49 protein-coding genes and 2 pseudogenes (1 of these 51 running past the window's edge) are annotated in these 57,671 nt (G+C 69.6%); 11 read left to right on the forward strand and 40 right to left on the reverse strand.

The features are described from left to right. The 3 genes and pseudogenes from ACPYOG_RS00005 to dusB form a co-directional block, all read right to left on the reverse strand. Positions 1–672: pseudogene (locus tag ACPYOG_RS00005) on the reverse strand (hypothetical protein); the annotation flags it as partial. Between the two features lie 88 nt (positions 673–760). Continuing rightward, on the reverse strand, positions 761–2,065 hold the full coding sequence (locus tag ACPYOG_RS00010; RefSeq protein ID WP_481292225.1) for a deoxyguanosinetriphosphate triphosphohydrolase: 1,305 nt from the start codon (positions 2,063–2,065) through the stop codon (positions 761–763). After that, positions 2,055–3,245, reverse strand: coding sequence for a tRNA dihydrouridine synthase DusB (dusB, locus tag ACPYOG_RS00015; RefSeq protein ID WP_481292226.1), 1,191 nt, complete (start codon positions 3,243–3,245; stop codon positions 2,055–2,057). The genes ACPYOG_RS00010 and dusB overlap by 11 nt, the downstream gene beginning before the upstream one ends. Before the next feature lie 33 nt (positions 3,246–3,278). Here dusB and ACPYOG_RS00020 point away from each other — a divergent pair, with 33 nt between their 5' ends. Continuing rightward, positions 3,279–3,797, forward strand: coding sequence for an aminoacyl-tRNA deacylase (locus ACPYOG_RS00020; protein WP_481292227.1), 519 nt, complete (start codon positions 3,279–3,281; stop codon positions 3,795–3,797). Positions 3,798–3,917: 120 nt separating this feature from the next. Next, on the forward strand, positions 3,918–4,835 hold the full coding sequence (locus tag ACPYOG_RS00025) for an endonuclease domain-containing protein (protein WP_481292228.1): 918 nt from the start codon (positions 3,918–3,920) through the stop codon (positions 4,833–4,835). Positions 4,836–5,007: 172 nt separating this feature from the next. Here ACPYOG_RS00025 and ACPYOG_RS00030 read toward each other — a convergent pair whose 3' ends face one another. The 3 genes from ACPYOG_RS00030 to recO are packed head-to-tail and all read right to left on the reverse strand — an operon-like array spanning position 5,008 to position 7,414. Further along, positions 5,008–5,679, reverse strand: a complete 672-nt coding sequence (locus ACPYOG_RS00030; protein WP_481292229.1) for a DsbA family oxidoreductase — start codon at positions 5,677–5,679, stop codon at positions 5,008–5,010. 29 nt (positions 5,680–5,708) lie between these two features. Then, positions 5,709–6,515 (reverse strand): isoprenyl transferase, encoded by an 807-nt coding sequence (locus ACPYOG_RS00035; protein ID WP_090037138.1) that lies wholly within the window; start codon positions 6,513–6,515, stop codon positions 5,709–5,711. Then, complete coding sequence (gene recO, locus ACPYOG_RS00040) at positions 6,512–7,414, reverse strand: DNA repair protein RecO (RefSeq protein WP_481292230.1); 903 nt, start codon at positions 7,412–7,414, stop codon at positions 6,512–6,514. The genes ACPYOG_RS00035 and recO overlap by 4 nt, the downstream gene beginning before the upstream one ends. Positions 7,415–7,590: 176 nt before the next feature. Between recO and ACPYOG_RS00045 the strand changes: the two genes are divergently transcribed. Continuing rightward, complete coding sequence (locus tag ACPYOG_RS00045; RefSeq protein WP_481292231.1) at positions 7,591–8,370, forward strand: trimeric intracellular cation channel family protein; 780 nt, start codon at positions 7,591–7,593, stop codon at positions 8,368–8,370. Between the two features lie 150 nt (positions 8,371–8,520). On the opposite strand, the gene leuA is transcribed toward ACPYOG_RS00045, so the two are convergent. From leuA to hrcA, 15 genes are all read right to left on the reverse strand, one after another. After that, positions 8,521–10,293, reverse strand: coding sequence for a 2-isopropylmalate synthase (gene leuA, locus ACPYOG_RS00050; RefSeq protein ID WP_481292232.1), 1,773 nt, complete (start codon positions 10,291–10,293; stop codon positions 8,521–8,523). Positions 10,294–10,462: 169 nt separating this feature from the next. Further along, entirely contained in the window at positions 10,463–12,967 is a 2,505-nt protein-coding gene (locus tag ACPYOG_RS00055; protein ID WP_481292233.1) for a bifunctional lysylphosphatidylglycerol flippase/synthetase MprF, read from the reverse strand. Then, positions 12,964–14,262: an alpha/beta hydrolase gene (locus ACPYOG_RS00060; protein ID WP_481292234.1), complete on the reverse strand. Its 1,299-nt coding sequence runs from the start codon at positions 14,260–14,262 to the stop codon at positions 12,964–12,966. Before ACPYOG_RS00060 ends, ACPYOG_RS00055 begins: the two co-directional genes overlap by 4 nt. Before the next feature lie 131 nt (positions 14,263–14,393). Next, a complete protein-coding gene (locus tag ACPYOG_RS00065) occupies positions 14,394–15,839 on the reverse strand; it encodes an ABC transporter permease (protein WP_481292235.1) in 1,446 nt (481 codons plus the stop codon). Next, complete coding sequence (locus ACPYOG_RS00070) at positions 15,836–16,591, reverse strand: ABC transporter ATP-binding protein (RefSeq protein ID WP_481292236.1); 756 nt, start codon at positions 16,589–16,591, stop codon at positions 15,836–15,838. The genes ACPYOG_RS00065 and ACPYOG_RS00070 overlap by 4 nt, the downstream gene beginning before the upstream one ends. A gap of 85 nt (positions 16,592–16,676) precedes the next feature. Continuing rightward, positions 16,677–17,369 (reverse strand): response regulator, encoded by a 693-nt coding sequence (locus ACPYOG_RS00075; RefSeq protein WP_481292237.1) that lies wholly within the window; start codon positions 17,367–17,369, stop codon positions 16,677–16,679. Next, complete coding sequence (locus ACPYOG_RS00080; protein ID WP_481292238.1) at positions 17,366–19,306, reverse strand: sensor histidine kinase; 1,941 nt, start codon at positions 19,304–19,306, stop codon at positions 17,366–17,368. Before ACPYOG_RS00080 ends, ACPYOG_RS00075 begins: the two co-directional genes overlap by 4 nt. A 129-nt stretch (positions 19,307–19,435) precedes the next feature. After that, entirely contained in the window at positions 19,436–20,329 is an 894-nt protein-coding gene (gene era / locus ACPYOG_RS00085; protein ID WP_481292239.1) for a GTPase Era, read from the reverse strand. Beyond that, positions 20,326–21,798: a hemolysin family protein gene (locus ACPYOG_RS00090; protein WP_481292240.1), complete on the reverse strand. Its 1,473-nt coding sequence runs from the start codon at positions 21,796–21,798 to the stop codon at positions 20,326–20,328. Before ACPYOG_RS00090 ends, era begins: the two co-directional genes overlap by 4 nt. Positions 21,799–21,806: 8 nt before the next feature. Further along, the gene (ybeY, locus tag ACPYOG_RS00095) at positions 21,807–22,268 is read right to left on the reverse strand and encodes an rRNA maturation RNase YbeY (protein WP_481292241.1); all 462 of its coding nucleotides are present in this window, start codon (positions 22,266–22,268) and stop codon (positions 21,807–21,809) included. An 18-nt stretch (positions 22,269–22,286) separates the two neighbouring features. Then, on the reverse strand, positions 22,287–23,381 hold the full coding sequence (locus ACPYOG_RS00100) for a PhoH family protein (protein WP_090037165.1): 1,095 nt from the start codon (positions 23,379–23,381) through the stop codon (positions 22,287–22,289). Next, positions 23,368–23,742, reverse strand: a complete 375-nt coding sequence (locus ACPYOG_RS00105) for a histidine triad nucleotide-binding protein (protein WP_481292242.1) — start codon at positions 23,740–23,742, stop codon at positions 23,368–23,370. Before ACPYOG_RS00105 ends, ACPYOG_RS00100 begins: the two co-directional genes overlap by 14 nt. A gap of 151 nt (positions 23,743–23,893) precedes the next feature. Then, positions 23,894–24,622 (reverse strand): 16S rRNA (uracil(1498)-N(3))-methyltransferase, encoded by a 729-nt coding sequence (locus ACPYOG_RS00110; protein ID WP_481292243.1) that lies wholly within the window; start codon positions 24,620–24,622, stop codon positions 23,894–23,896. Positions 24,623–24,627: 5 nt separating this feature from the next. Next, complete coding sequence (dnaJ, locus tag ACPYOG_RS00115; RefSeq protein ID WP_481292244.1) at positions 24,628–25,740, reverse strand: molecular chaperone DnaJ; 1,113 nt, start codon at positions 25,738–25,740, stop codon at positions 24,628–24,630. Between the two features lie 57 nt (positions 25,741–25,797). Continuing rightward, complete coding sequence (gene hrcA, locus ACPYOG_RS00120; RefSeq protein ID WP_481292245.1) at positions 25,798–26,820, reverse strand: heat-inducible transcriptional repressor HrcA; 1,023 nt, start codon at positions 26,818–26,820, stop codon at positions 25,798–25,800. A gap of 157 nt (positions 26,821–26,977) precedes the next feature. Here hrcA and ACPYOG_RS00125 point away from each other — a divergent pair, with 157 nt between their 5' ends. Together ACPYOG_RS00125 and ACPYOG_RS00130 are read left to right on the forward strand one after the other, a co-directional pair. Then, positions 26,978–27,517 (forward strand): DUF4870 domain-containing protein, encoded by a 540-nt coding sequence (locus ACPYOG_RS00125; RefSeq protein ID WP_481292246.1) that lies wholly within the window; start codon positions 26,978–26,980, stop codon positions 27,515–27,517. 120 nt (positions 27,518–27,637) lie between these two features. Further along, positions 27,638–28,021, forward strand: coding sequence for a DUF4870 domain-containing protein (locus ACPYOG_RS00130; RefSeq protein ID WP_481292247.1), 384 nt, complete (start codon positions 27,638–27,640; stop codon positions 28,019–28,021). Positions 28,022–28,034: 13 nt separating this feature from the next. On the opposite strand, the gene hemW is transcribed toward ACPYOG_RS00130, so the two are convergent. Together hemW and ACPYOG_RS00140 are read right to left on the reverse strand one after the other, a co-directional pair. Beyond that, positions 28,035–29,270, reverse strand: a complete 1,236-nt coding sequence (hemW, locus tag ACPYOG_RS00135; RefSeq protein WP_481292248.1) for a radical SAM family heme chaperone HemW — start codon at positions 29,268–29,270, stop codon at positions 28,035–28,037. Next, complete coding sequence (locus ACPYOG_RS00140) at positions 29,270–29,935, reverse strand: DUF1990 family protein (protein WP_481292249.1); 666 nt, start codon at positions 29,933–29,935, stop codon at positions 29,270–29,272. Before ACPYOG_RS00140 ends, hemW begins: the two co-directional genes overlap by 1 nt. Positions 29,936–30,010: 75 nt before the next feature. Between ACPYOG_RS00140 and ACPYOG_RS00145 the strand changes: the two genes are divergently transcribed. Beyond that, a complete protein-coding gene (locus ACPYOG_RS00145; protein ID WP_481292250.1) occupies positions 30,011–30,619 on the forward strand; it encodes a dihydrofolate reductase family protein in 609 nt (202 codons plus the stop codon). Positions 30,620–30,785: 166 nt separating this feature from the next. On the opposite strand, the gene ACPYOG_RS00150 is transcribed toward ACPYOG_RS00145, so the two are convergent. From ACPYOG_RS00150 to ACPYOG_RS00160, 3 genes are all read right to left on the reverse strand, one after another. Then, the gene (locus ACPYOG_RS00150) at positions 30,786–30,932 is read right to left on the reverse strand and encodes a hypothetical protein (RefSeq protein WP_481292251.1); all 147 of its coding nucleotides are present in this window, start codon (positions 30,930–30,932) and stop codon (positions 30,786–30,788) included. Between the two features lie 777 nt (positions 30,933–31,709). Continuing rightward, complete coding sequence (lepA, locus tag ACPYOG_RS00155; protein ID WP_481292252.1) at positions 31,710–33,566, reverse strand: translation elongation factor 4; 1,857 nt, start codon at positions 33,564–33,566, stop codon at positions 31,710–31,712. Between the two features lie 45 nt (positions 33,567–33,611). Further along, positions 33,612–34,832: an amidohydrolase gene (locus ACPYOG_RS00160; protein ID WP_481292253.1), complete on the reverse strand. Its 1,221-nt coding sequence runs from the start codon at positions 34,830–34,832 to the stop codon at positions 33,612–33,614. 86 nt (positions 34,833–34,918) lie between these two features. Between ACPYOG_RS00160 and ACPYOG_RS00165 the strand changes: the two genes are divergently transcribed. Then, positions 34,919–35,800 (forward strand): NAD-dependent epimerase/dehydratase family protein, encoded by an 882-nt coding sequence (locus ACPYOG_RS00165; protein ID WP_481292254.1) that lies wholly within the window; start codon positions 34,919–34,921, stop codon positions 35,798–35,800. Positions 35,801–35,961: 161 nt separating this feature from the next. Beyond that, positions 35,962–36,222, forward strand: coding sequence for a 30S ribosomal protein S20 (gene rpsT, locus ACPYOG_RS00170; protein ID WP_090037195.1), 261 nt, complete (start codon positions 35,962–35,964; stop codon positions 36,220–36,222). 140 nt (positions 36,223–36,362) lie between these two features. On the opposite strand, the gene holA is transcribed toward rpsT, so the two are convergent. The 5 genes and pseudogenes from holA to ACPYOG_RS00195 form a co-directional block, all read right to left on the reverse strand. After that, on the reverse strand, positions 36,363–37,403 hold the full coding sequence (gene holA, locus ACPYOG_RS00175) for a DNA polymerase III subunit delta (RefSeq protein ID WP_481292255.1): 1,041 nt from the start codon (positions 37,401–37,403) through the stop codon (positions 36,363–36,365). Positions 37,404–37,840: 437 nt separating this feature from the next. After that, a pseudogene (locus tag ACPYOG_RS00180) lies at positions 37,841–39,781 on the reverse strand (ComEC/Rec2 family competence protein); the annotation flags it as partial. Then, positions 39,781–40,470, reverse strand: coding sequence for a ComEA family DNA-binding protein (locus tag ACPYOG_RS00185; RefSeq protein WP_481292256.1), 690 nt, complete (start codon positions 40,468–40,470; stop codon positions 39,781–39,783). The pseudogene ACPYOG_RS00180 and the gene ACPYOG_RS00185, both read right to left, overlap by 1 nt. Before the next feature lie 109 nt (positions 40,471–40,579). Next, a complete protein-coding gene (leuS, locus tag ACPYOG_RS00190) occupies positions 40,580–43,174 on the reverse strand; it encodes a leucine--tRNA ligase (protein ID WP_481292315.1) in 2,595 nt (864 codons plus the stop codon). A gap of 185 nt (positions 43,175–43,359) precedes the next feature. Next, complete coding sequence (locus tag ACPYOG_RS00195; protein ID WP_481292257.1) at positions 43,360–44,763, reverse strand: anthranilate synthase component I family protein; 1,404 nt, start codon at positions 44,761–44,763, stop codon at positions 43,360–43,362. A 17-nt stretch (positions 44,764–44,780) separates the two neighbouring features. Here ACPYOG_RS00195 and ACPYOG_RS00200 point away from each other — a divergent pair, with 17 nt between their 5' ends. Then, positions 44,781–45,581 (forward strand): aminotransferase class IV, encoded by an 801-nt coding sequence (locus ACPYOG_RS00200; protein WP_481292258.1) that lies wholly within the window; start codon positions 44,781–44,783, stop codon positions 45,579–45,581. Between the two features lie 410 nt (positions 45,582–45,991). Here ACPYOG_RS00200 and cydC read toward each other — a convergent pair whose 3' ends face one another. From cydC to ACPYOG_RS00220, 4 genes are read right to left on the reverse strand one after another with little or no spacing between them, the layout of a single operon-like run. Further along, positions 45,992–47,698, reverse strand: a complete 1,707-nt coding sequence (gene cydC / locus ACPYOG_RS00205; protein ID WP_481292259.1) for a thiol reductant ABC exporter subunit CydC — start codon at positions 47,696–47,698, stop codon at positions 45,992–45,994. Between the two features lie 16 nt (positions 47,699–47,714). Then, complete coding sequence (gene cydD, locus ACPYOG_RS00210; protein ID WP_481292260.1) at positions 47,715–49,442, reverse strand: thiol reductant ABC exporter subunit CydD; 1,728 nt, start codon at positions 49,440–49,442, stop codon at positions 47,715–47,717. A 1-nt stretch (position 49,443) separates the two neighbouring features. Continuing rightward, the gene (gene cydB, locus ACPYOG_RS00215; protein WP_481292261.1) at positions 49,444–50,529 is read right to left on the reverse strand and encodes a cytochrome d ubiquinol oxidase subunit II; all 1,086 of its coding nucleotides are present in this window, start codon (positions 50,527–50,529) and stop codon (positions 49,444–49,446) included. Positions 50,530–50,542: 13 nt separating this feature from the next. Beyond that, complete coding sequence (locus ACPYOG_RS00220) at positions 50,543–51,955, reverse strand: cytochrome ubiquinol oxidase subunit I (RefSeq protein WP_481292262.1); 1,413 nt, start codon at positions 51,953–51,955, stop codon at positions 50,543–50,545. A gap of 111 nt (positions 51,956–52,066) precedes the next feature. On the opposite strand from ACPYOG_RS00220, the gene ACPYOG_RS00225 reads away from it, so the two are divergent. Continuing rightward, the gene (locus tag ACPYOG_RS00225; RefSeq protein ID WP_481292263.1) at positions 52,067–52,432 is read left to right on the forward strand and encodes a BlaI/MecI/CopY family transcriptional regulator; all 366 of its coding nucleotides are present in this window, start codon (positions 52,067–52,069) and stop codon (positions 52,430–52,432) included. Then, positions 52,429–53,385, forward strand: a complete 957-nt coding sequence (locus ACPYOG_RS00230; RefSeq protein ID WP_481292264.1) for a M56 family metallopeptidase — start codon at positions 52,429–52,431, stop codon at positions 53,383–53,385. Before ACPYOG_RS00225 ends, ACPYOG_RS00230 begins: the two co-directional genes overlap by 4 nt. A gap of 81 nt (positions 53,386–53,466) precedes the next feature. Here the strand turns inward: ACPYOG_RS00230 and ACPYOG_RS00235 are convergent, their stop codons facing one another. The 5 genes from ACPYOG_RS00235 to ACPYOG_RS00255 form a co-directional block, all read right to left on the reverse strand. Beyond that, on the reverse strand, positions 53,467–54,393 hold the full coding sequence (locus ACPYOG_RS00235; protein ID WP_481292265.1) for an ABC transporter substrate-binding protein: 927 nt from the start codon (positions 54,391–54,393) through the stop codon (positions 53,467–53,469). Positions 54,394–54,461: 68 nt separating this feature from the next. Next, entirely contained in the window at positions 54,462–55,205 is a 744-nt protein-coding gene (locus ACPYOG_RS00240; protein ID WP_481292266.1) for an ABC transporter permease, read from the reverse strand. Then, positions 55,202–55,891, reverse strand: a complete 690-nt coding sequence (locus ACPYOG_RS00245) for an ABC transporter permease (protein WP_481292267.1) — start codon at positions 55,889–55,891, stop codon at positions 55,202–55,204. Before ACPYOG_RS00245 ends, ACPYOG_RS00240 begins: the two co-directional genes overlap by 4 nt. Next, entirely contained in the window at positions 55,888–56,784 is an 897-nt protein-coding gene (locus ACPYOG_RS00250) for an ABC transporter ATP-binding protein (RefSeq protein ID WP_481292268.1), read from the reverse strand. The genes ACPYOG_RS00245 and ACPYOG_RS00250 overlap by 4 nt, the downstream gene beginning before the upstream one ends. A gap of 264 nt (positions 56,785–57,048) precedes the next feature. After that, positions 57,049–57,671, reverse strand: partial view of a TetR/AcrR family transcriptional regulator gene (locus ACPYOG_RS00255; protein ID WP_090037225.1) — the 3' portion only. It continues 34 nt past the right edge of the window; only the last 623 of its 657 coding nucleotides appear in the window; the start codon falls outside the window, past its right edge; the stop codon is at positions 57,049–57,051.

Genomic DNA, 57,671 nt, shown 5'->3' on the forward strand with positions numbered 1-57,671 from the left:
GGATGTGGCGGCTGCGGCCTCGGCGGGCGCTGCGGGTCGGGTGACCGATCCTGCTCGATCGAGGGCCGCGTCAGGCGATTCGGGCGCGGTGCTTTCAGCGAGCTCCGCAGCGGTCGGCAGTCGCTTGGTGGCTGTGGTATCTGCTGAGGTCTTCGACGAGGAATCGGCGGTGCCCTCAGTCAACGGTTCTGCAGGCGAGGACGAGGTGTCGCGCTCGGTGACCGCCCCCTTCGCGCGGACGGCGCGAGCAGCTGCGGGTGCGGATCCGGCTGGTGCGTTCCGCCGCGCGAGTGGTTCGCGCGCGGAGAGCGCCGCATCCATGATGTCCGGGGCTTCGCCCTCGGGCGCGATCGGGGCAGGTTTGGCGGTCGTTCGCCGGGAGCGGGCCGCGGGCGCCTGCGCCGCGGTGCGCTTCGCCGCAGCGGGCTTCGCCCCAGCCGACTCAGCCGACTTTGCACCGGCCGTCTTTGGCGCAGCCGGCTCTGCCGCATCCCGCTTCGTCGTCGCCGACTTCGCTCGACTCGAGGGGCGCTTCGCCGGCGCATCCGCATCCGCTGCCCCGGCGGAGGCGCGCGGCGTGCGGCGTACGGCCCCGGGGCCGGCCGATGCCGCGTTCGACGGTTCGCCCTCTGCGGGGCTTCCGCCGTCCGACGGTGGTTCTGCGGTGCTCATTCGTTTCCTCCTGAAGGCCTGACCCCAAGCATTCTGCACAGGGCGGCGGTATTCAACCCCGGCCGTGCGCATCCCCGTTTCGAGTCGCTCAATGCTGGACGAGCCGCTCGTACCAGCTCAACGCGGACTGGTCGGTGAGACTGGCGACCTGGTCGACCACGACGCGCCTGCGCGCGTCGTCGGTGGCTGCCGCGCGCCAGTCCTCGGCGAATCCCGGGTCGAGCTCCGCCGGCCCCCGCTGGTAGAGCAGGTCGGCGAGGGTGGTGAGGATCTGGCGCTGCTGGGCGTAGATCGGCTGCCGCGTGTTCCGCGACATCACGAACGTCGCCACGATGCCCTTCAGCACGGCGATCTCGGCCTGGATGCCCGCCGGCACCACCACGTCCGCGCCGAAGCGGATGAGATCGGTGCGCCCGGCGGACTCCTTCGTCGCGTGCACGGCCGCGTGCGCGAACCGTCCGATCAGCTGGCTCGTGAGGTTCTTCAGCCGCGCCTGGGACCGGCGCGAGCCATCCCATCCGTCGAGCCAGATGTCCATGCTGTCGAGCCGGTCGAACGCCTCGATGAGCTCGTGGTGGGTGACCTCGCCGCCGATCCACTCGTGCATCGACTGGACGAGATCCTCGTGGTCGACCCGGCTGCCGAGCGCCGCCACGTCGATGTAGCCGTTGACCACCGCGTCCTCGAAGTCGTGCACGGAGTAGGCGATGTCGTCGGAGAGGTCCATCACCTGGGCCTCGATGCAGCGCTGGCGCTCGGGCGCGCCGGCGCGCATCCACTCGAAGACGGCGCGGTCGTCGGCGTAGAACCCGAACTTGGCGCGCCCGCTCGGATCGGCGACCGACGAGGATGCGGGCCACGGATACTTGCAGCTGGCGTCGAGGCTCGCCCGTGTGAGATTGAGGCCATAGGGGCGCCCGTCGTTGCCGAAGACCTTCGGCTCCAGCCGGCTGAGCAATCGGAGCGTCTGAGCGTTGCCCTCGAATCCGCCGATCTCCGCCGCCCACGCATTGAGCGCCCGCTCGCCGTTGTGGCCGAAGGGAGGGTGCCCGATGTCGTGCGCCAGGCAGGCGGTGTCGACGATGTCAGGGTCCAGTCCCAGGCTGTTCGCGAGCTCGCGGCCGACCTGCGCCACCTCCAGCGAGTGCGTCAGACGGTTGCGCGCGAAGTCGAGGCCGGCCGTCGGGCTGAGCACCTGCGTCTTCGCGGCGAGCCGGCGGAGGGCGCTGGAGTGCAGCAGGCGCGCGCGGTCGCGCGCGAAGTCGCTCCGGCGGCTGGAGTGCTGCTCGGGCATCCACCGTTCGCGGTCGTGCTCGGTGTAACCGGGTGCGCCCTCCCGGGAGTCGTTGCGCGAATGTGCGCCGGAGCGCGGTGCCGCCAGCTCATCCACCACTGTTGTGCACCTCCGCGTCGGCGACCTCTGCGCGCGCCGCGCCGTCGAGATCGCGGCTCGCCAGCCATCCATCGGGGAGGGCGGGGCGCTTCGGCGACCCGGCGCGACCGCGCTGGCCCTCCGCGGCCTCGCCCGGGTACTCCTGGTCAGCGTCCAGGGTCGCGAGCAGCTCGTCCATATGCTCCAGCGTGTCGACGGTGGCGAGACTTGCACGCAGGTCGCCGCCGACCGGGTAGCCCTTGAAGTACCACGCGACGTGCTTGCGGATGTCGCGGCAGCCGCGCTCCTCGCTCTCGAAGAACTCGGCCAGCAGCTCCGCGTGGCGACGGAACGCCTGCGCGACCTGGCCGAGTGTCGGGCGCGCCTGCGCCGCCTCCGCCTCCGAAGCACTGAGCTCGCCCGCTCGTGCGCGGAATGCCGCGGCCAGGTCTCCGAACAGCCACGGACGGCCGAGGCAGCCCCGGCCGACGACGACGCCGTCGCACCCGGTCTCGTCGACCATCCGGAGGGCGTCGGCGGCCGACCAGATGTCGCCGTTGCCCAGCACGGGCGTCGAGGTCATCGTCTCTTTGAGCTTGGCGATCGCCGACCAATCCGCTTGCCCCGAGTAGAACTCGGCGGCCGTCCGGGCGTGCAGAGCCACGGAGGCGACACCCGCGCCCTCGGCGATGCGGCCGGCCTCGAGGTAGGTGAGATGGTCGCTGTCGATGCCTTTGCGCATCTTGATGGTCAGCGGGATGTCGCCCGCCGCATCCACTGCGCCTTCGACGATCTCGCGGAACAGCCCCAGCTTCCACGGCAGCGCGGCACCGCCGCCCTTGCGAGTGACCTTCGGCACCGGACAGCCGAAGTTGAGGTCGATGTGGTCGGCGCGATCCTCTCCCACCAGCATCGTGACGGCCTCGCGGACGGTCTTCGGATCGACCCCGTACAGCTGGATGGAGCGCGGCGTCTCCGACTCGTGGTGCGTGATCAGCCGCAAGGACTCGGGCGTCCGCTCGACCAGCGCTCGGGACGTGATCATCTCGCTGACGTAGAGCCCGGCGCCGAACTCCCGGCACAGCCTCCGGAACGCCGTGTTGGTGATCCCGGCCATCGGAGCGAGGACCACAGGCACGTCGAGCCGCAGCGGACCGATGGTCAGCTGGGGCGCGTGGCTTATCGTTGCAGTGGTAGGCATCTCACTCGATTCTCCCAGAAGGCGCGCTGAGCTATGACCGAGAGACCGGAATCTGTGGAAGACTCCCCCGGCGTCGAAGCTGTGGACACCGGTCGGGAGCGTGTGCTCGCCGATGCCGCAGCTCGCGGTGTGAACATCCGGATCATCGAACGGCCGGCCGCCCGGAGCCTCGCCGAGGCGGCGGCGCTGCTCGGCATCCAGCCCTCGGACATCGTGAAGACACTGGTCGTGAAACGCAGTGACGACACCTTCCTCTTCGCGCTCGTGCCGGGCGGACGCAAGATCGCGTGGGCGAAGCTGCGCTCCGTGCTCCAGGTGAACAAACTGCAGCTGCCGGACGCCTCGGTCGCGCTCGCGGCGACGGGCTACGAACGCGGCACCATCACGCCGTTCGGGAGCACCACCGCGTGGCCGGTCGTTGCCGACGCCACGATCCTCGGCCGCACCGTCTCGATGGGCGCCGGCGAGCACGGCTACTCCCTCTTCGTCGACGCGGACGCGCTCGTCGCCGCCTTCGGCGCCACCGTCGCCGACATCACCGACCCCGAGTAGCCCATCCACTGGTCCCAACATGCCGTAAAGGCACGGCGGCTTACGGCGTGTTGGGACCAGTGGTTCCCCGCCTGTGGAGAACGCGCGACGCTCGCGCGCTGGATGATGCAGGGTGGCCTCATGAAGCAGCCGGGACCGCTCCCACCCATCCTCCGATCTCCCGCGTTCTCCGTTCGCGTCGCGGTACAGGCCGGGGTTCCGGTGCAGCGTCTTCGCCGCGCAGACCTCGACGCGCCATTTCACGGCGTACGGATGGTGCACGCGTCCAGCGGAGTCGATCTGCTTGCGCGCTGCGCCGCATACCGGGCTGTGATGACTCCGGGCACTTTCTTCAGCCACACCACCGCTGCATCGATTTACGGCCTCCCCTTGCCGCGAAGTCACTCGGAGAACGATCGGCTTCATGTCTCGGCGGTGCTGCCTGTTCGAGCGCCGAAAGGTCGGGGTGTGCGTGGACACGCCCTTTCGAGCCGCCCATCAGTGCGACTGGTTCGCGGGATGCGGGTTCCAGAGCCCACGGAGGTATGGTGCCAACTCGCGTCTCTTCTGACACTGGATGAACTGGTCATCGTCGGCGATGCCCTGGTGCGTCGGATAGCTCCGTATTGCGAAGTGTCCGAGCTGATTCGGGCGGCCAGTGAGATCTCCGCTCGACCAGGCGCCCGTAAGATCCGCGAAGCGATCGGGTTGGTGCGGGCTCGGACGGACTCGCCGATGGAGACGGTGCTCCGCCTGGCGGTCGCGCGCGCCGGCCTGCCCGATCCTCACGTGAACCACCCCATCGCCGACGCCTCCGGGAGGATCGTCGCCTCGGGTGATCTCGTATTCCCCGCGGCGCGGCTGGTCGTCGAGTACGACGGGGACCATCACCGTACGGACGCGGAGCAATATCAGACGGACATCGATCGTGTGTACCGGATCGAGTCTCTCGGATGGACGGTCGTCCGCATCAGCAAGATGCACATGCGTGCCGGGGCGAACGAGGCGCTCGCACGTATCCGGCAGGCTCTGAAAACGAATGGTCCCAACATGCCGTAACGCTCGGCGCTGACACGGCGTGTTGGGACCAATAGTTACGGGAGGGCGCAGGTGTCGCCGTCGCAGACGGCGCCGGCGGCGCCGAGTGGGACGAGCGGCAGGCGCGGGGCCGGCTGGGGCGCCGGAGGCGCCCCAGCGGCCGACGCGGGCGGCGTCGCCGGCACGGCGGGCGTCACGCGGTCACCGCGGCGCGCTCGGACCAGACCTGCTCGAGGACCTGCGCGAAGGCCTGCGCGTCCTGCGCGCCGGAGACGCCGTACCGACCGTCGATCACGAAGAAGGGGACGCCGTTGATGCCGTACTCGGTCGCAGTGGCCTGGTCGGCGCGTACGTCCGCCAGATACTGCCCGGATTCGAGGGCCGCCAGCGCCTCGGCGCGGTCCAGTCCGACCTCGGCTGCCAGGTCCGCCAGGTCGGCGATGCGGCCGACATGACGTCCCTCGATGAAGTAGGCGCGGAACAGACGCTCCGCCAGCTCCAGCTGCGCACCACGCGCCTTCGCGAAGTGCAGCAGTTCGTGCGCCTTCACGGTGTTGGTGTGCTTCAGGCTGTCGAAGTCGTAGTCCAGTCCGACGGACGAGGCGATTCCGGTGACGCGCTCGAGCATCTGCTCGACCTGCGAGGCCGGCAGGCCCTTGTGCCCGGCGAGGAAGTCGACCTCGCTTCCCTCGAAGTCGACCGGAGTGTCGGGCGAGAGCTCGAACGAGTGGTACTCGACCTCCACTCCGCGGCCATCGCCGGCGCCGGCGAAGAGGCCGCTTCCCGCCTCGAACTTGCGCTTTCCGATGTAGCACCACGGGCACGCGATGTCGGACCAGATGTCGATCTTGATGGGTTCGCTCACGTCAGGCGCAACATCCTGCAGCGGTCCGACTATTCCGCGACGGGCGCATCCACTGCACCCCCGAACCGTCGATTGCGGCGCAGGTAGAGGTCCACCGCCTCCCAGAGGTCCGTCCTGCTGAAGTCGGGCCACAGCGTGTCGAGGAACACCATCTCGGCGTAGGCGCTCTGCCAGAGCAGGAAGTTGCTGGTCCGTTGTTCGCCCGAGCTTCGGACGAAGAGGTCCACATCCGGCATGTCCGGGAGGTAGAGGTGGCGCTGGATGGTCTTCTCACTCACCGCGGACGGCCGCAGCCGGCCGGCGGCCACCTCCTCGGCGATCGCCCGCACCGCGTCCGCCACTTCGGTGCGACCGCCGTAGTTCACGCACATCGTCAGGGTGAGGACGTCGTTCCCGGCCGTCAGCTGCTCGGCGTACTGCAGCTCCTTGATGACCGACGACCAGAGCCGCGGTCGTCGTCCGGCCCAACGCACCCGCACTCCCCACTCGTTGAGCTGATCGCGGCGCCGGTGCAGCACCTCCCGGTTGAAGCCCATCAGGAAGCGGACCTCATCGGGCGACCGCTTCCAGTTCTCGGTGGAGAACGCGTACACGCTCAGATGCTTGATGCCGGCCTGGATGGCGCCGGCCACCACATCCAGCAGCGACGCCTCCCCTGCACGGTGTCCCTCGATCCGGGTGAGGCCGCGACGGTTCGCCCACCGGCCGTTCCCGTCCATCACGATCGCCACGTGCGAGGGAACACCGCCCGCCGGGAATGCGGGTGGATGCACGCCGGTCCAGTCGAGCGGGCGGTACTCCACCGCATCCTTGTGCGTGTAGGGCTTCGGACTCATCCACTCGCCTTCTGGTCGTGCGTGTCGTGCTCGCGCGTGTCGTGCTCGCGCGTGTCGTGCTCGTGCGTGTCGTGCTCGCGCGTGTCGTGCTCGCGCGTGTCGTGCTCGCGCTGGTCGTCCCGCTCGTGCGTGTCGCCGTGCTCATGCTGCGACGGCGCGCCGCGCTGCTCGTTCCGCTCCGGCGGGATGTGCTGCAAAGAGCGCAGCCCGCGCTCCAGATGCCACTGGGTGTACGCGGCAACCACTCCGTTGGCGCGGCCGCGGGTGGTGTCGGACGCCGCGTCCGCCGCCTCCCAGTCACCGGACAGCAGCGCGCCGAGCAGCGCGATGGTGGGAGCATCCACCTTGGGCGCACCCGGGGGCGCACAGTTGTCGCACACCACGCCACCCAGCTGGACGACCACCGCCGTGTGCGGACCGGGCGCGCCGCAGCGGGAGCAGTCCTGGAAGCTCGGAGCCCAGCCGGCGAGCGACAGCGCCCGCAGGAGGTAGGAGTCGAGCGTGAGGCCGGCACCGTGCTCCCTGCGCGAGAGGGAGCGCAGTGCACCCACGAGCAGGAGGTACTGCTGGAGGGATGCTTCAGCGTCGGTCAGCCGGTCGGCGGCCTCCACCATGGCATTCGCTGCCGTGTAGCTGGCGTAATCGTCCGCGATCAGCGCTCCGTAGGCGCCCAGCGTCTCAGCCTGCGTGACGATATCGAGGCTGCGCCCCTCGTAGAGCTGCACGTCGGCGACCATGAACGGCTCCAGCCGCGACCCGAACCGGGATGCGGTGCGCCGCACACCCTTCGCGACCGCCCGGATCTTGCCGTGCTGACGGCTCAGCATCGTGACGATGCGGTCGGCTTCCCCCAGCTTGTGGGTACGGAGCACGACGGCTTCATCACGGTAGACAGGCACACTCCAGTATCGCGCGGCGGGCTGACAGTACGGCGGAGGCGGTGGTCCGGCGCGCGGGCGGCCGCCTGAAGCGACTGGTCCCAACATGCCGTATGGCGTGCGGGCGGTACGGCGTGTTGGGACCAGCAGATCGCGAGAAGCCGGGCAGGCTCCACCGCGCATGATAGATATGACGGATGAGCACGCCCGCCCTCGCCATCGGCGCATTGTCGATCCCGCTGTGGGGCGACCTGATCGCCGTCGGAGTCGGCAGCCTCCAGGGTGCGATGTTCGCGGCAGGATTCCGCGACCGCCGGCTCGATCTGCTCGGCGTCGCGATCATCGGCGTGGCCACCGGCGTCGGCGGCGGCCTCCTCCGCGACCTGCTGCTCAACGTCACGCCGCTGGCGCTCCAGTCCAACTGGTACCTGCCGATCACCGTCGTGGCTGCGCTGCTCGGGATGCTGCTGATCCGCCTGTTCCGGCGGCTGGATCCGCTGATCACCCTCCTGGATGCGCTCACGATCGGCCTCTTCGGCGCGATCGGCGCGAGCAAGGCTCTGGCCCTCGGCCTGCCGGAGGTGCCCGCGGTGTTCGTGGGGGTGGTCTCCGCGGTGGGCGGCTCCATCCTCCGCGACATGCTGCTCAACCTGCCGATCGCGCTCATGCACGTCGGCTCGCTGTACGCCGTCGCGGCCGGCGCGGGCACCATCGTCCTCGTCGTGATGATCGACCTCGGCGCGCCGCTGACCGCTGCGGCGATCGTCTGCGTCCTGGTGACCCTGGTGATCCGGCTGCTCGCCGTGCGCTTCGGCTGGAGCCTGCCGGAGCAGCGGGAGCTGGGACGCATCCCGCGTCCGCGCTGGCCTCGCCTCATCCGCGTGCCACGCCGGACCGCGGAGACCGCAGCCGAACGGACCGCCGACCGCACGGACACCGGCGCGCTCCCCCGCTATCGCATCGACAAGGGCGAGTAGGGCCGTCGGAAACGGAGGACTTCCGTCCCGGATGACGCGGAAACGCGGGGAACGGAGGCGATCATGTCCCGTTCGGGACACGATCACCTCCGTTCGCTACGCGGAGACGCGGGACGGGAGACGCGCGACCGGGAGGGCAGGCGTCAGGACTCAGGCGCTGACCAGCTGGTCGACCGAACGGCCGGCCGCGGCGCGCACCGCGCGGTTCACCGCCGAGACGACCGCCTTGAACGACGCCGTCGTGGTGTCCGCATCGATGCCGACGCCCCAGCGGCGCTGGCCGTCCACATCCAGCTCGACGTAGGCGGCGGCCAGGGCCGACTCACTCGCCGACAGCGTGTGCTGCGAGTAGTCGTACAGGTGCGCGTCGACGCCGTGCTGCTTCAGGATGTCGAAGAGCGCGGCGATCGGACCGTTGCCCTCTCCGGTGGCCTTGGAGACGGTGTCGCCGTCCCGCAGCGTGACGGTGAGGACCACGTGGTCGCCGGTCTCGTTCGTGGTCGACGTGCTGCCCAGCTCGAACCGGCCCCACTTCGCCTCGGGGTCTGAGGTCGGAGCGGGCAGGTACTCGTCCTGGAAGATCTCCCAGATCTGGTCGCTGGTGACCTCGCCGCCCTCGGCGTCCGTCTTCGCCTGAACCACCCCGGAGAACTCGATCTGCAGCTTGCGCGGCAGGTCCAGCGAGTGGTCGGTCTTCAGCAGGTAGGCGACGCCGCCCTTCCCCGATTGCGAGTTGACGCGGATGACCGCCTCGTAGCTGCGGCCCAGGTCCTTCGGGTCGACCGGCAGGTAGGGCACGGCCCAGACCAGGTCGTCGACCGATACGCCCTGCTCCGCAGCGCGCGCCTCCATCGACTCGAAGCCCTTCTTGATGGCGTCCTGGTGCGATCCGCTGAACGCCGTGAAGACCAGGTCTCCGCCCCAGGGGCTGCGCTCGCCGACGGGCAGCTGGTTGCAGTGCTCCACCGTGCGCTTGATCTGGTCGATGTCGCTGAAGTCGATCTGCGGGTCGATCCCCTGGGTGAACAGGTTCACGCCCAGGGTGACCAGGTCGACGTTGCCGGTGCGCTCGCCGTTGCCGAACAGGCAGCCCTCGATCCGGTCCGCTCCGGCCATGTAGCCGAGCTCGGCGGCGGCGACGGCCGTTCCGCGGTCGTTGTGGGGGTGCAGCGACAGGATGACGTTCTCGCGGTAGTTGAGGTGGCGCGACATCCACTCGATGGAGTCGGCGTAGACGTTCGGCGTCGCCATCTCTACGGTCGCGGGCAGGTTGATGATGACCTTGCGCTCGGGCGTCGGCTCGAACACCTCCAGCACCTGGTTGCAGATCTCGGCCGCGAACTCCAGCTCGGTGCCGGTGTAGCTCTCGGGCGAGTACTCGTAGTAGATCGCCGTGCCCGGGACCAGGGACTCGAACTGCCGGCACAGGCGGGCGCCGCTGAGCGCGATGTCGATGATGCCCTGCTGATCGGTGCGGAAGACGACCTCCCGCTGCAGGATGCTCGTGGAGTTGTAGAGGTGCACGATGGCCTGCTTGGCGCCGGCCAGCGACTCGTAGGTGCGCTTGATGAGGTGCTCACGCGACTGGGTCAGGACCTGGATGGTGACGTCGTCCGGGATGGCGCCCTCTTCGATGAGGCTGCGGACGAAGTCGAAGTCGGTCTGGCTCGCCGACGGGAAGCCGACCTCGATCTCCTTGTAGCCCAGCCGTACCAGCAGGTCGAACATGATGCGCTTGCGCTCGGGGCTCATCGGGTCGATCAGCGCCTGGTTTCCGTCGCGCAGGTCGACGGCGCACCAGCGCGGGGCCTGGGTGATGCGCTTCGTGGGCCACGTGCGGTCCGGCAGCTCGACGCGGATCTGCTCGTGGAAGGGACGGTACTTGTGAATGGGCATGGCGCTCGGCGCCTGCGTGTTCTTCATGGTCTGTTTGCTCCTCGCGGTGTGGTGTGGAGAGCCGACGACGAACTCCGCGACGAGGGAGGCCCAGAACTAGGACTCGTCGCGGCAGCTAAGAAGGAGCAGACCGTACACAGTGGCGAGAATACCACGGAGCGCTATAGCGTCGGCCGGGAACATCCTCACAAGTGGGTCACGCCCGCCCGCGCGCGACGCTCGCGGCCTGCCGCACGGAGAGCCCCGGCAGGTAGGCGCGCACCAGCGCGATGCCGATCGCCGCCAGCGCCACCGGGTCCGGGTAGGCCATGATCAGCGGGTGCAGCTCGGGCTGGAACTTCTGCTTGAACTTGAGCAGGGAGCGGAAGCCGTACACCGGTTCCAGGGACGAGCTCAGGTAGCCGAGCAGCCGATCCATGGCGGCCTTGTCGCCCTCGGGGGTGGCCGCGGTGTGGGCGAGCGGCGCGGCGGAGAGCGACATGAACTCGATGCCGTCCTCCTTCATCCGGGTGGCCGCCTCGGCGATGAGGAACTCCATCACACCGTTGATGCTGTCCGGACGGCGGCGCATGAAGTCCAGCGTCCAGCCGACGACGATGCCGTTGCGGAAGGTCGGGAGCCAGCTGGTGACGGCCTCGATCCGGCCGTGCTCGTCGACCGCGAGCATGAGGCGTACATCAGGATCGCGCAGCTCGTCCAGGCCTCCGAGTGTGAAGCCCATCTCGGGCAGGTCCTTCTCCGCCACCCACTGCTCCGAGATGTCGGAGAGCTGGACCGTCGCACTGAGTGGCAGGGCGGCGAAGCTGGTCCACTCGGCGCGGACGCCGGCCCGCTGCGCGCGGTTGATGGAGGAGCGCACATCCTGCCACTTCTTGCCGGTCGTCGCCCACAGCTGCGGCCGGATCACGGTCTCCTCCGCGACGGTCATGCTCGACCAGCCGAGGCGGTCGAAGAGCGAGGCGTACCGCGCCTCCACGCTGTAGAACACCGGGATCCAGCCGTTGTCGTCGCAGAAGCGCGCGAATCCCTGGATGGCGCCGTCATGCGGACCGACCGCCCCGAACGGTCCCCCGGTGGTCAGTGCGACGCGACCCTCCACCCGGTAGGCGATCGCGCCTCCCCCGATGGGGTCGAACCAGTAGGAGTTGCCCGGCCAGGTGGACATGAACGAGATCGCGTCGCCTCCGCCCCGATGCAGCAGCTCCCGGACCTGCCCGATGTCGCCGGTCCCCCGCCTGCGCAGTCCACGCCCCAGCATCACCGGGATGGCGGCCACGATCGCGACGAGCCAGAACACCGTTCCGATGTTGTGGTAAACGACCGTCGCGAGCGGTGTCGTCGGGAGGTACTGCGCGGGCTCTCGTCGCAGGAAGCTGACCGGGATGAACCGCTCGAGCACGTCGTTCAGCAGGTCCTCGATGTCGATCGGACGGGTGAACCCGGTGTCCTTCTGCAGCCAGCCGACCAGCACGTACACACCGATCAGCCCGAACCCCGTCGCCAGCAGCAGGATGACGTACCGGCGCACCGCCCGCGCCGTCGGCATCACGATGAAGTGCCGGCGGAAGACGACCAGGAGTATCGCCATGGCCAGGGGCACCAGGGCCGACAGGGCCAGGATGAGGGTGACCTCCCAGTACCGCGCCGACACTGTGGGCCGGGCCGAGGCGGCGGGCAGGATGCCGTAGTAGAGGGCCGAGAGCAGCGCGAGCAGGCCGTTCACCGTGACACCGAGCCAGACCGCGAAGCGACGTCCCCGCAGCAGTCCGTACGCCGCGACGAGAAGGAGGAGCAGCGGTAGCACGGACAGCAGCACCGGCCCCAGTCCGTGGATGCGCTCCAGCGTCAGCGAGTGGAAGCACTGCCGGGTCACGGCGAACGCCTGGCAGCGCTGGATGACGGCGGTGGCGCTGGGCGTCTCGTTGCTGAACAGCAGGCCCACCGGGGACAGCATCCCGTATCGCGTCGATCCGAGGAGGCCGATCACCGGACCGAGCGCGGTGATGGTCAGGGCGGCCGACAGCAGCACCCGGACCTCATGGTGGGAGCTGCGGAGCCAGTCGCCGGCCACCCGTGTCTGGCGCAGCAACGGCCCGAGCGACAGACCCGTCAGCACCGCCAGGAGCCGGTACAGGTCCGACGGCATGCCGGAATAGAGCAGGTACATGATCGCGATCAGCAGCGCGATGACGCGGATGCGGCGGCGCCACAGCGTTCCGGCGAATGCGCTCGCGGTCATCACCGTGCCGCCGATGGCGGTGAACACGTCGAGCACCAGCAGCCCATGCACGTTCCGGGCCCACAGCTCTCCGATGTCGTTGGCGATCACCTGGACGAGGACGCCGACCACGATGCCGACCGCCGCCGTTCCGAAGAAGGCGAGAACCGTCCGCCAGGTCCCCATCAGCCGCTCGGAGGCGCCGACGAGCACGACGGTCAGGACGAGCACGACGATCAGCTCGAGCAGGTTGTCGGTGAACAGGACTGCAGTGAACGGCGACCACCAGTGCCCGTCCATCAGCTGGACGGCGCCGGCCCCCAGCCAGCCCCGCAACGGCCGGTGCGGCCCGTGAAGCGGTCCGGTGGCGAGCGCCAGTCCCAGGATGAGGACGGTGAGCGCCGTCGTGAACGGATGCTGCGCGACGAGCCTCGCCGCCCGCGCGAGGACGGCATTGCGTGCGAGCAGAGCGGCCGGCTTCACGACCCCAGCCCCAGCTGCTCGGCGATCGCCGGGAAGCCGTGGGAGAGGACGTACCGCACGGTCTTCCAGTCGTGCGCCGTACCCGGTGAGCTCAGGACCTGCCCCCGCACGCCCGCGCGGACGGCATCGCCATAGAGCTCCTGGGCGAACTTCGTGTACTTCGCATCCAGCTGACCGGTCCCGAAGATCATGACGGAGTCGCGGTAGGGCGCGTTCGCCTTCATCGCCGACGCGGGCTGCGCCTTCTCGTAGGCCGCCGTCGATCCCCCGAATCCCGTGCGGATGGTGAGCTCCTTGTTCCCCAGCGTCGGCCCCAGCTCGCTCGAGGACGCGAGTGCCGAACCGAACACGTCGGGGCGGGCGCTCGCGAACTGCACGGCGCAGGTCGCGCCCTGCGAGTAGCCGAACACGCCCCATCCTGACGGGTCTCCGCTCACACGGAGGTGCGAACGCACCCATTGGCGAACATCCGTCAGCAAATACGTCGCAGAGTTGCCGTACGCGGGCGAATCGACGCACATGGGATTGCGCCCGGGGCCGCCGAGCTGGTCGGGAGCCACCACGATCGGTGCGTAACCGCCGTGCTTCGCCGCGAACGCATCCATCACTCCGGCGACGTTGCCCGCCGTGAACATGTCCGCCGGGGCACCCGGCTGGCCGGAGAGGGCGTAGAGCACGGGAAGCGCAGGAGGATGGGTGGTCAGAGCGATGGGCGGGAGGTAGACGACCGCCTCTCGGGCGGGGAACCGCGACACGTTCGAGGGGATGTAGACCTTCCCGACCTCGCCCTTCGCCGGCACGGCGGCCGGGGCGGAGGCCGGCGGGTCGGCCACGGTCGCGCGCCAGTCGGTCCCCGTCACGACCTCGCCGTGCTCGGAGTGCAGCTCGAGCGCCTTGTACGGGATGACGCCGAGCACGTCGTTCAGGTTGCGGTAGGCGCCGAAGTCGGAATTGATGCCGCAGAACGCTGCCGCCAGGAAGACCGGGATGCTGAGCGCAGCGATCACCTTCCGCCACCACCGCGAACGGAACAGGTTGGCGATCGCAAGGCTCACGCCCGCGAAGCCCAGCGCCGTCCACAGGGTCGTCACCTGCGTCAAGGTGACACCGAACACGTCGTACACATCCGTCACGAGCCAGACGACGAACCACCCCAGCAGGCCGCCCGCGACTGCAGCGGTCAGCCCGGCGAGGGTCCGTCGCCAGGTGGGGCGGACCAGCAGGTACAGCACGAGGACAGCGGCTACGACGTTCAGCGTGACGAGGAACGGCGCTTTGTCGATCCTCAGCGTCATGAACCAGTTCAGGGGTGGATCCTCTCGGGGGCGGGCAGAGCGGTGCCGTTGTGGCGGCGACGTCCCATTATTGTCGGCTCACTTCACCGCTAGCTGAGGCTCTGTGAGAGTTCAGCCAACATTCAGCGGCGTCACTCGATGGCCAGTGCTGCCATCGGCGAGATACGCGTGGCCCGGCGGGTCGGAGCGATCGCGGCGAGGACGGCCAGCGCTGCAGCCGCGGCGGCGATCGCACCCAGGTACGGCCACGGGAGCGCCGGTGGGAGGAGGCCGCCGCCGGGGATCAGGCCGAGCAGCGACTGCGCGCCGATCCAGCCGTACAGAGTGCCGAGCACCAGGCCCGTGAGCACCGAGGCGATGGTCAGCTGGGCGCTCTCGGCGAGGATCATCCGGCGTACCTGGGCTGCGCTGAAGCCGAGCGCGCGGAGCAGCCCGAGCTCCCTGCCGCGCTGCAGCACGCTCAGGGAGAGCGTGTTGACCACGCCGCACGCGGCGATGACGGCGGAGAAGCCGACCAGCACGGTGAAGACAGCGAGCGTCCCTCCGATCACTCCTTCGGCTCCCGCGTACGAGTCCGGCTGCTTGGCGGCGGCGGCTCTCAGCTGCTGGAGCCAGGTCGACGCGGCCACGACGAACATCGTGATGAGGGTCACACCGATGACCAGGCCGATCGCCGTACGTGAGCTTCGCTCCGGGTTCCGCACGGCGTTCGCGGCCGCCAGCCTCCCGGCCGCTCCCCGGCCGAACAGCAGACCCACGCCGCGCACGACGGCCGGCAGGAAGAACGGCCCCGCCAGCACCGTCCCGGTGAACGAGAAGATGCCGCCGAGCATCGCGACGAGCACTCCGTCATGCGTGAGGTCGGCGAGCATCCCGCCTGCGGAGATGAACACGCCGAGCCCGAGCAGAAGCCCGAGAACGAGCAGCCCGGCACCCGAGACGATAAGGACGAGCGTGACCGCCAGGCGTCCCCGCGTGCGCACCACCGTCGCCGGCCGCTCCTGGGCAGCGCCGAGCGCCTGGATCGGCGTGACGGACAGGACCCGGCGGCTGCCGACCCACGAAGCCAGCCAGGTGGTGAGCACCACGACGACCGCCGGAGGGATCATCGTGAAGGTCAGCACGGGATAGAGCGCCTCCGGCAGGATGCCCGTCAGGACGAAGACGCGGACGGCGACCAGGGCGAGCACGGCGGCCGCTGCCCCGCCGGCTGCCGCGCCGATGAGGCCGACCACCAGCCCCTCGCCCGCGACCGAGCGACGCTGGGCGCCGGCGCTGGAGCCGATCAGCCGCAGCAGCGCGATGGTGCGGGTGCGGCCGGCGATGACGGTCGCAAACGTGTTCGTCGTGACGATGGCGCCGACATACACCGCGACCACGAAGAAAATGCCGGCCACGATGGCCAGGGCGACCTGCGCGCTGCCGTGCTCGCCCATCGGCGACCGGCCGATGTACGCACCCAGCACATTGACCCCGCCGACCAGAGCCACGCCGAATGCGGAGCTGAGAGCGGCGACAAGGATGCCGGCACGGTGGTCGCGCGAATTCGCCCGGAACGCGGAGAACGGCCGGCTCACGCCAGCGTCTCCATGCCGAGCATGAACGACGAGATCTCCTCGGGACTGGACCGGGTCCGCTCGGCGGCGACGCGCCCGTCCGCGAGGAACACGATGTGGTCGGCGAAGCCGGCGGCCACGGGATCGTGGGTGACCATGGCGATGCTCTGGCCGAAGGTGCGCGCCGCCTCCTGCAGGACGCCGAGCACCTCTCGACCGGTGCGCGAATCCAGGTTGCCGGTCGGCTCGTCGGCGAATACGAGATCCGGACGGGTCGCCAGCGCGCGGGCGATCGCCGCGCGCTGCTGCTGCCCGCCGGACAGTTCGTGCGGCCGGTGCGTGAGCCGGTCGCGCAGGCCGAGGGTGTCGATGAGGTGGTCGATCCACTCGGTCTGCTCCCGCGTCGGGCGGTGCCCGTCCAGCTCGAACGGGAGGAGGATGTTGCCGCGCACATCGAGCGTCGGCACCAGGTTGAACGACTGGAACACGAAGCCGACACGGCGGCGGCGCAGGAGCGTCAGCTCCGCATCCCGCAGGTGGGTGATCTCGGTGTCGCCGAGGAACACGCGGCCGCCGGTCACCGAGTCGAGGCCGGCCATCACGTGCATCAGTGTCGACTTGCCCGAGCCGCTCGGGCCCATGATCGCCGTGAACCGCCCGGCCGGGATGCCGAGGGTGACGTCGTCGAGCGCGTTGACGCGCCCGGCGCCCGTGCCGTAGGTCTTCGTGGCGGCCTCGACGCGCGCCACCGTGTCGGTGAGAGTCAGCTCCATGCCCTCCACGCTAGGGACGCGCGCATGTGTGGCGGATCGGGCGGCCGGCCGATCGTGTGTCCTCCCTGAGGATGATCCTGGACCGCTATTCGGGGACCGTGAGGCCGTGCTCGAACGCGTAGACGACCATCTGGACGCGGTCGCGCAAGCCCAGCTTGGCGAGGATGCGCGAGATGTGGGTCTTCACGGTCGCCTCGCTGAGGAACTCCGAGCCCGCGATCTCGGCGTTGCTGAGGCCCCGGGCGGCGAGCACGAAGATCTCACGCTCCCGGGAGGTGAGGGAGGCGAACTCCGGTGGGGCTGGACGCGCCGGCTGGGCGGACGAGAAGTACTCGAACAGCTCCCGGGTCGCCCCGGCCGCGATCACCGCGCTGCCTGCGTGGACCGTCCGGATGGCGGCGAGCAGGAACTCGGGTTCCGCGTCCTTCAGCACGAATCCGCTCGCACCCCCGCGGATCGCCCGGGCGGCGGCCTCGTCGAGGTCGAAGGTGGTGAGGACGACGATGCGCGGCGGTGTGCGGCCCGCACGCTCGGCGTCCGCGATGATCGTGCTCGTCGCGGCGATCCCGTCCATCACCGGCATACGGATGTCCATCAGCACCACATCCGGCCGGGTCTCGGCGGCCAGCCGGACACCCTCCTGGCCGTTGCCGGCCTCCCCGGCGAACTCGAGGTCGTGCTGAGAGTTCAGCAGCATCCGCACCCCGGCCCGGAACAACGGCTGGTCGTCGACCAGGAGCACCCGGATCCGGGGCGCGTCGACGCTCGTGGCCGTCACGCGGCGGTCCCCGGCAAGAAGGCGGACACCACGAACTCGCTGCCCTGCGGCGCGGCGGTGAGCGCACCACCGGCGAGGGAGGCGCGCTCGCGCATCCCGGGGAGCCCGTGCCCGATGCGGGGCAGGGAGCCGGTGGTGATCGGTTCGAGCGTGGTGTCTCTCATGGTGTTCCTCACGGTGATGATGAGTCCGGGCCCGCGGTCGGCGGGTCCCTCGGCGAGGACGACACTCGCCGGCCGGCTGGTGTCGCCGTGGCGCAGCGCGTTGGTGAGCGCCTCCTGCACGATACGGAAAGCGGCGAGCTGCGTTGCCGGGCGGAGGCGGGTCATGTCGCCACGGCGTTCCAGGACGACAGCGAGGCCGGCCGAACGGATGTGCTCGACGGTCTGGTCGAGGTCGGCCAGCGACGGTTGCGGGGCGTCGTGACCGGCCGGACCCGCGGGATCGGAGGGATGCGCGGGGTCGTTCGAGTCCGCCACACCGGTCGACGGAGACTGACGCAGTTCGGCGAGCAGCACCCGCACGTCTCCGAGCGCCGACCGGGCGGTCGATGCGATCGTCGCGAGCGCCTCATCCACCGCATCCGGGTCGGACTGGCGGGCGTAGCGGGCGCCGTCCGCCTGCGCGATGACGACGGCGAGCGAGTGCGCGACGACGTCGTGCATGTCGCGCGCGATGCGCGTCCGTTCCTGCTCGACGACCACATCCTCCACGGCTCGGTTGCGATCGAGCTCCGCCTCGGCACGCGCCCGCCGGGCCACCCGCGCGTTCCGCCAGGTGCGCACCAGCAGACCGAGCACCCAGGAGAGCCCGAGCACGGTCACGCTGACGACGAACAGGAACGCGAATCGCAGCGCGACGCTGGCGATCGCGCTCGACAGCAGGTCGTAGTACCCCTGCGAGACGGCCGCGGTGACCGTCAAGTACAGAGCGGCGACGACCGCACCCACGCCGGCGGAGATGAGCCCGGCCCCGCGGACGATCCGGTCGCCGTACGCACCTGTCGCGTACAGCACGACGAGCACACCGATGTCGGCAACGAGGATGCTGTGCCCGGTCGTCATCTGCAGCACCGCCGCCAGCCAGGCGATCGAGAGTGCGACAGCCGGAGACACCCGCCGGAGGGCGATTGCGACGGCGAAGGCGGTCATCACCAGGAACGAGGACCGGTCGGCGGCGCCCCCGGCCACCAGGCAGACCGCCGTGAAGGCAACCGCCCCGCCGATGTCGAACGTGAGCTGCGGCCGGGTCAGCCGGCGCACGAGTTCCGGGCGGGACGGGTCGTCCTCGTTGATCGGGGCTCCCCCGCTCGAGGCCAGCCAGACCAGGAACGAGCGGCTGTGCGCCCGGTCGGGCGTGCTCTCCGCGCCGAGGGCACCTTCCGCGGCGGCCGCACTCTGGGCGGCCCGCTGGCGCGCCACCAGGAAGCCGAGCAGCCAGGCGGCCACGAAGATCACCGCCAGCAGCAGGCTCATCAGCGCGAACCCCAGCCCCTGACTGGTGTAGTAGCCGCCGATCACCGGCCCGAACTGCGGGAACTTCAGGTCGCCGAGCACCGTGAACAGGAACGCGGACGCCGGCGCGAGCAGGATCGCGGACACGAAGTCCAGCCAGCGCAGCGCGCGTCCTCCGTGCGCCGCGACCCCGACGAGCGTCACGACGACCGCGATCGCCGAGATCACGCGGAACGTCCCGGGAAGGGGCGCCCGCTCCGTCAGCTCCAGCAGGACGGCGACCCACACGAGGCCCAGGGCGACCCCGGGGAGGATGCGCGAGAGCGCGACCGCTGCACAGTAGAACACGAGAGCGAGGGCGGCCGCCACGTCGAACGGCAGCCCGGTCACCAGCCACGCCGCGAACAGCGCGACGGCCAGCGCCGGCTCCAGCACCCAACGGTGCGGCGCGAGTGCGCTCAGCAGTCGGCGGCGGTCGGGCATGGTTCTACGGTACGGTCCTGCGGCGCCGACCCGCGCATCCCGGCGCAGCAATCATCCTCGAGATGTACTCCAGACCTGCGGCGCCGCCCGCCGCTGCTGCGCGGCGCCGCCCCGCCGCCGGGCATCGGGTCAGAAGCCGAGGCGGCCCAGCTGCTTCGGGTCGCGCTGCCAGTCCTTGGCGACCTTCACGCGGATCGACAGGAACACGTGCCGCCCGAGCAGGCGCTCGATCGGCTCGCGCGCCGCGGCGCCCACATCGCGGATGCGGCTGCCGCCCTTGCCGATCACGATGGCCTTCTGGCTGTCCCGCTCGACGAACAGGTTGGCGTAGACCTCCACGAGGTCTTTATCGTCCCGCTCCACGATGTCGTCGATGGTGACGGCGAGCGAATGCGGCAGCTCGTCGTCCACGCCCTCCAACACCGCCTCGCGGATGTACTCGGAGATCCGATCTTCGATGCCCTCGTCCGTGATCGCTTCGTCCGGATACAGGGGGCTGGGCGAGGTCGGCAGCAGCTTCAGCAGCTCCGACGTGAGCGTGTCCAGCTGGATGCCGCTCGTCGCCGACACCGGGATGATCGCCTCCCACTCGCGCAACGCCGACACCGCGAGCAGCTGCTCGGCGACCTGGGTCTTGCCCACCGCATCCACTTTGGTCACGATGGCCACCTTCTTGGCGCGCGGGTACTCGTCCAGCTGCTCGTTGATGAAGCGGTCGCCCGGGCCGATCTTCTCGTCGGCCGGGACGCAGAAGCCGACCACGTCGACATCGCCGAGCGTGGACTGCACCAGGCTGTTGAGCCGCTCGCCGAGAAGCGTGCGCGGCCGGTGGATGCCCGGCGTGTCCACGAGGATGAGCTGGCCGTCCGCCCGGTGTACGATCCCGCGGATGGCTCGCCTGGTCGTCTGCGGCTTCGAGCTCGTGATCGCGACCTTCTCGCCGACGAGAGCGTTGGTCAGCGTCGACTTGCCCACGTTCGGGCGGCCGACGAACGAGACGAATCCTGCGTGGTACTCGGTCACGATCGGGTCTCCTGGGTGGTGGTGTGGCGGGTCTCGGTGCGGCGGTCGGGCCGAGGGGGTTTGTCATGGCGGTCGGGCTTGTCGTGGCGGTCGCTCTTGTCCGGGCGGCTCGGCCGATCGGTTCGCTCCTGGCGATCCGTGCGCTCCTGGCGCTCGGCGCGCCGCTCCTCGTCGCGCGTGGAGCGCGCCCGCTCGCCCGGCTCGGGCAGCAGCGCGACATCCCGTTCCGCCAGGACCGTCGCGACGTGCTTGTGCCGCCCTTCGATGCGCTCGACCGTGAAACGGAGCCCATGGACACTCACGGTCGACCCGACCTCCGGCAACCGGCCCAGCGCCTTGGTCACGAGTCCGCCGACGCTGTCGACGTCGTCCTCCTCGATCTCGATGTCGAACAGCTCGCCGAGGTCGTCGATGGGGAGACGGGTGGCGATGCGGTATCGGCCGTCGCCGAGCAGCTCCACGAGCTCCACCTCATGGTCGTACTCATCGGAGATGTCGCCGACCAGCTCCTCGATGAGGTCCTCGAGCGTCACCAGTCCCGCGATGCCGCCGTACTCGTCCACGACCATCGCGAGGTGGTTCGACTCGCGCTGCATCTCGGCGAGCAGGGCGTCCGCCTTCTGCGACTCCGGCACGAACAGTGCGGGACGAGCCAGATCGCGGACCGTGATCTCGTCGGCGCCGAGCGGGCGCTCGTAGCTGAGCTTGGCCGCATCCCTCAGGTAGAGGATGCCGGCCACCTCGTCGGGATCGCCGCCCTCGATGACCGGCATGCGGGACACCCCGGTGCTGAAGAACAGGCCCATCGCCGTGCCGAGGCCGGCCGTCGCATCCACCGTGATCATGTCGGTCCGCGGGATCATGACCTCGCGGACGACGGTCGCGTTGAACTCGAAGATCGAGTGGATGAGCTCGCGGTCGTCCTCCTCGAGCACCTCGAACTCGGTCGCTTCGTCGACGATCGAGAGGAGCTGCTCCTCGCTGGTCACCGGTGCGGACCGCGCGCGGGACGGCGTCACCCGGTTGCCGAGGCCCACCAGCCCGTTCGGGATGGGGCCGAGGACGACCCGGACGAAGCGGATCAGCGGGCCGGTCAGCTGCAACAGCAGCGTTGAGTTCGCGCGGCCGACGCTGCGCGGGCTCACCCCGACCAGCACGAATGAGGCCGCGGTCATGATCAGGGCGGCGAGGATGAGGGAGAGCCACCACTGCTCGAAGATCTGCTCGAAGGCGAGCGTGACCAGGACGGCGGCGGTCGTCTCGGCCAGGAGGCGCGCGAAACTGACAGCGTTGAGGTAGGCGCCCGGGTCGTCTGCGATCGCGCGCAGCGACGTCTTCGCCCGGGACGTCTCCGCCAGGTCGGCGATATCGCCGCGGGACTGGACGCCGAGGGCGGAGTCCACCGCGGCCATCAGACCGCCGAAGGCCACCAGCAGGAACGCGACGACGAAGAAGAGCGCCTGCAGCATCCCGCCTCCTATCGCTGTCGGTCGTAGCGCGCGAATCCGACGAGGATGTCGCGCTGGATCGCGAACATCTCGCGCTCCTCGGCCGGCTCGGCGTGGTCGAACCCCAGAAGGTGCAGGATGCCGTGCGTCGTCAGCAGCAGGAGCTCATCCATCAGCGAATGGCCGGCGGTCTCGGCCTGAACCTGCGCGACCTGCGGGCACAGCACGACATCGCCGAGCAGGCCGGCAGGCGACGGCTCCTCCTCGGTGCCGGGGCGCAGCTCGTCCATCGGGAAGCTGAGGACGTCGGTCGGGCCGGGCTCGTCCATCCACTGCACGTGCAGCTGCTCCATCGCCGCCTCGTCGACGAGGACGATCGCCAGCTCGGCGTCCGGGTGGACGTGCAGGATGTCGAAGGAGTAGGACGCCAGCCGCTGCAGGGCGGCCTCATCCACCGGGATGGTCGACTCGTTGTTGATCTCGATGCTCACTGCGGCCCTCTCGTCTGGCTATCGGCGCTTCGGGAGGTGGTCGCGCGGGAATGCGCCGCGGCGCTCAGCGCGATTGGCGAACTCGGCCGCCTGCTCGCGCTCGTAGTGGCGGGCCTGCTGGCGCGCGTCGTACTCGGTGTAGGCGTCCACGATGCGCCCGACCAGGTTGTGCCGGACCACGTCCTCGCTGGTGAGGCGGGTGAAGTGGATGTCGTCGATGTCGTTCAGCACACGGGTGACCAGCCGGAGGCCGCTCGCCGCGTTGGGCAGGTCGACCTGCGTGATGTCGCCGGTCACGACCATCTTCGAGTTGAAGCCAAGCCTCGTCAGGAACATCTTCATCTGCTCGGGCGTCGTGTTCTGCGCCTCGTCGAGGATGATGAACGAGTCGTTCAGCGTCCGCCCGCGCATGTACGCGAGCGGTGCGACCTCGATGGTGCCGGCTGCGAGCAGCTTGGGGACGAGGTCGGGGTCCATCATCTCGTTGAGCGCGTCGTAGAGCGGCCGCAGATACGGGTCGATCTTGTCCGTCAGCGTGCCGGGCAGGTAGCCCAGTCGCTCCCCCGCCTCCACCGCCGGACGGGTCAGGATGATGCGGGTGACCTCTTTGCGCTGCAGCGCCTGGACGGCCTTCGCCATCGCGAGGTAGGTCTTGCCGGTTCCGGCCGGCCCGATGCCGAAGACGATCGTGTTGTGGTCGATCGCGTCGACGTACTGACTCTGCCCGAGCGTCTTGGGGCGGATGCTCTTGCCGCGAGCGGTGAGGATGGCCTGGCCCAGCACGTCCGACGGGCTCAACTTGAGGTCGGTGCCGAGCATCCGGGCGGAGCTGGTGACCTCGGCCGGGGACAGCTCTTGTCCGTTGCGGACCATCTGCAGCAGCTCCTCCACGAGGCGCTGAGCCGCGGCGACCTGCGTCGGGTCGCCGGTCAGGGTGATCTCGTTGCCGCGCACATGCACGTTCACGAGCGGATACTGACGCTCCAGAGTGGTGAGCAGGCGGTCCTGCGGGCCCAGGAGCCGGACCATCTGGACGCCGTCGACACTCAGGTGAGCTTCGGCGGCCGGTTCCCCTGCGCTCGACGGTCCGGGGGTGAATTCAGAGCTGGGCAAGGGATCCTTCCTCGAGGCTGCTACCTCGATCGTTGGCGCTCAACAGGTGGGCATGGACGTGGAACACGGTCTGGCCCGCGCCTGCGCCGGTGTTGAAGATGAGACGGAAGTCGCCGTCCGAATGCTCGTCGGCCAGCTGCTTCGCCGTCGCGACGAGCTCCGCGAGCAGCGCCGGGTCGCCAGCGGCGAGCTCCACCACGTCGCGGTAGCGCTCCGTCTTCGGCACGACCAGCAGGTGCACCGGCGCCTGCGGCGCGATGTCGCGGAACGCGATCAGCCGATCGCTGTCGTACACCACGTCGGCCGGGATCTCACCCGCGATGATGCGGGAGAAGATCGAGCGCTCCGTCTGTTCCTCCATGGCTCCATCCTATTCGCCCCCTCCGACCCTCCATCGAGTCCGCAGAGATTGAACGGTCTGAGCCCTCGCAGCGTGCAATCTCTGCGGACTCGATGGCGGGGCTGGAGGGTGGGGCTGGAGGGTGGGGGGCGCTCGTGATTCGCGGGAGCTGTTACCAGCGGCGGAGGGCGGCGTTCAGGACGGCGAGGGCGGCGGGGCCGGCCGTGGAGGTGCGGAGCACCGTGTCGCCCAGGCGGACGAGCTCGGCGCCCGCGTCACGGAAGGCCTCCAGCTCCTGCGGGGCGATCCCGCCCTCCGGCCCGACGACGAGCACCAGGTCGCGGGCGTCCGGGACGACGCCCGTCAGCGGCGCCGACGCGTCCGGCTCCAGGACGAGCACGCGCGCGCCCGCGGTGAGCGCGGCGACCTGCTTCGTGGTCGCCAGCTCCCCCACCTGCGGTGTCCACGCGCGGATGGACTGCTTCGCAGCCTCCCGCACGATCGCCGACCACCGCTCGCGGCCCTTCGCCACCTTGGGACCTTCCCACCGGGACACCGAGCGGGACGCCGCCCACGGCACCACCGCATCCACCCCGAGCTCCGTGGCCGCCTGGATGGCGAGCTCGTCGCGGTCCCCCTTGGCGAGCGCCTGGACGAGCGTGATCGAGGGCGTCGGGCGCTCGACGCGCGACACCGCCTCCACGTCGATGGTCAGCTCGCCCGTGGTCGCGACGAGCACCTCGCCGGAGGCGACGAGTCCCCGGCCGTTGCCGATCAGCACCGACTCCCCCGGTCGCGTGCGGTTCACGGTGGCCGCGTGCTTCGCCTCGGCGCCGGTCAGCGACAGGCGGGCGCCGACCTCGACATCGTCGAGATCCTCCCGCAGGTAGAGGGACGCCACGACGGCTACAGGTTCAGGAACCGGTCGCGCAGCTTCGCGAACAGCCCCTGCTGGAAGTGCGCGAGCGACGGCTCCGCAGCCGTATGAGCGGCCGCGAACTTCTTGATCAGCTCCTTCTCCTTGTGGTCGAGCTTCGTCGGAGTGACCACCTGGATGCCGACCCGCAGATCGCCGCGCCCGGTACCCCGCAGGTGTGTGATGCCGCGATCCTTCACCGTCACGATGTCCGCGGACTGCGTCCCGGGCTTCAGTTCGAGCCGGATGTCGCCGTCGAGCGCCTTCACCGTCGCGGTGGTGCCCAGGATGGCATCCGTCATCGACATCTCGAGCGTGCACAGCAGGTCGTCGCCGTCGCGGCTGAACACCTCGTGGTGCTTGACCTTGATCTCCAGGTACAGGTCGCCGTTCGGGCCGCCGGCAGGTCCGGCCTCACCGCTGCCCGGCATCTGCAGCCGGAGCCCGGTGTCCACGCCCGCGGGGATGTCGACCGGAACCGTGCGGCGCGCGCGCACGCGTCCCTGGCCCTGGCAGGTCACGCACGGCGTCGCGATGACGGTGCCGTAGCCGCGGCACGTGCCGCAGGGGCTCGAGGTCATCACGTTGCCGAGCAGCGACCGCACCGACCGCTGGATGCTGCCCGTCCCGTGGCAGATGTCGCAGGTCACCGGGCGGGTGCCCGGCTGGCAGCAGGAGCCGTTGCAGGTCTCGCAGACGACCGCCGTATCCACCTCGAGATCGCGGTGGGTGCCGAAGATGACCTCGTCGAGATCGATCTCGACGCGCAGCAGCGCATCCTGCCCGCGCTCGCGCCGGGACCGCGGACCGCGCGACGCTCCCCCGCCCCCGCCGAAGAACGTCTCGAAGATGTCGCTGAAGCCGGCGAAGTCGGCTCCGCCCGCCCCGCCGAAGCCGCGCGAGTCGCCCAGGTCGTACTGCTGCCGCTGCTGCGGGTCGCTCAGCACGTCATACGCGTGCGTGACGAGCTTGAACCGCTCCTGGGCCTCCGAACTCGGATTCACATCCGGATGCAGTTCGCGTGCCAGGCGGCGGTATGCCTTCTTGATCTCGTCGGGGCTGGCGTCGCGCTCGACGCCCAGGACTTCGTAGTGGTCGGCCACGTGGGGCTGTTCCTTCTTCTTGTCGATTACGTGTGGTGTTCGCCGGCGGCGTGCGGCCTACTGGTCGCCGAGCAGCCGCGAGAGGTAGCGGGCGACCGCACGGACGGCCGCCATGTTTCCGGAGTAGTCCATGCGGAGCGGACCGAGCAGGCCCACGCGGGCCACATCCGATCCCGCCGCACTGTAACCGCTGGAGAGGACGGAGGCTTCCGTCAGACCGAAACCCGTGTTCTCGCGGCCGATGCTCACGGCGACCCCGTGCTGGTCGGTGGCCATCTCATCGAAGAGCCGCAGCAGGACGACCTGCTCCTCGATCGCCTCGAGCACCGGCGTGATGGTTCCCGGGAAGTCGAGCTCGGTGCGCACCAGGTTCGCGGCGCCCGCCATGACGAGCTTCTCCTGGCGGTTGGCCGCGATCTGGTCGAGCAGGGCGCTCGCCACCGGCTCCACCAGCGGACGCGTGCGATCGGTGAGCGCTCCGGGCAGCTCGCGCAAACGCGCCGCCGCCTCGGCGAGAGTGAGCCCGGCCGCCGCTCCGTTGATCGCGCCGCGGATCTCCGCGACCTCCTCGTCGCCGAGATCGAAGCCCAGGTCGATGACCCGCTGCTCGACGGCGCCCGAATCGGTGATCAGAACGCTGAGCAGGCGGTGGGGCGACATCGCGACGAGCTCGATGTGGCGGATGCGCGAACGCGCCACCGAGGGATACTGCACGAGCGCAACCTGGTTGGTGAGCTGGGACAGCAGCCGCACGGTTCGCGAGAGGACATCATCCAGATCGGCCGACTGCCCGAGGAAGGTCTCGATCGCGGCCCGCTGCGCGGAGGTGAGCGGACGCATCTCGGCCAGGTGGTCGACGAACAGGCGATAGCCCTTGTCGGTGGGGACGCGGCCCGAGGAGGTGTGCGGGGCCGCGATCAGGTCCTCCTCCTCCAGCAGCGCCATGTCGTTGCGGATGGTCGCGGCCGACACGCCGAAGGAGTGCCGCTCCACGATGCTCTTGGACCCGACCGGCTCGCGAGACGCCACATAATCCTGAACGATGACGCGCAACACTTCGAGGCTGCGTTCTGAGACCATCTCCGCCTCCCGTCGACCGATTAGCACTCGCGGTTCCTGAGTGCCAATGCTACCGCGCAGAAACACCCGCCAGGTGATTGCTGCCTGAGACACGGCGGCAGTACCGTATGTGCACCGGTTCAACACTGTTGTAACCGATCACGAAAGGGTTCCGCCGATGACAGACCCGAACCAGCCCTCCGACCCGACCGGAGGCGTCCCTCCGCAGCAGCCCGGCGGCGTGCCGCCGCAGCAGCCGGCCGGCAACGTGCCACCCCAGCAGCCGTACTCCAACGTCCCGCCTCAGCAGCCGTACGCGCAGCCGGCGGCCGGCCCGCAGCAGCCCTACGCCGCAGCCGCACCCCTCGACCCGGCGCAGGACAAGCAGTGGGCGGCGTTCGCGCACCTGGGCGGCATCCTGTGGTTCCTTCCGTCCCTGATCATCTGGCTCGTGTTCAAGGACCGCGGGCGCCTGACCGACCAGGAGGCCAAGGAAGCCCTCAACTGGCAGATCACCTGGATCATCGCGTGGGTGGCGTCGCAGATCATCGGGATCATCATCGGCAGCTTCACCTTCGGTATCGGCTACCTGATCTTCGGCCTGCTCATCCCGTGGGCTCTGTACATCCTGAACCTGGTGTTCTCGATCCTGGGCTTCGTCCGCGTGAACAGCGGAGGGACGTATCGCTACCCGATGAACTTCCGGTTCATCAAGTAAGGCGAACCCGCCCGGGGTCTTCTCCCCCCGTGGACCAGCGCCCTAGGCTGGTGCGGACGAACACGCCTGCCCCCGCACGGCGCTGCCAGCAGAGTTGCCAGTACAGAGGAGAACCCCCGCATGTCCGCGACACCCCCGCCTCCGCCGCCGCAGCAGCCGTACGGCGGCGGCCAGCCCCAGCTGAGCCCGGCTGACGAGAAGCTCTGGGCGACGCTGATCCATGCGGGCGGCATCCTGTTCAGCTGGATCCCGGCGCTGATCGGCTACCTCGTGCTGAAGGACCGGGGGCCCTTCGTGCGCGCACACAGCGCGACGGCGCTCAACTTCCAGATCACCATCTTCATCGCCTACGTGGTGGGGGTCATCCTGTCGCTCGTCTTCGTCGGATTCATCATCATCCTCGCGGCGTGGGTGATCGACATCGTCTTCAGCATCATCGCCGCCGTGAGGGCGAACCAGGGCGAGTACTACACGTATCCGATCGCGATCCGGTTCGTGAGCTAGTCGGGCAGGCGGCTCAGGCCGCCTCGTCCGCCAGCAGGCGCCGCACCACGGCGTCGGCGAGGAGCCGCCCCCGCAGGGTCAGCACGATCGACCCGCGGAGGGCGGCTCTTCCGTCGATGAAGCCGTCCGCGATCAGGGCGGGGACCTCGCGACGGCCGGCGTCGACCAGCTCGCTCGTGCGCAGACCATCCCGGATGCGGCTGAGCAGCAGCACCCGCTCCACCCGGCGCGTCTCGGCGTCGAGCGTCTCGCGGCCGGCGGCGGGCGACTCCCCCGCGAGCACGCGCTGGGCGTAGGCGGCGGGATGCTTCACGTTCCACCAGCGGACGCCGCCGACGTGGCTGTGCGCACCCGGACCGATCCCCCACCAGTCGTGGCCCAGCCAGTAGGCGAGGTTGTGGCGGGAGCGGTGTGCCGCATCCCTCGCCCAATTGCTCACCTCGTACCAGTCGTAGCCGGCCTCGGCGAGCCGTGCATCCGCCGACTCGTACATGTCCGCCTCGAGGTCGTCGTCCGGCTCAGCGATCTCTCCGGAGCGTATCTGGCGGGCGAGTTTGGTTCCGGGCTCGACGATGAGCGCGTAGGCCGACAGGTGGTCGGGCTCGCAGGCGAGCGCCGTGTCCAGGCTCCGGGACCAGTCGTCGAGCGACTCCCCCGGCGTGCCGTAGATGAGGTCGAGGCTCACCTGCAGGCCGGCGTCGCGCGCCCAGCCGACGACGAGGGGGATGCGCGCCGGATCGTGGGTGCGCTCCAGCGTGGCCAGCACGTGCGGGACAGCGGACTGCATTCCGAACGACACGCGAGTGAATCCCGCATCCGCGAGGCGGCGGAGATCGCGGGCGTCGACCGAGTCGGGGTTCGCCTCGGTCGTCACCTCGGCGCCGTCGGCGAGCCCCCACGCGTCCCGGACCGCGCCGAGCATCGCCGCGAGGTCGCCGGGCGGGAGCAGGGTCGGCGTGCCGCCGCCGAAGAACACCGTCGACACCGGCCGCCCGGGGACGCCGCTGTCGCGGAGGACGCCGGAGGCGAACTCCACCTCGCGGACCGCATGACCGGCGTAGTCCGACTGCGAGACGCCCCGCAGCTCCGTCGCGGTGTAGGTGTTGAAGTCGCAGTACCCGCAGCGCACCCGGCAGAACGGCACGTGCAGGTACACACCGAAGTCGCGCGCCGATGCTCCGTCGGCGGCGGTCGCGGGCAGCAGGCCGTCGGCGGGCGCCGGATCGCCGAGCGGGAGGATGCTGGGCATCAGGCGGAGCTCGCGGGATGCAGCGCCCGCAGGTATTTCGCGGTGTACCGGCGCTGCATCATCCCCAGCACCGGCGAGCCGAGCCGGTAGAACGCATTGGAGGGCCGGGACAGCGCGCGCACGACGAACCACACCGTCCCGTCGTCGTGCTGCTCGACCAGGAACAACTCCTCGCCGCTCTCGGGATGCCCTTTCAGCGTCCCGTAGGCGAACCCGCGCCGGTGCGGCTCGTCGATGACGTACACGACCCGGATCGGTGCGGAGACGCGGAACGGGCCGAACGGGATCTTCAGCACCGCCGTCATCCCGTTGCGCACGAAGGGCGTGCCGTCGTCCGAGAACACGTCCTCCTCGGGCCGGTTCTCGCGCATGCGGACGGGGGTGCCGTCCGCGCCGAATTCGATGCCCTCGTACTGGACACCGGTGCCCTCGTTCACGTTCGTGACCTGGATGCCGCTGCCCTTCTGCACTCCCCACGCCATCAGAGCGGTCGCCGCCGTCTCGAAGCGCTCGTCGCCGCTGCCCAGCCGGATGCTGCGCTCGAGCGGCTTGTATCCCTTGGGCGGGTAGTAGAGCAGGTCGGCCGCCTGGGTGCCGCCGACGGCCCCGTACGTGACGGGTTGGTCGGTGAACGTCGCGCGGCGCATGTATTCATCTTCCGTCATCTCGGGAGGGTTAGCGAAACGGGTCTCCCCTCCGGTCGCTCCGGGTGGTCTACTCGTAGAGAAGGAAGGACCCGAATGGGCACGATCGTGGTGCAGGCGTTCATCACCCTCGACGGCGTCGTGCAGGGCGGCGGAGGTCCGGACGAGGACCGCGAGGGCGGCTTCGAGCTCGGCGGCTGGGCGATGGACTACGACGCTCAGCACGACACCGGGGAGGGCGGCCAGCTGATTCTGGAGTGGGAGCGCCGGACGCAGGCGCTCCTGCTCGGCCGCAAGACGTACGACATCTTCTCCGGCTCCTGGGGTGTCTGGGACGAGGGGGCGCCCGGGCTCGAGGGAGAGCTGACGCAGCGGTACAACCGCATCCCGAAGTACGTAGCGTCCCGCACCCGGGGAGAGCTGGCCTGGAAGAACTCGTACCTTCTCGGCCCGGACGTCGCCGGCGCGGTCTCGCGCGTGCGCACCGAGGTGAGCGGCGAGATCCGGATCTGGGGCAGCACCGAGCTGGTGCGCACCCTCGCGGAGCACGACCTCATCGACGAGTACCGGCTCTGCGTCTATCCGCTGGTGCTGGGGACCGGCAAGAAGCTTTTCGGGAACGGCTTCCCCCGGTCGCGGCTCACGCTCCGCGACTCGCGACGGCTGGCGTCGGGTGTCGTGGTGAACGCGTACCGCCGAGGCTAGTCGCCTCCTTCGCCTACTTCTTCTCTTTCTTCTCCGTGTCGCAATGGTCATTCAGGTCGGATACGTCGTCGTACTTCTTCGACTCCGCGAAGAACATTTGACCGTGAATCTCGCCATGCTTCAGGAACCCACCGAGATCGAACGTGAAAGGCTTCCCGTCGTGGGGCTAATGGAAGGTCAGCTTGTCGATGGCGGACGGTTCGGGGTTTAGCCAGATCGCATTCGCGCGGGTTGTCGAGTCGAGCCAGCGCCGGGCGCGACGCGCGCCGTCGGCGCCCTTCTCGTGAGCGCCTTCCCCCTGTACTGCCGGCATGGCCCGACCCTACGAGAGGACGCATCGCCGAGCGGCGTTGCCGACCACGTCACCCGAAGCCTTAGGAGACCACCATCACAGCGAGCGCCACTCTGCCACGAATTGCCCCTTGCCAGAGCCGGAGCGCGCAGCCTCATTCCAGGCTCGCTCAGTCGGGGGCCCTCGTCGTTATACGGGCACAAAGCCCTCGCTGCGGTTCCAAGATCTGGTCCGACCTCGGGGCCTCACACCCCCGGGAGCGGCCACGGAGAGCCAGCGTGAAGGATGTGCGCTCAAAGCAGGACGGATCCCCATCGCACATCGCCATGCGCGAAGACGACGCGTCGGTCCTGTCCTGACCACAGGTCGATCCACGTCGGCGACCCGTGCAGGTTGACGAAGACCGGTTCGCCTGTCCCTATCGAGTCGGCGATGTCTTTCGACTCGAACCACTCGATCTCACAGCCTCCGAGGCCGTCACCACCGCACCCGCACGCCTCGAAAGCCAGCAGTGCACCTGCCTTGACTACCGCTAGGGCCTGAGCGGGCGATATTTCGGTCTCGGACAGATCAAGATGTGAGCCGGTCGGGTCGAAAAACTCTCCGGCTAGGTTGAACCTTCCCGGCCGGACCCCATGCGCGCCTCGAACTTCAGAACCTTGAGGGCGAAGGCGCGCGTCTGCGGCAATCTCACTGAATGTCGGCCTGAACTTTCGAACCACACGGCGATTCTCGCATCAGCGACGACGTACCATCGAGGAGGGCGTGTGTCGCTCACCCTCGGCTCGGAAGATGAGACTATTTCTTGCTGTCTTTGGACTTCTCCGTGTCGCCGGAGAGGGCGGCGATGAACGCCTCCTGGGGGACCTCGACGCGGCCGACCATCTTCATGCGCTTCTTGCCCTCCTTCTGCTTCTCGAGCAGCTTGCGCTTTCGCGTGATGTCGCCGCCGTAGCACTTGGCGAGGACGTCCTTGCGCATCGCGCGGATGTTCTCGCGGGCGATGATGCGCGCGCCGATGGCCGCCTGGATGGGGACCTCGAACTGCTGGCGCGGGATGAGCTCCCGCAGACGCGACGCCATCATGGTGCCGTAGGCGTAGGCCTTGTCGCGATGCACGATCGCGCTGAACGCATCCACCGTCTCGCCCTGCAGCAGAATGTCCACCTTCACGAGGTCTGCGGCCTGCTCGCCGAACGGCTCGTAGTCGAGGGAGGCATAGCCCGCGGTCTTGGACTTGAGCTGGTCGAAGAAGTCGAACACGATCTCGCCGAGGGGCATGGTGTAGCGGATCTCGACGCGATCCTCGCCGAGGTAATCCATGCCGAGCAGCGAACCTCTGCGGCTCTGGCACAGTTCCATGATGACGCCGACGTAGTCCTTGGGCGCCAGGATGGCGGCCTTGACCACCGGCTCCTCGACCTTCTCGATCTTGCCGCCCGGGAACTCACTCGGGTTGGTCACCGTGACGGTCTTCTTGTCTTCGGTCGTGACCTCGTAGATCACACTCGGCGCCGTGGTGATCAGGTCGAGGCCGAACTCGCGGGACAGGCGCTCGGTGATGATCTCGAGGTGCAGGAGGCCGAGGAAGCCGCAGCGGAAACCGAACCCGAGCGCGACCGAGGTCTCGGGCTCGTAGACGAGCGCGGCGTCCGACAGCTTCAGCTTGTCGAGGGCCTCCCGCAGTTCGGGGTAGTCGCTGCCGTCGATCGGGTACAGACCCGAGAAGACCATCGGCTTCGGCTCCGTGTAGCCGGGCAGTGCCTGGGTCGCGGGCTTCGACGCCGTCGTGATGGTGTCGCCGACCTTGGACTGGCGGACGTCCTTCACCCCGGTGATCAGGTAGCCCACCTCGCCGACGCTCAACCCCTGCGAGGGGGTCGGCTCGGGCGAGGACACGCCGATCTCGAGGATCTCGTGCGTGGCCCTGGTGGACATCATCTGGATGCGCTCGCGCGGCTTCAGGCTTCCGTCGACCATGCGCACATAGGTGACCACGCCGCGGTAGCTGTCGTAGACGGAGTCGAAGATCATCGCGCGGGCCGGCGCGTCGGCGACGCCGACCGGCGCCGGGATCTCGGCGACGACACGGTCGAGGAGCGCCTCGACGCCCATCCCCGTCTTGCCGGACACGCGCAGCACGTCCTCAGGGCGGCCGCCGATGAGGCTGGCGAGCTCCTGCGAGTACTTCTCGGGGTCTGCGGCGGGCAGGTCGATCTTGTTCAGGACCGGGATGACGGTGAGGTCGTTCTCGAGGGCCAGGTAGAGGTTGGCGAGGGTCTGCGCCTCGATGCCCTGTGCCGCATCCACCAGCAGGATGGCGCCCTCGCAGGCCGCGAGGGACCGCGAGACCTCGTAGGTGAAGTCGACGTGGCCGGGCGTATCGATCATGTTGAGGGCGAACGACTGGCCGTCGACCTCCCACGGCATGCGGACGGCCTGGCTCTTGATCGTGATGCCGCGCTCGCGCTCGATGTCCATCCGGTCCAGGTACTGCGCACGCATGTCCCGGTCGGAGACCACACCGGTGATCTGCAGCATGCGGTCGGCCAGGGTCGACTTGCCGTGGTCGATGTGGGCGATGATGCAGAAATTGCGGAGGGAGGCCGGGTCGGTCGCGGCGGGCTCGAGGGCCTGGAGAGCTCGTGGTGACATCGTCCGGCCATTCTCCCATGAACCCAGCGGCTGGGCGTCGCCCGCTCAGGCGAACCGCTCGGCGCGCTCCACGACCCGGCCCTGGCCGTCCTCCCAGCGGAAGACCTCGGCGCCCCCGATGTAGACGCGCTCGGCCCGGGAGGTGACATCCAGGGGATCGCCCGACCAGATCACCACGTCGCCGTCGAGGCCGGGGGTCAATGAACCGACACGGTCGTCGAGGCGGAGGAACGCGGCCGGGTTCACAGTCAGCGCTTCCAGCGCCGTCTCGCGCGGCAGTCCGTCCTTCACGGCGAGGGCGGCCTGGTACACGAGGAAGTTGATCGGCACGACCGGGTGGTCCGTCGTGATGGCGACGCGGACGCCCGCCTTCGCCAGCGTCGCGAGGTTCGCTATGGCGCGGTCGCGCAGCTCGACCTTCGAGCGCGAGGTGAACATGGGCCCGAAGATGACGGGGATGTCGCGCTCGGCCAGAACGTCGGCGATCTTGTGCGCCTCGGTCCCGTGGTTGACCACGAGACGGTAGCCGAACTCGTCCGCCAACCGCAGAGCCGTGGCGATGTCGTCGTGGCGGTGCGTGTGCTGATCCCACGCCAGCTCGCCGTCCAGCACGCGCACGAGCGTCTCCAGCGCCAGGTCGCGGTCGAACGGCTTGCCCTCAAGCAGGGCGTCATCGCGCTTCGCCCGGTAGTTCTGGGCGGCCACGAACGCCTCGCGGATGACCATCGCAACACCCAGCCGGGTGCTCGGTGTGACGTTCTTGGCTCCGTACACCCGCTTCGGATTCTCGCCCAGCGCCGACTTGACGCTCACCGCCTCGTGGATCACCTGCTCGTCGATGGTCCGACCGCCCCAGGTCTTGATGGCCACCGTCTGCCCGCCGATGGGATTGCCCGACCCCGGCTTGACGACGACCGACGTGACGCCTCCGGAGAGCGCGTCCCGGAATCCTTCGTCGTCGATGTTGATCGCGTCGATCGCCCGGACCGCTGCCGTGTTCGGTGTCGTCATCTCATTGGTGTCGTCGCCGGCGGGCCCGTTCGCCTCCTCGTGGATACCGACGTGGCCGTGCGCCTCGATGAAGCCGGGGAGCACCCAGCGCCCCGCCGCATCCACCACCGTCACGCCCTCGGGAACCGCGACATCGCTCGCCCGGCCGACCGCTTGGATGACACCGTCCTGGATGAGGACGACGCCGTTCTCGATGGGCTCCTGGGCCACGGGGACGACATAACCGTTGACGATGGCGATGCTGGTGCTGGTCATGGATCGAGCCTACGCGGGACATGACCGCCACCCTCCGGAGCGGGAAATCTGGGGAATGTCCGCGGCGTCGTCGCGTTGTGGACGGTATGAACGTTCTCCTCACCGGCGCGACCGGCTTCATCGGAACCTCCGTCCTGCCCCGGCTCCTCGACGAGGGCCACACCGTCACCGCTCTCGTTCGCGACCAGGACAAGGCGAACGCCGTCCAGGCCGCGGGCGCCACTCCGCTGGTGGGAGACGCCGGCGACGCAGCGTTCGTCCAGCGCGCCGCACAGGAAGCGGACGGCGTCATCCACCTGGCGTCCTCCCGGGAGGTGGATGCCGTGCTCGTCCCCGCTGTGCTGGCGGCCCTCGCGGGCTCGGGCAAGCCGCTCGTCCACACCGGCGGCATCTGGACGTACGGCTCCAACGACGACATCACCGAGGACGCGCCGGCCGATCCGCCGGCCATCACCGCCTGGCGTACCGGCGGTGAGGGCGCGGTCCTTGGCGCCACCGACGTGCGCGGCATGGTGGTCGTTCCGTCGATCGTCTACGGGCACGGCAAGGGACTGCCGAACCTGATCGTGGATGCGCCTCGCGCCGATGGTGCGATCCCGGCCCTGCGGTTGATCGGCGACGGCTCGCAGCACTGGGCGACCGTGCACGTCGACGATCTCGCGGCACTGTACGTGCTCGCGCTGGAGCAGGGCACGGCCGGGGAGAGGTACATCGGCGCCGGCGGTCAGAACCCGACCGTGCGCGAACTGGGCGAGGTCGCCGCTCAAGCCGCCGATGTGGCCGGCGGCGTGCTGCCCGAGCCGGTGGAGGAGACCCGGTCCCGCCTCGGCGCACTGCTCGCCGATGCGCTGCTGCTCGACCAGCAGGCGCGCGGCATCAAGCCACGGATCGACCTCGGCTGGGAGCCGAACGGTCCCGCTCTGCTGGAAGAACTGCTCGTCGGCTCGTACGCGCCGGCACGCGTGTAGCAGCCGGACCCCGGAAATATGCATCGTTTTGCCGGGACCGGGTCGTCGCTGGTAATGTTGTTTGTTGGCTTGCGTGTGGATGTGTCCGCACGAAACGCCGCAAGGCGCCCTCTCCGCTGAGCGGCACATCCCTAACTCATCCACAACGAAAGTGACCACTCGTGGCAAACATCAAGTCGCAGATCAAGCGCAACGGCACCAACAAGAAGGCGCAGGAGCGCAACAAGGCCGTCAAGAGCCAGCTCAAGACCGCCATCCGCGCGACCCGTGAGGCCGTCGTCGCCGGCGACAAGGAGAAGGCGACCGCGGCGCTGCGTCTCGCCGCCAAGAAGATCGACAAGGCGGCCAGCAAGGGCGTCATCCACAAGAACCAGGCGGCGAACCGCAAGTCGGCCATCGCCAAGCAGGTCGCCGCGCTCTAAGCAGCGACCGTCCGCGGGCCCTGTCCCGCGCCGCTAGCGAGCCCCCGTTCCGGACCATCGGTCCGAGCGGGGGCTCGCTGCATGTGCGGGCGCGGACGGATCTGTGCTCAGTCGCGGCCGCGGCGCTGCCGGACCAGCCCTCAGTCGCGGCCGCGTGCGCTGATGATGCGGATCATGCGCTCCAGCGCGAAGACGGGGTCGCGGCCGCCGCCTTTGACATTGGCGTCGGTCTCGGCGAGCAGTTCGATGCAGCGGCCGAGGCCGTCCTCGGTCCAGCCCTGGAGGTCACGGCGTGCGCGGTCGACCTGCCAGGGGGCGAGGCCGAACTGCTGGGCCAGCTGGCCGGAGCCGCCGCGGGAGCCGGAGACCTTGGCCATGGTGCGGAGCTTGCTCGCGAATGCGGCCACCATCGGCACCGGGTCGGCCCCGGACGCGAGAGCGTGACGCATCGTGACGAGCGCCTCTCCGTGGCGCCCCGCGATGGCGGCGTCAGCCACCTGGAACGCGTTCGTCTCGACCCGCCCGCTGTAGTACTTGTCGACGGTCGCTTCGGTGATCTGCTCTGCAGAATCGGACAGCAGTTGCTGGCATGCCGCCGCGAGCTCGGCCAGATCGTCGGAGAACGCCGAGGTGATCGCGCGCAGGGCGCCCGGCGTGACCTTGCGCCCGGCCGCGGCGAACTCCGCCTGTGCGAAGTCGTACTTCTCCGCGTCCTTCTTCAGTTCGGCGCACAGCACCTCGATCCCGCTGCCAGAACCTGCCCGGATCGCGTCGAGCAGCTTCTTGCCGCGCACACCGCCGCCGTGCCGGAGGGTGACGACGGTGCCGTCGGCCGGTTCCTCAAGGTAGCGGAGCATGTCGGCGAGGAACGCGTCGTTGCACTTCTCGACGGCCTCCACGCGGATGAGCCGCGGCTCGTCGAACAGGGAGGGGCTCGCGAGGGTGAGCAGTTCTCCGGGTGCGTAGTCGCCCGCGTGCAGGTCACTGATCTCGAGGCTGGGATCAGCAGCCTTGAGCGTGTCCCGCAGCGTCCGGACCGCCCGCTCGGCGAGGAACGATTCCGCTCCGGTGACGAGAACCACAGGTGCCGCACGCACCTGGTTCCACGGAACCTGCGGGATCGCGCTTGCGGTGGCGCGGGTCTTGGACGCACCGCTTCTGCTGCTGCCTCTGGTCGCCACGTTCCTCCTCGTTCGTATCCAGGATAGAGGCGACCACCGGCAGTGTCCGCGGCCTGCCGTTCGCTCCAGACACTCATGCCCGGCGACCCCGGCGACACGAGCAGCAGCCCCTGCTCGTCGGTGCGGGCCATCGCGGTGCTGTCGTCCTTGAGGATCTGCAGTACACGCCGGGTCGGGTGGCCGTAGCCGTTGTTCACGCCGACGGAGATCAGCCCGAGGCGCGCGCCGAGCGCTCGATAGAACGCCGGACTCTGGTCTGCCGAGCCGTGATGGGCGACTTTCACCAGATCGACCGGACGGACCGCGCCGGTGGCGAGCAGTGCGTCCTGCGCCTCCTCTCCGAGGTCACCGAGGAAGATCGAGCGGATTCCCCTCCCCTCGGCCTCGACCGTGAGGCTGCCCGCGTTGCCGGTGTCCATTCCTGCGGGTGTCTCGCCGGGCCCCGGCGGCCAGAGGAGCCGCCAGCTGAGTTCTCCGAGATGGCCGGAGAGTCCCGCGTGGCCCTGCTCGATCGGAACGCCGGCCGAGCGAAGGATGGCAAGGGTCCGCTCGTCGGCGTCGCGCACCGGGCGTTGAACGATGGCGCGCTGTGCCCGGGACGCGACACCGGCCACTCCCCCGACGTGGTCCGCGTCGAAGTGGGTGAGGAGCAGGAACTCCAGCCGGGTGATGCCGAGGCGGTCGAGGCAGGCGGCCGCCGGCTCCGGCTTCCGCCCGACGTCGATCATGCCGACCGCATCCCCGTCGCGCAGCAGCAGTCCGTCACCCTGGCCGACATCGCAGGCCGCTATCTGCCAATCGGCAGGGATTGCGAGGGCGCGGCCGGCGACGCTTCCGCCCAGGGCGCCGACGTAGACGACGGCACCCGCGCAGAGCGCCACAATCGCCGTCGCCGACACCGCGCGCGGCGCGGCCCTGGCCAGGACGAGCACGGCCACGGCGACGAGGATCCCGGCGCTCAACAGGACGCCGAGCAATCCCGGCGCCCAGGGAAGTGCCACACCGGGCAGGCTGCTGGCGAAGGAGGCCACCTGTGCGATCCAGGCCGACGGAATCCACGCGAGCCGGACGAGCGCATCGCCGAGGCCGGGCACCCACGGAAGCACGGCGCAGGCCAGGCACCCGAGCACCGTCGCCAGGGGTGCGGCGGGCTCCGCCAGCAGATTCGCCGGTATCCCGAGGAGAGGGACCGTCGGCGTCAGCAGGATGAGGACCGGCTGGCACGCCAGTTGAGCCGCGGTGGGAACGGCCACCGCCAGCGCGAGCGAGCGTGGCATCCACCGGGCGAACATCGTGCCGAGCGGACCGGCCAGCACGAGCAGGCCTGCGGTCGCCAGGGCGGAGAGCGCGAAACCGTAGTCCCGGGCGAGCCAGGGATCGTGGATCACCAGCACGACCAGCGCGAGCGACAGGGCCGGCACGCCGTCGGCCGGACGCCCGCGCGCCAGTCCGATGAGGAGCACCGCCGCCATCGCGGCGGCCCGGATGACACTCGCGCCCGGTCCGACGAGCGCCACGAAACCCAGCAGAGCAAAAGCGGCGGCGACGACCCGTGCGCGGCGGCCGAACCCGACGAGGCGCGCCAGACCGAAGACGAGCGCGATCACGAGGGCGCAGTTCGCGCCGGACACCGCCGTGAGATGACTGAGCGATGAGGCCTTCATCGCCGCGTCCAACTCCGCAGAGACAGCCGTCTCGTCGCCGATGGCGAGACCGGGAAGGAGCGCTCCGCCATCGCCGGCGGTGGTGGCCGCAGCTGCCGCGAAGTCGCTTCGCACGGCTGCCGCCCACGACAGCCACGGCGGCGGCGCCTCGACAAGTGCGACAGCGTGCCGGCCGCTGGCACGGAGCGTGTAGCTCGTCGCCTCTCCTGGCTCGTTCCGCTGCACAGCACCGCTGACCCGGAGGACGGCGCCCAGGGCGTCGCCGCGCGCCTCCTGCTCGCTCCCGCCGAATTGGACGGACACCGGGATCGAAGCCGCGTCTCCGACCGTGCTGCCGCGGAGCGCCCATTGCGCATCTCCTCCGAAGCCGGTGCCCCTCCGCTGCGGGGCCCTCTCCACGCGAACGAGCACCTGCGCCTGATCGGAGTGGTCGGCCGCGGCGTCCAGGCCGGCGGAGAGGCGGCCGGGAGCCCGCGCCGCCACGATCGCCGATCCGAGGGCGATGGCTGCCAGTAGCGTTGCGATCAGCGGCAGGAAGGCAGCGAGCCGCCGACGCCGCAACGCGATGGACACGATGCCGAGGCCGGCGAGCGTGCCCGCCGCGGCCACCGTGGTGAGAATCGCGACCACGGATGCGAACTGCGGCACGCCGATCAGCACGGCGCACGCGATCCACATTGCTACCGCAGGGAGTGCCAGCCGGAGGTCCGGCATCAGACCACCAGCCGATCCTTGATGCCGTCGAACAACTTCTGACCGATACCCGAGACCTTCAACAGGTCCGACGCCTGCGCGAACCGGCCGTTGGCCTGCCTCCAGTCGAGGATGCGTTGCGCAAGCGCGGGGCCGATGCGCGGCAGCGTCTCCAGCTCGGCTGCGCTCGCCGTGTTGAGATTCACGGGCCCAGCGACCGGCGCCGCGCCGGAGCCTTCCGCGCCCGTGACCCCGGCGCCGCCCTCGGGCGACTCCCCCACCCGGCGGACCACCAGCTGCTCTCCGTCGGCCACCGGTCGCGCGAGGTTGATCGCCGCGGGGTCCGCATCGTCCGCCATTCCGCCCGCCGCGGCCACCGCATCCACGACCCGCGCTCCCGGGCCGAGTGAGACAAGACCCGGTTTGCGAACGGCGCCCGTGACATGCACGAGAACGCTTACCCGGGGCGAGCCGCTCGGCACCGGAACGCCCGATGTAGGCGCGGACGGCGAGAACGAACGGCCGAAGCCCGTCGGAACCCCGACCGACGTGCCCCGCTGCGCGGTTGCGGAGACGAGGACGGCCACCACGGCGGCGGCGATGAGCAGCACCACCGCCGCACCGACACCCACGCGCAGACGCCGGGATGCGCGTCCGTCGGGAGACGCGTCTGGCGGGTCTACGGCGGGGAGGTCGGCGTGGTGTCGCATCCCTCCACGGTAGGAATCACGGCGATCGGACGACCGGAAACGAACGGATCAGTGGAGAAACAACGAGAGCGCCGGGCTGTGGACGACAACCCGGCGCTCTCGCACGACCTCAGCCGCGCGGCCTCGTGGCGATGTTCACCAGGCGCGGCGCGCGGACGATCACGTTCACGATCTCGCGGTCGCCGACCGACCGGCGCACCGCATCCAATCCGCGGGCGATCCCTTCGAGCTCGTCGGACGAGATCTTCGGCGACACGTCGAGCCGGTCGCGGACCTTGCCGTCGACCTGCACGACCGCCGTGACGGACTCCTCGATCAGCAGGGTCGGGTCGGGCTTCCGCCACTGCGCCAGCGCGACGGACGGCTCGTAGCCGAGCTTGCTCCACATGTCCTCGGCGGTGTACGGGGCGAACAGGTTCAGCGCCATCGTGACCACCTCGGCGGCCTCGCGCACTGCGGCATCCGCGGGACCCACGCCGGTGTCGATCGCCTTGCGCGTCGCGTTGACCAGCTCCATCAGCCGGGCGACGACGACATTGAACTTGAACGACTCCACGAGGCCCGGCGCATCCGCCAGGAACCGGTGCGTGATCCGACGCAGGGCCGGGTCACCGGTCTTCCACACGATGTCCGGAGCGCTCGTCACGTCGTTCGCGATGCGCCACGCGCGAGCCAGGAACTTCGCGCTGCCCGACGGCGACACGTCCGCCCAGTCGATGTCGTCCTCCGGCGGTCCAGCGAACGCCATCGTCAGGCGCACCGCATCCACGCCGTGCTCGTCCAGCTGCTCGGACAGCTTCACCAGGTTGCCGCGCGACTTGGACATCGCCGACCCGTCCATCAGCACCAGTCCCTGGTTCAGCAGCGCCGTGAACGGCTCCGTGAAGCTGATGTACCCCAGATCGAACAGCACCTTGGTCACGAAGCGCGCATACAGCAGGTGCAGGATGGCGTGCGACACACCGCCCACGTACTGGTCGACCGGGGCCCACTTCTCGGCCTCGCGCGGGTCGAACGCCTGCGTGTCGTCCTGGGGCGAGAGGAAGCGCAGGAAGTACCAGGAGCTGTCCACGAAGGTGTCCATGGTGTCCGTGTCGCGCTTCGCCGGGCCGCCGCAGCTCGGGCAGGAGACATTGACCCAGTCGGTCGCCGCACCCAGCGGGCTGGTGCCCTTCGGCTGCAGGTCCAGGCCTTCCGCGGGCGGCAGCTCCACGGGCAGCTCCGACTCCGGGACCGGGACCTCGCCGCACTGCTCGCAGTGGATGATCGGGATGGGCGTGCCCCAGTAGCGCTGGCGCGAGATCAGCCAGTCACGCAGGCGGAAGTTCTTCGCCGGCGCCCCCAGCTTCGATGCCTGCAGCGCCTCCGTCACGCGACGAATGGCATTCGACTTGCTCAAGCCGTCGAACGGTCCCGAGTTGATCAGGCGCCCCTCGCCCGTCAGCGCCACACCGGTCTCGGCCGGGCTCTCGAGCGCCGCATCCTCGGGCAGGATCGGCTCACCGGTCTCCGGGTCCGTGTGGATCACCGGGATCGCGCCCGTCACGGGCTGCGTGGTGTCCACGACGATGCGGACCGGCAGGTCGAAAGCGCGCGCGAAGTCCAGGTCGCGCTGGTCGTGTGCCGGCACGGCCATGATCGCGCCGTGGCCGTAGTCGCTCAGCACGTAGTCGGCAGTCCAGATCGGGATGCGCTCCCCCGTCAGCGGATTCACGGCGTGCCGCTCCAGGAAGACGCCCGTCTTCTCGCGCTCGGTGTTGAGCCGGTCCATCTCGGTGGTGCCGCGCACCACCTCCAGATAGTCGTCGAAGCGCTTGCGGACCTCGGGACGTGCACCCTCGATGAGCTCGGCGGCCAGGTCGGAGTCGGGGGCGACCACCATGAACGTCACGCCGTACAGCGTGTCCGGGCGGGTCGTGTAGACGGTCACGGGCTCATCCCGGTCCTCGATGCGGAACGTCACATCCGCGCCGGTGGAGCGCCCGATCCAGTTGCGCTGCATCGAGATGACCTTCGAGGGCCAGGCGCCCTCCAACTGGTTCAGGTCGTCCAGCAGGCGGTCGGCGTAGTCGGTGATGCGGAAGTACCACTGCGTCAGCTTCTTCTTGGTGACCAGGTTGTCGCAACGCTCGCAGCGACCGTTCACGACCTGCTCGTTCGCCAGGACGGTCTGGTCGAACGGGCACCAGTTGACCTGGCTCGCCTTACGGTACGCCAGGCCCTTCTCGTACAGCTTCAGGAACAGCCACTGGTTCCAGCGGTAGTACGCGGGGTCACAGGTCTGCAGGACGCGGTCCCAGTCGAAGCTGGGCGCGTAGCGGCGCATGCTGGCCTTCTGCTGCGCGATGTTGTCGTACGTCCAGCCGCGCGGGTCGAGGCCCCGCTTGATCGCGGCGTTCTCGGCGGGCAGGCCGAAAGCGTCCCATCCGATCGGATGCAGCACGTTGAAGCCCTGCTGCCGCCAGTAGCGCGCGACGACGTCGCCGAGCGCATACGCCTCGGCGTGACCCATGTGCAGGTCCCCGGACGGGTACGGGAACATGTCGAGGATGTACTTGCGCGGCCGCTTGTCCGCAGGGTCATCGGTCGCGAAGGGGCGCAGCTCATCCCAGATCGGAAGCCACTTGTCCTGAATGGCGCCGAAGTCGTACTGCTCGCCCGGCGCCTGCTCTACGGTCGCTCGGGTGCTGGTCGGCTGGGGGATGCTCGCTGTCGTGCTGCCGGCTGCGTCGTGCTCGTGTGCCACGTGACTCTCAATCTCGGTTGCCTCGCGCCGCGGCTGGGATTTCGGCGGCACGGAAGAGTGTCGGGCGACGAGACGCCCGGACTCCCAGCGTACTAAACCTCGGCCGCGTCCCGTCCGTTCCCGCCCCAGTTCGCCGGAGCCCCTCAGACAGCAAGGCCGGCCGTCCGGCCGCTGAGGCCGGCCGCGGTGAACAGCGCGCGGGCCTTCACCCGCACCTCCTCCAGCTCTTCTGCGGGAACGGAGAGCGCGGTGATCCCGCCACCGGCGCCGATCGTGGCGACACCGTCGGCGAAATGGATGCTGCGGATCACCATCGCGAGGTCGGCCGTGCCGTCGAGTGCGAGGTATCCGAAGCATCCGGCGAAGGCGCCCCGCGCGCCGTTCTCGAGCCGATGCAGGATGCGCATGGCGCTCAGCTTCGGCGCTCCCGTCATCGACCCGGCCGGGAAGCACGCGGCCACCGCATCCATCGTCGTGAGTCCCGCCCGGAGCCGTCCTTCGACGGTGGACACCAGCTGGTGCACCTGCGCGTAGCTCTCGACCGCGAGCAGGTGGCTTACTTCGACGGATCCCACCTCGCAGACCCGCCCCAGGTCGTTGCGCATGAGATCGACGATCATGACGTTCTCCGCGCGCTCCTTCTCGCTCGCCTCGAGTTCGGCGCGGAGCTCGAGATCGGCGGCGACCGTCGCGCCACGTGGCCGCGTGCCCTTGATCGGCCGGGTGCGAACCCGTCCGTGCGCGTCCATCCGGAGGAACTCCTCGGGCGACGAGCTCACCAGCGACTCCCCCGCGATGCGGAGGAACCCGCCGTACGGCGCCGGACTCACCCGTCGCAGGCGCAGGTGCACGGCGAGTGGGTCGGCGCCGGTGCGAGCGGTGGCCTGGTTGGTGAGACAGAGCTGGTACGCGTCGCCGGCGCGGATGGCGGCCCGGCAGGCGTCGATGGCGGAGAGGTAAGCGGTGTCGTCGTGACGCCAGCGGGCCGTCGCTTCCGGGACGGGGTGGGCGGACTCGTAGAGGCGCGCCGAGTCGCGGGTGGCGGGGCTGGCGAGGGTGCGGACGACCTTGTCCGACCAGGCGTGGCCGGCCGCGTCGTCGGGGGCCACGATGACGACGGACCGGGCGGCGTGATCGAAAGTGAGGAGACGGTCCACCAGGAGGAACGCGGCATCGACGGGCGGCTTCGTCCCCGGGGATGCGGCGACGGGGGCTCCGGCCGCCGCGGCGCCGGCTTCGTAGCCGAAGCGGCCCCACCATCCGACGGGATTGCCGGACGGTTCGGGATGGCGCCGTGCTGTCAGATCGTCGCGCAACGCATCCAGGATTCCGCCGGGCGAGGTCACTCCCCCGATCGTCACCGTTCCGTCGGAGACGGAGGACGTCGCCGAGATGGTCCCCGTCCCGATGAAGGACCGGCCGTCGACCGCCTCCGGTCCGCTGTCGAGCCATGCGGCATCCACGTCCGAACCGCCGAAGAGCATGACGAACGCGTCCGCAGGGTCGACCCAGGTGTCGAGCGGATGCACGCGAAGCGGGAGGACCACCGGGCTAGCCTAGGCGAATGGACGCGCGCAGCACTGAGCCGGTCAGCACCCTCGCCGACTGGGCCGGCGGCGAGTTGCGCATCCGCGACGACTGCGAGCTCGCCGAGACGGAGCTGCTGGCGGCGGACTCGTTCCTCGTGCGGGACGGACGGGTGCTCGCGCTCGGCCTCCACCGGGGGCGGTTCCTGGAGACCGCACGCGAGCAGGGCTTCCCCGACCGCCGCGAGCTGGAGTCGTTCTGGGAGGCGGGGACCGCATCCCTCCCCTCGGAGGGACCCTGGTTTCCGCGGTTCGAACTGGTGCGCGCGCGGGACGCACTGCGGCTGCGGTTCCGTCTCCGGACGGCGCCCCCGCTGACGAGCACGCTCGTCGTGGCGATGGCCGAGACCGACCCGCGCCGCATGCCGCACCTGAAAGGGCCGGACATCGACCGGCTCAGCGCGCTTCGGCAGCACGCGCAGCGGCACGGGGCGCAGGAGGCCGTGATCCTCGACGGCGGACGCGTCTCGGACGGCGCGACCACGGCCCTCCTCTGGTGGCGCGGTGAGACGCTCTTCGCGCCTCCACTGTCTCTGCCCCGGGTGGACAGCGTCGCCGCACGAACCGTACGCGGGATCGCGGCGGCGCTCGGCGTACCGGTCGAGGAGGAGGCGGTGCGGCCTGCGGAGTTGGATGGTGCGGTGCTCTGGTCGGTCAACGCGCTGCACGGCATCCGGGCGGTCACCGCCTGGGTCGACGGTCCGGCGCTCGCGCTCGACCCCGCGCGGACGGACGCGTGGCGGGCGCGCTTCGCCGCCCTCGCCCGCCCTGTGCGGTAGCGCCCGTCCCCGGAGCGCCCGCTCGAGAAGCGCGCCCGGCTCGAGAGCGCCAGCTGCCGAAGTGCTCGTTGTTGCAGCCGACACGCCGCCCAGGGCTGCAACTACGAGCACCTCGGCACCGAAGGCACCGAACACCGGAGTACGCGGCCTGCCGCGGTGCGCGATGCTGCCGAAGTGCTCGTTGTTGCAGCCGACACGCCGCGGACGGGTGCGACTACGAGCACCTCGTCGCCGAAGGCACCGAACACCGGAGTGCGCGACCTGCCGCGGTGCACGAGCTGGCGAAGCGGGCGAGCTGCCGAAGTGCTCGTTGTTGCAGGCGACACGCCGCCCAGGGGTGCAACTACGAGCACCTCGGCGTAGAACGCGGGACGCGGGACGCGGGACGCGCGGCACGGAGGCGGAACGCCTCAGGCGGGGACGAGGTGGCCGACCTCGAGGCGGAGCACCCGGTCGACCAGCTCGGCGGGCACGTCGGTGTGCGAGATCAGCAGCACGGTGCGGCCGTCCGTCGCGGCCGTCTCCAGGATGTCGCGCACGATCGCGTCGGCGGCGGCTGCGTCCACGTTCGCGGTCGGCTCGTCGACCACGAGCACGGGGAAGTCCGCCAGCAGCGCGCGCGCGAGCGCGATCCGCTGCGCCTGCCCGCCGGACACCAGCGCTCCGCGCTCGCCGACCGGTGCCGACAGGCCGCCGCGCTCGACGGCCCATTCCCGGAGTCCCACGCGGCCGAGCACGTCGAGCAGCTCGTCGTCCGACGCGGTGTCCTTCGCGAAGAGCAGGTTCTGCCGGAGATCCGAGTCGAAGAGGTGCGGACGCTGCTCGACCAGCCCGACCACCTCCCGCACCGCGTCCTGCTTCACCTGCCGCACCGGCACGCCGTCCAACCGGTAGTCGCCCGTGTGCTCGATCAGCCGCGTGAGGACATGGGCGAGCGCCGTCTTTCCAGCACCGGTGGGCCCGGTCAGCACGACACGCTCACCGGGCCGCAACCGCAGGGTGATGTCGTGCAGCACCGGGAACGGCTCTCCCGGCCAGCGAGCCGAGACGCCGTCGAGGCGTACGTCGGGAGCTCCCCGGAGGGCGAGAGTGGATGCGGCGCCCGGCGCATCCACGGGGATCCCCTCCGGCAGGGTCGCCGGAACAGCCGAGGCGATCCGCCCGGCGCTCGAACGCACGCGCGTCCACGCGCCGAAAGCCAGCGGAACCGTGCCGAACACCTCGAAGACGGCCAGTGGGAGCAGCGCGATCACGGTCAGCGTCGGCGCATCCACCTCGACGGATCCGAATGCCGGGATCCCGACGGCCAGCCCGAGGAAGACGGCCGCACCCGCGAGCAGCGACACCGCGCCGGCGGTGAGCCCGATTCCGGTGGCGCGGGTCCGAAGGGCGGCCGTGAGCCGGTCGCTCGCCTGCCGCACGCGCTCCTGCGCCGCTGCCAGGGCACCGAAAGCGGTCAGGACGTCCAGCTCGCTCACCACGGAATGGACCGCGTCGTACAGCGCGGAGCGGAGTGGAGCGATCCGTCGTTCGGCGGCGTCTGCGGCCCAGCCGTTCACCCGGGCGCCGGCGAGGACCGCGACCGCCAGCGTCAGCAGGAGGATCACTCCGGCGGCCGGCAGCACCAGGAACGCGACGACGACGCTCCCCAGAGCGACGACGCCCGCGCTGACCAGCGGCTGGATGACGCGCAACGGGAGGTCCTGCAACCCGTCGACATCGTCGGCGAGCCGCGCCAGCAGGTCGCCGGACCGGACGCCGCGCAGACCATCCGGCGCGAGTGGCTCGAGGCGGGCGTAGAGGCGCGAGCGGACCGTCCCGAGCTGGCGGAAAGCCGCGTCATGTCCGGCCAGCCGCTCCAGGTAGCGGAAGAACGCACGTCCCAGGGCGAAAGCGCGAACGCCGACCACGGCCGCCGAGAGGTACATCATGGCGGGCTGCTCGGACGCGCGCGTGATCAACCACGCCGACACGCCGAGCAGGGCGACAGCGCTTCCGCCGCTCAACGCGCCGAGGGCGATCGCCGCCCACAATCCCTTCGCCTGCGGGATCGCCAGACGCAGGATGCGGCGGACCTCGGCCCCGTCGGCGGCCGGCCACGCGGTCGCCGTGGGCACTTCGCCACGTATGGCCTCAACCGACACGGGCGACCTCCCGCCGCGTCACCAGGCTCGTATCCGACGCTTCTGCGGATACGGCCGGAAGCGTGAGAACGACATCCGCCCACTCCGCCACGGCCGTCCGGTGGCTGACCACCAGCACCGCCACCCCATCCGCAGCGACCGCACGGAGCGATTCCAGCAGCCTCCGCTCGGTCGCCGCGTCCAGCGCTGAGGTGGGCTCGTCCAGGATGAGCACCGAGCAGTCTCGGGAACGCAGCCGGTACAGCGCCCGCGCGACTGCTACGCGTTGCGCCTGCCCGCCCGACAGCCCCGTTCCCCCGGGCCCAACCGACCCCTGCGGGTCCAGCTCGCCCGCAGCCGCATCGCGCAGAGCCGCCGCCACCCGCTCCGCGTCCGGCAAGGCATCGCCGAGCGCGACGTTCTCGGCGATCGTTCCCGCCAGAAGGCCCGGTCGCTGCCCTGCCCAGGCGGTCGCCTCCCGTCTCCCGACCGCGTCCGCGCGACCACCGACGTGGATGCGCCCCCCCACGGGCACGAACCCGAGCACGCCGGCGACCAGGCTCGACTTCCCCGTCCCGCTGGGCGCCTGCAGCACGGCGACCTCACCGAGCCGCACCCTGGCACTGAACCCGTCGACGACGACGCGTTCGTCGTAGGCGATGCTCACGTCCTCGAACTCCAGCCCGCGATCGCGCTCAGCGCCGGCCATATCCCGAACCGGCGACCGATCGACGCCTCTCGAGGAATCAGCCGCGGCCGGAGACCCGAGCGGCGCATCCGCTCCCTCGGCAGCCTCGATCACCGAGAACGCGTTCGACGCAGCCTCGACCCCCTCCGCCGCAGCGTGATAGCTCGCGCCCACATTGCGCAGCGGCAAGAACGCCTCCGGCGCGAGCAGCAGCACGAACAGCCCCACGGAGAGGTCCAGCGACCCTCCGAGCAGCCGCAGGCCGATCGTCACCGCGATCACGGCGACCGACAGGCTCGCAACGAGCTCCAGCACGAACCCGGAGAGGAACGACATCCGCAGCACGCGGATGGTGTGCACCCGGTACTGCTCGCTCACCTGCTGGATGCGCGCCTGCTGCCGGTGCTGACGCCCGAAGAGCTTCAGCGTCGAGAGCCCGGCCACCACATCCAGGAATCCGCTCGACAGCGCGGAGAGCGCCCGCCACTGCCGCTTCTGGGCAGCCTGGGTGGCCCAGCCGACGAGCACCATGAAGACCGGGATGAGCGGCAGGGTGACGACGAGGACGATGCCGCTGGTGAGGTCCCGCCAGCCGATCGTCAGCACGAGGAGCGGTGTGGCAACGGCCGTGCCGATGAGCTGCGGAAGGTACTTCGCGAAGTACGGGTCGAGCGCCTCCATGCCGTGCCCGGCGATCAGCGTGACCTCCGCCGCATTGCGCCGGGCGACCCACCCCGGTCCCAGGCGCCCGACCGCCGCGACGAGCCGCTCCCGGAGCTGCCCGACCGCGCGCGCGCCGCCCCGGGCGGACACAACGTCGATCGCCCAGAGCAGGACGGCGCGGATGATCACGACGACGCCGAGCTGGGCGAACATCCCGGCCAGGGAGACGACGGGGGCGCCCGCGATCGCCCGGACGATCAGCTCTGTGATCAGCGCGGCGAACGCGATCGCGGCGAACGTCTGCAGCACCGCCAGGATCGCCCCGACGGCGAGGGTCCCCCGTGTTGCCGAGGCGTAGCGGAGAAGGCGGGGATCGAGCGGTCGCATCTCAGGCCCGCAGTGCCCGCTCTGCATCGCCTGCAGCCGCCGCATCCCCCGGCGCCGCCTGCGGGCCCTGCGTCCTGTGCGGGCCCTGCGGCCCTTGCGGGACGTGGTCGCGCGTGACGCGCTTGCGGAAGATCCAGTACGTCCACGCCTGGTACACGAGGATGAGCGGGATGAAGATGACGCCGACCCACGTCAGGATGCCGAGCGTCATCGCGGAGCTCGACGCGTTCGCGATCGTCAGACTGTTCTGCGGGTCCGGCGACGAGGGCATGACGTCCGGGAACAGCGCGGCGAACAGCGACGCGACGGCCAGCGCGATGGTCGCCGCCATGAAGCCGAAGGACCAGCCCTCGGCTCCCCGGAGGTTGGCGATCCAGGATGCGACCAGCGCGACGGCAGCGGACACCGCGAGCACCAGGAACACCACCGAGAAGTGCGCGATCCCCGTCCACGCGAGGAAGGCAGCGGCCACCGCGATCGTCACGGCTCCCGAACGCGCGGCCAGGCGCCGTGCCCGCAGCCGGAGGTCGCCGTCCGTCTTCAGCGACACGAAGACCACGCCGTGCGTGAAGAACAGCAGCAGCGTCGTCAGCCCGCCGAGCAGGGAGTACACGTTGAACAGGTCGAAGAGCGTCCCCGTGTAGTCGTGGTGCGCATCCAGAGCGACGCCCTGAACGATGTTGGCGAACGCGACGCCCCAGAGGAATGCGGGTACCGCCGAGCCGATCATGATCATCCGGTCGAAACGCTTCTTCCAGCGCGCGTCGTCCCGCTGGTGACGGTACTCGAACGACACGCCGCGGGCGATCAGCGCGAGCAGGATCGCCAGCAGCACCAGATAGAACCCGCTGAACAGCGTCGCGTACCACTCCGGGAAGGCTGCGAACAGCACCGCGCCGGCGACGATGACCCACGTCTCGTTCAGGTCCCAGACCGGCCCGATGGTGGTGATCAGCACCCGGCGGTCGATGTCGTCGCGCCCGAGGAACGGCAGCGACATGCCGACGCCGAAATCGAAGCCGTCGAGCACGAAGTAGCCGACGAAGAAGAAGGCGACGATGCCGAACCAGAGAACTGCGAGATCCATTGCCCTGCTCCTCCTAATAGACCGTCGTGACGGGGATGGGCTCGCCCGCCTCATCCAGGTGCGCGCTCGCGGGTTCGGGACCCTTCTGCGCGGCGCGCTTGATGAGCCGGAACTCGACGACCGCGAGAGTTCCGTAGATCGCGGTGAAGGCGAGCAGCGAGATCAGCACATCGAGGCCGGTCGTCCCGGGCGAGACAGCGTCGGCCGTCTTCATCAGGCTGAACACGATCCACGGCTGGCGGCCCATCTCGGTGAAGATCCAGCCGACGATCATCGCCATAAGGGACAGCGGCATCGCCCAGATCGCGAGCTTCCACTGCCAGACGCGGGTCGGCATCCGGCCCTTCCGCGTCAGCCAGAGACCGGCCAGCGCGATCAGCACGTGCAGCATCCCGAGCCCGATCATCCAGCGGAAGGCCCAGTAGGTCACCCAGATGACCGGCGTGTAGTCGCCGGGGCCGTACAGGTGCGTGTATTGCGCTTGCAGGTCGTTGATGCCCTCGACCGTGCCGTTCAGCGTGTGCGTCGACAGGAACGACAGCAGGTACGGGATGCGGATGGAGAACAGCTCGCTGACGCCGTCCGGCGTGCCCAGGGTGAAGATCGAGAACGACGCGTCCGCGCCGGTCGACGTCTTGTAGAGGGCCTCCGCCGCCGCCATCTTCATCGGCTGGGTCTCGACCATCGCAAGCCCCAGCTGGTCTCCGCTGAGGACCGTGCCGATGCCGGCCCCGACCATCAACCAGAGACCGAATTTGAGCGCCGGTCGCATCGTGTCGAGGTGCCGGTTGCGTGACAGATGCCAGGCCGCCACGGAGATGATGAGACCCGCCGAGACCATGAAGCAGCCGAAGATCGTGTGCGGGAACGCGGCCAGCGCGACCTTGTTCGTGAGCACCGCCCAGAGGTCGGTGAGCTCGGCTCGGCCCCTCACGGCGTCGAGGTGGAACCCGACCGGGTTCTGCATGAACGCATTCCCGGCGAGGATGAAGTACGCCGAGAGGATGCTGCCCACGGACACCACCCAGATCGTGGCCAGATGCACACCTTTCGGGAGGCGGTCCCAGCCGAAGATCCAGAGCCCGATGAAGGTCGCCTCCAGGAAGAACGCGAGCAGTCCCTCCAGAGCCAGGGGCGCTCCGAAGATGTCGCCGACGAACCGCGAGTAGTTGGACCAGTTCATGCCGAACTGGAACTCCTGCACGATGCCGGTGACCACTCCCATCGCGAAGTTGATCAGGAAGATCTTTCCGAAGAAGTGCGTCAGCTGCAGGTAGTGCGGCTTCGCCGTCCGGTACCAGGCCGTCTGGAAGATGGCGGTGCAGGTGACCAGCCCGATGGTCAGCGGGACGAACAGGAAATGGTAGATCGTGGTGAGTCCGAACTGCCAGCGCGCCAGCAGGAGGGGGTCCAGCAGCTCGTGCACGAACATTCCTTTCCGTCTTGCCGTACAACTTTCCGTCTCTTCTACACAGTGTAGAACTAACCTTCTACGAAGTGTAGAACATTTGCAGCCGAATCGCGCTACCCTGGATCCGTGGCCAATCTCGGAGAACTGGAACGGGCAGTGATGGACGCCCTGTGGGACGGGGACGCCTCCATCACGGCCGGCGAGCTGCGCGACAAACTGACCGCCGCCCGCGGGGGAAAAGCGCCCGCGCTCACCACGATCCTCACCGTGCTCTCCCGCCTGGAGGCGAAGGGATTCGTCGCACGGGACCGCGATGCACGCCCGCACCTGTACTCCGCAGCCCTCACGCGCGCCGGCCATGTCGCCGACCTCATGCGCGAGGTGCTCGAGTCGTCCTCCGATCGCACGGAGGCGCTCGCCTACTTCGTCGGGTCCGTGGACGAGTCCGAGGCCGAGGTGCTGCGCCGCCTGCTCGACGCGCGCAGCGTGTGAGCAGCGATCCCGGCGCGGGACTCGCCGGAGCGATCTTCCTCGGCGCCCTCGCGGTCGCCCTCGCGTGGCCCGTCCCCCTGCTGCTCGCCCGGGCCAAGTGGCCGTCGGCCGCGCCCGTGCTCGCCGTGGCCCTCTGGCAGTCCATCGCCCTCGCCGGAGGGATCTCCATGATCGGCTCGCTGCTGCTCGCCGGCCTCCAGCCGTTCGGGGACGACCTGTGGAACCGGATCGGCCGAGCCGCGTCGTCCCTCTTCCTGGGACCGCTGCCTGCCGACGCGAGCCTGCTGAACGCGTTCCTGCTGAGCGCCGCCATCCTGCTCACAGCCCACCTGCTGCTCAACCTGGCGCTCACGTCGGTGCGCAGCCGCAATCAGCGTCATCGGCACATGGAGCTGCTGCGGCTGCTCTCCTCCCCGCTGCCCGACGCGCCCAGCACGCGAGTGATCGACCACCCTGCCCCGGCCGCCTACTGCCTTCCCGGCGCGCGCAGCGTCACCGTGCTGTCCGAAGGGATGATCGCGCTGCTCTCTCCCGCCCAGCTGGATGCGGTGGTCGCCCACGAGCGAGCCCACCTGCGGCAGAAGCATCACCTGCTGCTGGACGCGTTCCGGTCGTGGAAGCGCTCGCTCCTGTGGTTCCCCATCGCGACCCGGGCGCAGGATGCGGTGGCCCTGCTGCTGGAGATGCTCGCCGACGACACGGCGAGGCGCGTATCCGGGGATGCCGTGCTCGCCGAGGCGATCCGGCTGGTCGACGAGACGGGACCTGCCGGGGCCGCGCTCGGGGCGCCCAAGGACCGGCGGACGCCGGAGCAACGCCGAGCCGCCTTGCTCGCCCGCGAGGAACGCCTCACCGACCGCCACCGCATGGTCGGCCCGGCGCTTCGTGTGACGGTGGTGCTCGTGACCGTGCTGCTCGTCGTGGTTCCGCCGGTGGTCGTGCTCGTCAGCTGACGCGGCCCGGACAGCGAAGCGGCGGCCCGGGACACCGAGCCGCCGCTTCCTGGAGCCGGGTAGTCGCCTACCCGGCCGTCGTCACTTGATCGGGTGGTCCTGCAGCCACTTCTTGGCGACCGCGTCGGGCTGGGTCTTGCTCGCGCCCTGGTTCTCACCGTTCATGTCGATGAGGTCCGTCGTGGTGAGCTCCTTCGAGACCTTGTTCAGGATGTCCTTGACCTTCGCCGAGGCCTTCGACGTGTTGATCAGCGGCACGATGTTCTGTGCGGCGATCAGGTGCTTCGGGTCCTTCAGGGTGACGAAGTCGTTGTCCTTGATCGCCGGAGTCGTCGTGTAGATGTCCGCCAGCTGCACATCCCCGTTCTTCAGCGCTGCGACGGTCAGCGGGCCGCCAGAGTCACTGATCGGCTTCAGCGTCGCGGTCACGCCGTAGGCCGACTTGAGGCCCGGGATGCCGTAGGGCCGCGTCTGGAACTCCGGGTTGGCGCCGACCGTCAACGGCTCGCTGACCTTCTTGAGGTCATCGAGGCTGGTGACCTTCCACTTCTCGGAGAACGCCTTGGTCACGTTGTACGAGTCGGCGTCCTGTGCCTGGGACTGGTCGAGCACCTCGTAGCCCTTCGGCAACGCTGTGCCGAGACCGGCGTAGACGTCGTCGCTGGAGGTCGCGGTGCTGTTCTTGTCGTAGAACTGGAGGAGGTTGCCGGTGTACTCGGGGATCAGGTCGATGGACCCGTCCTGGAGCGCCTTCAGGTAGACGTCGCGCTGGCCGATGCTCGGCTTGTAGTCGACCTTCACGCCGTTCGCCGCGAGGGCCTGGCCGTAGATCTGCATGAGGATCTCGGACTCGCCGAACGCGGCCGAGCCGACGGTGACGGAGTCGCTGGAGGACGATGCCGAGCTGGTGCTGAAGGCGCCGCCCCCGGACGAGCAGGCGCTGAGGGCGAGCAGCGCCCCGGCGGCCAGGACGCCGGCCGCGAGGCGGCTCTTCTTCGATGCGAACATGATCTCTCTTCTCTTCGATCTCTCGATGTGCATGGGTTGAGGTGGAACTGCTGTGGAAGTGGGACAGGTCAGGTGGTGGGAGCGCCCTCGGGCGCGGAGGCGCGCCCGGAACGCCGGGCCTCCCCCTCGGTCGTGTCGCGAACCCGCCCGGCGGTGACGCCGCGTGGCACGACCAGCTTCTGTGCCAGGGCGAACAGCCCGTCGGACACCAGGGCGAGCACGATGACGATGATCGAGCCGCCGAGCATCTCCGGGTAGTTCTGGATGGCGATCCCATCGAACAGGAACCGCCCGAGACCGCCGACGGGAAGGATCGCCGCGACCGTCCACGTGGCGATCACCTGGAGGGCTCCTGACCGGATACCGCCGATCACCAGCGGCAGCGCGAGGGGCAACTCCACCTTGGTGAAGACCTGCCAGCCGGTCATGCCGATCGCTCGTGCGGCGTCGATCGGTGCGCGGTCGACCGATTCCAGTCCGGAGTAGGCGCCGGCGAGCACCGGCGGAATCGCCAGGATGGTCAGTGCGATCAGCGGAGGGCCGATGGACAGGTTCGTCGTGATGAGAGCCAGATAGACGACGAGTCCGAGGGTCGGGAGCGCGCGGAGCGCCCCGGACAGTCCCACGGCGAGGCCCCGGAGCCGACCGCTGTGACCGATGGCGAAACCGATCGGCAGAGCGATCGCGCAGGCGAGCAGCAGCGTCAGCAGCGAGTACACGACGTGTTCGCCGATCCGCGTGGGGATGCCGCTGGCTCCCGCCCAGTTCACCGGGTCGAAGATCCAGCCGAAGGCGGCGAGGATGTAGCTCATGCGCCGGTCACCGCCCTCATCGCCGCTCGGCGACTGAGCCGGCGGGCACGGCGGTCGGCACTCGTCCACGGCATCAGCAGGCGTCCGAGCCCGACGAGGATCAGGTCGAACACGAGGGCCAGCAGCATGATCATCACGATGCCGACCGCGACCTCCTCCGGGTAGTACCCGTTGAGTCCGGCGGTGAACAGCTGCCCGAGGTTCGGCACGCCGAGCAGCGCTCCGACGCTCACGAGGCTCACGGTGCTGACCGAGACCACGCGCAACCCGGCGAGCAGGACGGGACCCGCCAGCGGGAGCTCGACCGTCCAGAACCGTCGCCAGGCCGAGAATCCGACGGCGGTCGCTGACTGCAGTACGTCACCCGGTACGGACGCCAGCGCATCCGCCGTCGTCCGCACCATGAGCGCCAGTGCGTAGATGCTCAGCGCGACGATTACGTTCAGAGGCGACAGGATCTGGGTACCGATCAGCGCGGGCATCGCGAAGAACAGCGGGAGCGACGGGATCGCGTACAGGATGCCGCCGATCGTGAGCAGCGCCGCACGCGTCAGCCGGTAGCGGTTCGCGACCCAGCCGATGGGCAGCGAGACGACGAAACCGATGACGATCGGGAGCGCGCTGAGCCACACGTGCGAGAGCGTGAGATTCCAGACCTGGCCGAAGTTCGACCACAGAAAGCTCACGGCGCGTCCTCACCCTGCGCCGGAGCACCCGCGACCGAAACGGTCGCGGCCTTTGCCTCGGAGGATCCGGCGCCACGCGGCGAGCCGGAGAGGACGCCCGCGGGACGGCCGTCACTGTCGACGAGCACCGATCCGGTGGGCGTCTCCTCGACGTGCAACGCACGTCGGCCTCGATCGGCGCCGATGAACGATGCGACGAACTCGTCGGCCGGGTCGGCCAGGATCTCGGACGGCGTGCCCTTCTGGGCGACGATGCCGCCCTTCCGGAAGATCACCACCTGGTCGCCGAGCTTGAACGCCTCGTCGATGTCGTGGGTCACGAACACCACCGTCTTGCCCAGCTCGCGCTGCAGCCGGAGCAGCTCCTGCTGGAGATCTTCGCGGACGATCGGGTCGACGGCACCGAACGGCTCGTCCATCAGCAGGATGTTCGGGTCGACGGCGAGGCCGCGTGCCACCCCGACGCGCTGCTGCTGGCCGCCGGAGAGCTGGCTCGGGTAGCGGTCGGCCAGCGAGCGCTCCAGCCCCACCGTGTCCATCAACTCCAGTGCGCGCTCCCGCGCATCCTTCTTCGACACGCCTTTCAGCAGAGGCACGGTCGCGATGTTGTCCACGACCTTGCGGTGCGGCAGGAGCCCCGAGTTCTGCATGACGTAGCCGATCGAGCGCCGCAGAGCGACGGGCTTGAGGGAGAGCACATCCTCGCCGTCGATCTCGATCCGGCCGGAGGTCGGATCGACCATGCGGTTGATCATCCGCAGGATCGTCGTCTTCCCGCTGCCCGAGGAGCCCACCAGCACGGTGATCCGCCGCGACGGGACGACCAGCGAGAAGTCGTCGACGGCCAGCGTCCCGTCGGGGAAGCGCTTGGTCACGTCGCGGAACTCGATCACGCCAGCGCCCGCTCGTCAGAGGCGGCTGCGCTCACGGAACGCCGCGCACGATCACCGCTCGTGCGGCCTGTCGTCGTGGGGATCATCGATCCCAGCCAAACAGCGTCGGCCGCATTGCGCAATGAAATCCGACGTTTTATCTCGTGCAGGGTCGGTCGCATTCCGGCCCCCTTTCCGATCCGTGGCGGGTCCGTGCTGACAACAACCTGCCACACGCCACCGACATTCCACCCGAAAGCAGATTCGCCGGGGCCGGCGCCGAGGTCAGACCTTCGGCCCGAACCGCCGCTCGAGATACTCCCTGGCGACGGTCCGCGCTTCTGCGATATACCGCTCATCGCCGTGCGGGTCCTCCACGAATGCGCGGTTGATCAGAGAATCCATGATCTCGACGACGACCTGGAGGCGGAACGCCAGGTCCTGCCCCGCCGGAAGCCCGTACTCGTCGGAGAGGATCTGCGCGAACTGGGTCGCGAATCCCGACGTCGCCACCACCTCGTCCTCGGGAACCCCCGAGCGCTCGGCATCGGAGAACCGGATGATGCGGAAGCCCGGCTCTGTGCGGAACATGTCGACGAAGGCGTCGATGGCGCACTCCACGGCGTTCCACCAGTGCTCCGGCGACTGGGCGTCGATGGCCTCGACCACCGAGTGGCGGTAGCGCAGCAGGGCGCGGTCGCGCAGCGCTTGGAGGAGCACGATGCGATCCGGGAAATAGCGGTACACGGTTCCGATGGATGCGCCGGCGCGCTCGGCCACCATCGCGGTGGTGAGCCGATCGAAGCCGATCTCGTCGACCACTTCGGCGGCGGCGTCGAGCAGGGCATCGATCCGCGCGGCACTGCGCTCCTGGATCGGTTCCGTGCGCACGAGCGGCGCTCCGACGG

The sequence above is a fragment of the Leifsonia sp. HAY1-4F genome (assembly GCF_056755275.1).

Coding starts and splice junctions, on each gene's coding strand:
- ACPYOG_RS00165 (WP_481292254.1), top strand. CDS start 34,919: ATGAACGTTCTCCTCACCGGCGCGACCGGCTTCATCGGAACCTCCGTC.
- ACPYOG_RS00235 (WP_481292265.1), bottom strand. CDS start 54,393: ATGTTCGCATCGAAGAAGAGCCGCCTCGCGGCCGGCGTCCTGGCCGCC.
- ACPYOG_RS00240 (WP_481292266.1), bottom strand. CDS start 55,205: ATGAGCTACATCCTCGCCGCCTTCGGCTGGATCTTCGACCCGGTGAAC.
- ACPYOG_RS00045 (WP_481292231.1), top strand. CDS start 7,591: ATGAGCACGCCCGCCCTCGCCATCGGCGCATTGTCGATCCCGCTGTGG.
- ACPYOG_RS00150 (WP_481292251.1), bottom strand. CDS start 30,932: ATGCCGGCAGTACAGGGGGAAGGCGCTCACGAGAAGGGCGCCGACGGC.
- ACPYOG_RS00070 (WP_481292236.1), bottom strand. CDS start 16,591: ATGGAGCTGACTCTCACCGACACGGTGGCGCGCGTCGAGGCCGCCACG.
- ACPYOG_RS00080 (WP_481292238.1), bottom strand. CDS start 19,306: ATGCCCGACCGCCGCCGACTGCTGAGCGCACTCGCGCCGCACCGTTGG.
- ACPYOG_RS00020 (WP_481292227.1), top strand. CDS start 3,279: ATGACCGAGAGACCGGAATCTGTGGAAGACTCCCCCGGCGTCGAAGCT.
- ACPYOG_RS00185 (WP_481292256.1), bottom strand. CDS start 40,470: ATGCGACACCACGCCGACCTCCCCGCCGTAGACCCGCCAGACGCGTCT.
- ACPYOG_RS00105 (WP_481292242.1), bottom strand. CDS start 23,742: ATGGAGGAACAGACGGAGCGCTCGATCTTCTCCCGCATCATCGCGGGT.
- ACPYOG_RS00130 (WP_481292247.1), top strand. CDS start 27,638: ATGTCCGCGACACCCCCGCCTCCGCCGCCGCAGCAGCCGTACGGCGGC.
- cydD (WP_481292260.1), bottom strand. CDS start 49,442: ATGCGACCGCTCGATCCCCGCCTTCTCCGCTACGCCTCGGCAACACGG.
- hemW (WP_481292248.1), bottom strand. CDS start 29,270: ATGCCCAGCATCCTCCCGCTCGGCGATCCGGCGCCCGCCGACGGCCTG.
- hrcA (WP_481292245.1), bottom strand. CDS start 26,820: ATGGTCTCAGAACGCAGCCTCGAAGTGTTGCGCGTCATCGTTCAGGAT.
- ACPYOG_RS00160 (WP_481292253.1), bottom strand. CDS start 34,832: ATGACCAGCACCAGCATCGCCATCGTCAACGGTTATGTCGTCCCCGTG.
- ACPYOG_RS00090 (WP_481292240.1), bottom strand. CDS start 21,798: ATGCTGCAGGCGCTCTTCTTCGTCGTCGCGTTCCTGCTGGTGGCCTTC.
- cydB (WP_481292261.1), bottom strand. CDS start 50,529: ATGGATCTCGCAGTTCTCTGGTTCGGCATCGTCGCCTTCTTCTTCGTC.
- ACPYOG_RS00200 (WP_481292258.1), top strand. CDS start 44,781: ATGGACGCGCGCAGCACTGAGCCGGTCAGCACCCTCGCCGACTGGGCC.
- leuA (WP_481292232.1), bottom strand. CDS start 10,293: ATGAAGAACACGCAGGCGCCGAGCGCCATGCCCATTCACAAGTACCGT.
- lepA (WP_481292252.1), bottom strand. CDS start 33,566: ATGTCACCACGAGCTCTCCAGGCCCTCGAGCCCGCCGCGACCGACCCG.
- ACPYOG_RS00025 (WP_481292228.1), top strand. CDS start 3,918: ATGAAGCAGCCGGGACCGCTCCCACCCATCCTCCGATCTCCCGCGTTC.
- ACPYOG_RS00060 (WP_481292234.1), bottom strand. CDS start 14,262: ATGACGCTGAGGATCGACAAAGCGCCGTTCCTCGTCACGCTGAACGTC.
- ACPYOG_RS00035 (WP_090037138.1), bottom strand. CDS start 6,515: ATGAGTCCGAAGCCCTACACGCACAAGGATGCGGTGGAGTACCGCCCG.
- ACPYOG_RS00140 (WP_481292249.1), bottom strand. CDS start 29,935: ATGACGGAAGATGAATACATGCGCCGCGCGACGTTCACCGACCAACCC.
- ACPYOG_RS00145 (WP_481292250.1), top strand. CDS start 30,011: ATGGGCACGATCGTGGTGCAGGCGTTCATCACCCTCGACGGCGTCGTG.
- dusB (WP_481292226.1), bottom strand. CDS start 3,245: ATGCCTACCACTGCAACGATAAGCCACGCGCCCCAGCTGACCATCGGT.
- ACPYOG_RS00125 (WP_481292246.1), top strand. CDS start 26,978: ATGACAGACCCGAACCAGCCCTCCGACCCGACCGGAGGCGTCCCTCCG.